Below are 56,704 nucleotides of genomic sequence, written 5' to 3'. Positions count from 1 at the left end.
TCGCCGACGTAGAAGCCGTAGGCGGCGCGGTTGCAGCGGATGTCGCCGTGCTCGAAGACGCGGTAGTCCAGCGTCGTGCCCGCGCCGCGTTCGATCTCCGCCCACACCGCGTCCGGCGTCGCCTCGCGGTACGGCTCCTTCCAGCGGCGGTCGTCACCGAGGAAGGCGGCGGGCTGGAAGGAGAACATGCCGTAGCCCATCGCGTGCGCGTCGCGGATGACGTCGGCGACCTCGTCCAGGTTGCCGGGGGTGACGGTCATGTTGTGGGCCAGGAAGAACCGGACCCCGTGTGTACGGCGCAGCCGCGTGAACATCTGCGCGAACCGCTTCCGGTACGGGTTCAGCGCCCGTTCGCTCGGCGGCCGGGCGATGCCGCGGCGCCCGTACATGAACTTGTCGAAGTGCACGGCGAACGACAGCCGGTCGAAGCGCCGCCTGCCGTCCGGGCCGAGCGCCAGCGCCCGCAGGTAGTCGTCGTCGAAGTCGCCGTGGGTGAAGCTCATCGGCTCCCGGCCGTGCCCGCGCATGATTTCCAGGCAGGCGGCGTGGTCGTCCGGCGGCAGCAGGCTCACCTCTCCCCCGATCAACTGGGCGTGCGCCCGCGGGCCGCGCATCCGCCGCAGCAGGCGGAGCTGCGCGTCGACCTGCTCGCGGGTGTGCGCGCCGTCGATGCGCACGGCGTTGGCGTCCCTGGAGTGGTAGCAGGGCGTGCAGGCCAGATTGCACCTGGGGAACACCCCGTGGGTGCCCTCGCAGCCGACGCCGTGCCGCCCCAGGACCTGCCCCGGCGTCTTCACGTGCTCCGGCAGCCCGTCCCACCGGCGTGCCATGGCCGCGGTGAACTCCGGGTCGTACGGCCGGCCGGCCCGTTCGGCGGCCCGCAACCGCGCCCATAGCCCCATACCTCACGCTCCCAACGGGGATGTCCCGCCGGATGGATTCCACCGGGGACCGGTCGCGGAAACCCCCTCGGAAAGGCGGCGTCCGTACGGGCGGCGGAGGCTGCTCGCGAAGTGGGCGGGGCCGGGTGTCCGTGCGGGAGCCCGGCGGCCCGGTCGGCACGGGGTCCCCCCTCCCGGAGGGCGGAGGCGGTCAGGCGCGCAGCAGGCCGTCCAGGAAGGTGTTGCCGAAGACGCCGTGCGGGTCGAGCCGGTCCAGGATCCGCACGGCGTGCGCCCACTCGCCGTCGCCGTACGAGGCCGGCACCGCCGTGCCGATGACCTCCTGGTCGGCCCAGGCCGCCGTGTCCGAGTAGCCCCAGCCCTTGGACCACTCCACCCGCGTGGTCGCGTACCGTCCGTCGAACGTACGCAGGCAGAACCGCTCCAGCTCGCGGTAGAACTCCGCCGCGCCCGGCGTCGTGGGCTGGGTCAGGACGTCCACCCACACCGCGCAGTCCCATTCGGGGTGGTCCGGATGCGGGCGGATGACGGACAGCAGCGGCGGTCCCGCCCCCGCGACCGCCGCTTCCCGGGGCTGGTCCAGGCCGCAGACCCGGATCTGCACCTGCCCGTTGACGGGGAACCGCCCCGCGGCGGCCCACGCGTGCAGTCGCTCGCGGTAGTAGCCGGCGAACTCGGAGACGACGCGCTGGACGTCGGCGCGCCGGGTGAGGAACGCGTAGCCGTTGGCCGTCTCGCGCAGCGTGGTGGGCCGCAGGTAGAACGTCAGGTGGTGGGAGGCGCCCCACAGGTCCTTCGCGGCGGTGGCGAGCAGCCCGGTCGCCGCCACGGTGTACTGGGCTGCCCCCAGCTCCGGCGCCAGGTACCACGCGGCGTCGGCGACCATCCGCCCGGCGAGCCGGGAGACCGGCGTCGGCAGCAGGTCGCTGAAGGGGTAGTTGTACGGCCCTGTGACCCGCCGCGAAGTGGGCGGGCGCTGCGGGCTCAGGCTCCACACCTTCAGCCAGGGGCGATCGGTGAACGCGAACCAGATCGCCTCCACCCGGCCCGTGGCGGCCATGAAGTCGGCGAGGGTGCGACCGCGCGCCGCGGCGGCGCTGCCCGGCGGGGCGAACAGTTCGTCGGCGCTGATGTCCACCCGGCTCACGCACCGCAGCGGGGCCTCCTCGCCGGCCTGCAACACCACCTCGACGACGAAGGCGCGCCCCAGGTGCGCGGCGAGCGCCTCGCACTCCTCGTCCCGCCCGCGCTGGAACGTCCGCAGCACGTACCCGCCCCGCCCGGCGTCCCACACCACGGCGGTGAGGGACAGGACGAGGTTGCTGAGGCTGCCGTACGTGTGGCCGGGACGCGCCTCCTCGCCGTCGGCGGGGACGCTGGCGCCGTGCGCGTCGATGGCGAGCGTGCCGCCGAGGGTCAGCTCTCCGGGCGCCGGGGTGTTGGTCACCCCCAGCCCGTGGTCGGCGAGGAAGCCCATGAGCGTGTCGAGCAGCACGCCGGTCTGGGCCCGCACCGCGCCGGGGGCGCCGGGGGGCGGCTCGGCCGTCTCCATGTGGGTCAGGTGCCGGGTGGTGTCGAGCAGCAGCACGCGCGCGTCGGAGGCGGTGGCCTGGGTGATCGTCAGCGGAGACCAGGTGTGCGACATGCCCCGGGCGCGCAGCCGCCAGCCGGAGGCGAGAGCCCAGTCGGCGAGGTCGGCGACCTCCTGCCCGGTGCGCGGCGCGCAGGCCCACAGCCCGTGATGCGTGATCTCCCCGGCCCAGTTGACGTACGGCGAACGGTACGGGACGAGCCCGCCCGGCAGTTGCGGAGGGCTGCCGTGCGCGGCGGCGTCGGCACGGGCGGCGCCCGGCAGGGCGGCGAGCCCCGTGACACCTGCGGCGGCAGCGGTGCGCAGGACACCGCGCCGCGACGGTAACTCAGGTAAGTTTGCCATGCGTACCACCTTAGGCCCCGTATGAGCAACTTGGCCGGTCTTGTCGGTAGTTGCTTGTCTCGCGCACGCGGTTCTGCCGCCGGGTCGGCCCCCCTCGGCTGTGCCGATCCGCCAACCACGCCGCAGGACCAGCCGTGTTATGCATTCCGTACAAGCAGGGGAAGAGGGAAGAAGTGAGAGGGGCGGGATGGCCAGGGGACGCGGGACAGGGCGGACGACGCTTGCGGTGTGGGCAGGCGTGGCGGTCGTCGGCGGCACGCTGTATCTGACGCCGGCCAGCGCGGCCGTCTGGGGCGGCGGCAGCGGCGACACCGCCGGGGCGGACGCCGCCGCCGACCGGACCGCGGGACATCCGGGTGCCGTCCGGGCGTTCCAGGAGAGCTTCCCCGGGGTGAGCGACGAGGAGGCGTGGCGTCGCATCCGGGCCGAGGACGGGCGGGTCGCCCTCATCAGCGGGCTGGCGAAGGACGACGCCGACACGTTCGGCGGCTCCTGGTACGACGGGGCGGCCGACACCCAGCACCTCCAGGCGACCACCGCCGAGGCGGCCGACCGCTTCGGCGGGCTCGCCGCCGAGCGCGGCATCAACGTCGAGGTGCACCGGGTGGACTACAGCTACGCGCAACTGACCGCCGAGGCCGAGCGGGCGCGCGCCGGCGAGCACCCCGTGCTGGGTGACGCCGCCCGGGGCGACGCGGCCGTGGACGTGGAGGCGAACCGGGTGGTGGCCGGGCTGGCGTCCGCCGACCTCAAGGCCGCTCGCAACGACACCCTGGCGGTGCCGGACACCTTCCGGATCAAGCCGCGCAGCACCACCGATCCGTCCGGGCTGCCGATCGTCGACGAAGTCTGCGATTCGCGTGCCGAGTGCAGCAAGCCGCTGCGCGGCGGCATCGCGGTGAAGAGCCCCGACGTGGGTTGCTCGCTGGGTTTCACCGCGTACGAGAACGGCCACCCGAAGCGGAAGTTCGCGATCACCGCGGGTCACTGCGGTGGGAAGGACGAGCGGCTCAAGCACGGCAACTGGACGATCGGGGACTTCGACCGGGTGGTCTTCGACAATGACTCCGGAACCGACGTGTCCCGGGCCCGGGTCGAGAACACGCACTGGCTGAGCTCGTCGCTGGGCTGGCTCTACAACCCCGGCGCGCACGACGACCCGTACCCGGTGACCGGCCGGCTGACGAGCGAGACCGGCATCCAGAACGGGCAGACCGTGTGCCTGTCCGCCCAGCACAACCCGGAGGACGGCAACGACTGCGGCACGGTCGACGGCGTCGTCGGCAACGGCTTCATCCGCGTCGTGGGCCACGACGCCTGCCCCGGCGACAGCGGCGGCGGATGGTACCGGCCCAGCGGTGCCGGCCGGGTCGCCTACGGCATACACAAGGGCGGCGCCGAGAGCTGCCACGGCGACCAGGGAGGCGACTACGACTACTTCACCAGCCTGCCGAGGACCGAGAGCCGCCTGGACGTGACGGTCCACACCCGCTGACCGGTGTGGCATGGGCTCGCGGTGCTTCTGGTCGCCGGTCTCGTCGGCCACCGGCACCGCGGCCTCATCGTGTCGTGCTCCCGTCGCGTACGATCCGCCACCTGTTGTCGGCGCTGCCGTCGTCCGTGTCCTGGACGGCGAAAGCGCCGGCCGCGGTGGAGTCGTTCTGGATGCCGAGCAGCCTGCCGCTGTGCACGTTGCGGATCTTGTACGTCCCGTTTCCCTGGTCGAGCAGCGTCCACCGGTGGTCGGCGGTGCCGTTGTCCGCCCACTGGAGGACCGTCGCGCCGTCGGCCGTGGACATGTCCTGGACTCCGAGCACCTTGCCGCTGTTGGCGTTGCGGAACCGGACCGCGTCGCCGTCGGTGACCATCTGCCAGTCGTGGTCCGGGGTGCCCGAGTCGTGCCACTGCAAGGCGCGGGCGCCGTCGGCGGTGGACATGTCCTGGATGCCCAGCACGAGGCCGCTGCTCGCATTGGCGAGCCGGACGGTGGTGCCGCCGGCGCCGCCGTCGGCGTTCCAGTAGACGGTGTAGTTGTGGCCGTGCGCGTCGTAGAAGGGGCCCAGGTCGACTGTGGCGCCGTCGGCCGTGGCGGTGAAGGCGAGCGAGCCGCTGCCGGTACGGGTGACCGACGAGGTGTCCAGCGAAGGAAGGGAGCCGAGCGCGGTGTTGCCGTAGTCACCGGAGAGCACGACCGGGCCGTAGGTGACGGCGGCGACGTTCGCGTCGTCGTTGGCGCCCCGCATGACGACCCGCATGGGCAGGCGGACGGTGACGGTGTCGCCCGGGGCCCAGGAGCGGGTGAGGGTGGCGTAGCTGCCGGGGGCGGCGGCGACGTCCTGCACCGCGCCGTTGACGCTGAGGGTGGCCCCGGAGGTCCAGCCGGGGATGCGCACGCGCATCGTCCAGGTCCCGGCGGCGCTGCCGGTGACCTCCAGCGTCGTGGTGTCGCCGACGGGATACGACGTGGTCTGGGTGACCGTGATCCCGCGCTGCGACCAGTCGAGCACCGAGGGCACGAACAGGTTCACGATCAGCGTGGTGTCGTCGTGGAAGTAGACGGAGTCCATCAGCCTGGTGTGCATCTCCAGGCCCGTGCCCTGGCAGCACCAGAAGCTGTCGTAGTCGGTGCTCCACGTGCCGCCGCCCCACGCCGGGCCCACGCCGCGCCGGCCGCCGGGGTTGAGCGGGGTGAAGTAGGTGATGTGGCCGTGGCTGTCGGCCGGGTTCTGCTGGCCGATCATCTGGTTCAGCCAGGCCCGCTCGTAGTAGTCGAACAGCGCGGCGCGGTCCGGGTCGAGCGTGAACAGCTCCCGGGTGAGGGTGAGCATGTTGTACGTGTTGCAGCTCTCGCAGGTGTCCCGGGCGAGGTAGCCGGCGATGGCGTTCGGGGGGCGGAAGTGCTCCGCCTGGCTGTTGCCGCCGATGACGTAGGTGTGCGCGTCGACGCACATGTTCCAGGCGTTCGCGGCGATGTCCCGGTAGCGGGTGGTCCCGGTGGCCTGGTACTCCCGGGCGGCGCCGATCCACTTGGGCACCTGGGTGTTGGCGTGCAGCCCGTTGAGGCGGTCCTGGCCGGCGGCCAGGGGGTCGAACACCGCGGCGTGGTCGAACCGCTGGGCGACGGTGAGCCACCGCGGGTCGCCGGTCTGTAGGTGGACGTCGGTGAGCACGGCGTTCATGCCGCCGAACTCGGTCCCCATCATGGCCTGCATCTGCTGGCCGCTCAGCCGGCCGGTGCGCGCGTCCACCCACCCCGCGAGGCCCAGCAGCACGTCGCGGGCCTGCGTGCTGTCGAGGTGGCGCCACACGTCCAGCAGACCGGCGAGGGTCTTGTGGATGACGTAGTACGGCACGTTGCCGTTGGTCAGCGTCCGGTTCTCCAGCGCCGTGAAGTCGGACTCGGGGAAGCCGCAGAGATATCCGCTGCCGAACCCGGCGGCGCCGTTGTTCGCCTGGCACTCGGCCAGCTCCGCGACCATGCGCACGGCCTTGTCCCGGCAGGTGGTGTCCCCGGTGACGGCGTACGCCTGGGCCCACGCCGTCAGGAAGTGCCCCTGCATATGGGTGCGGAAGGGGAACGTCGGCGCGTCCCAGCCGCCGTTGGAGGCCGCGCCGTTGGTGGACAGCCGGTGGTTGGCCCGGAAGTTGTACAGCAGCCGGTCGACGTCGACGAAGCGCAGGTAGTTCAGCGTGCGGTTCTGGTTGTCCAGCCACCGGCTCGCGGTCAGCCGCACCTGCCCCAGGTCGAAGGGGTGCGCGGAGACCCCGATGCCGGCCCGGGCCGGGGCACTTGCCGCACCCGCGGCCGAGCCGCCGAAGGCGGGACCGGCGGCGGAGACGGCGGCCGCGGCGCCGGCGGCCTGCAACAGCCGGCGCCTGCTGAGGAATAAGGACATGGTCCGTCCTTTCCGTGAGGGAGGAAGGCGAATACGTCCGTGCTGACAGTGATCACGCGCGCTTGGGTGAGCCTGTTCGAAATCTCGAACTCTGTTCTTGTAGTCGAACGGACTCTAGGGACGGTTGGAAGACGTGTCAATGGCGCAGAAGGCGATCGGATCTGGGGTTCGGCCGAGCCCCCGGCCCGTACCGCCGGTACGGCCAGCCGGTGTCCAATCGGCGTCCAGTCCCCCCGCGTAGCTTGTGGCCCGCTCGCCAACCACGAGGGGGAAAGCCAGTGATAGGGATCAGGAAGAGAGCCGTCGCGGCGGTCGCCGCGCTGTCCGCCGTCGCGGCGCTCGCCGTGGCCGCCCCGGCCGCCGGCGACTCGGCCTCGCCAAGCGCGGCCGGCCCGCGCGGCTTCGGCATCTCCAGCGACGGCACGCTCATGGCCACCTTCACCACCGACCAGCCCGAGGTGCTCAACTGGGTCCGGGTCATCACCGGGCTGAAGGGCGACGCGGCCCTGCTCGGTATCGACCACCGCATCCAGGACGGCACCATGTACGGCCTCGGCGACCAGGGCGGGATCTACACCATCAGCACTCCGCCGCAGACGCCGGACGTGGTCGTCACCAAGGTCTCGCAGTTGCAGGTCCCGCTGTACGGGAAGAACTTCGGCTTCGACTTCAACCCCGCCGCCGACCGGCTGCGGGTGGTCAGCGACAACGGCCAGAACCTCCGGCACAACCTGAACGACCACACCACCGTCGAGGACCTCGTCCTCACCACGCCGCCCGGCGGCACGACACGGGGCGTGACCGCTTCCGGCTACACGAACAACGACCTCAACAACCAGACCGGCACCAGCCTGTTCGGTATCAACACCAGTACCGACCAGGTGGTCATCCAGTCCCCGGCCAACAACGGCACGCTCGCCCCGACCGGGTCGCTCGGCTTCGACGCCGGCCCGAACGCGGGCCTGGACGTCTATGCCGACCTCGTCAACGGCAAGACGAAGACGAACACCGCGTTCGCCAGCCTCCAGCCGGCGGGCGGCGGCGCGTACTCGCTGTACGACGTGAACCTGCTCACCGGCGAGACGACCGGCCTGGGCCAGTTCCCCCTGCCCATCAGCGACATCGCCGTCCAGCTCGACACCGCCTGAACAACGCCCGCGGCCGAGCCGGCCGCACAGCCCCCGAGCCCGCCCCGGTCCGTATCCGGGGCGGGCTCTCCCCTTTCCCCGGCGGCAATCCGGAGCGTGCCCGGCTTCGAACTGCTGGACGGCATGGTGCGTCTGGAGAATCCTGTGCCGCGGGGGGTCGCACACGGGGCGAGCGAGGGGGTACGACATGCGGGTGCAGGTGCTGGGTCCGCTGGAGGTGTGGCGGGACGCGGTGCGCATCCCCCTCGGCACCCCGCAGCAGCGGGCGCTGCTCGGGCTGCTGGTGCTTGCGGACGGCCGGCCGCTGTCGCGCGGTGAACTGGCCGAGGCCCTGTGGGGCGACGAGCAGCCGCGCAGTGCCGCGAACCTGATCCAGACGTACGTGAAGCGATTACGTCGGCTGCTGGAGCCGGACCGGCCGGCGCGCACCGCGAGCGAGCTGCTGCCGCGGGTGGGTGAGGGGTACGCGCTGCGGGTGCCCACCGCGGGCGGCGCGGACGGCGACGGCGTCGACCTCACGCGCTTCCGCCGGCTCGCGGCGCAGGGCGAGGCGGCGCAGCGCGAGCACGGGCCCCGGCTCTCGGCCCCGCTGCTGGGCCAGGCGCTCGCGCTCTGGCACGGGCCGCCGCTGGCGGACCTCCCGCTCCTCGCAGGGCATCCGGCGCTGGTCGCGCTGGCGGGCGAGCGGCGGACGGCGGTCGCCCGGTACGGGGCCGCGATGGTCGCGTCGGGCAAGGCGGCAGAGGCGCTGCCGCTGCTGGTGGAGTATGCGGGGCGGCACCCGCTGGACGAGGGCGCGCAGGCGTGTCTGATACGGGCGTACGAGGCGGTGGGGCAGCGCGATCTCGCGTTCGCCGCGTACCTCGACTCCCGCCGCCGGCTCGCCGACGAGTTGGGCGTCGGCCCCGGGCCCGAGCTGGCCGCGGCGTACGCGAGGCTGCTGCGGGAGCCGCCCGGCGCGGAGGGCGAGCGGATGCGGGCGACGGCACACGGTGGCGGCGGTCCGCAGGGCCGGGCGCCGTCTTCGCCGGTCCGGCCGCCACAGTCCCGGAAGCCGCCACTCCCGGTCCCGCGGTCGACGGAACGGCAGGCGGCCGTGGCGCAGCCCGTGCCCGTCTGGCCGGCGCCCCCGGCCTCACGCCCCGTGCCGTCCCAACTCCCCGCCGACGTCTACGGCTTCTCCGGCCGCGGTGCCGAACTGCACGCGCTCGACGAGCCGCTGTCCGCCGGACTCGGTCCGCTGCCGATCCTGGTGGTCTCCGGCACCGCCGGCACCGGCAAGACGGCGCTCGCCGTGCACTGGGCACACCGCGCGAGCAGCCGCTTCCCCGACGGCCAGCTCTACGTCAACCTCCGCGGCTACGACCCGCGGAGCCCGCTGCCCTGGGCCGACGCCCTTACCGGCTTCCTGCGCGCGCTCGGCCTCGGCGGAGCGCACATCCCGCTCGACCCGGAGGAGCGCGCCGCCCGCTTCCGCACCGAGGTCACCGGGCGGCGGATGCTCGTCGTGCTGGACAACGCGCTGTCGGTGGAGCAGGTACGCCCCCTGCTGCCCGGCTCGCCGTCCTGCGCGGTGCTCGTCACCAGCCGGGACAGCATGGCGGGCCTGGTGGCGCTGCACGGCGCCCGCCGCCTCGCCCTGGGGCCGCTGCCGCGGCGCGAGGCGATCGCGCTGCTCCGGCTGCTCGTCGGGGAGAGGGCGCCGGCGGACCCCGCGGCCTGCGCGGCGCTCGCCGAGCAGTGCGCGCGGCTGCCGCTGGCGCTGCGGGTGGCGGCGGAGCTGGCCGCCAAGCACCCGGGGGTGGCGCTGGCGGAGCTGGTGGCGGAACTCGGCGACCACCGGCGGCGGCTGGACCTGCTGGACGCGGGCGGCGACCCGCGGGCGGCCGTGCGGTCGGTGCTCTCCTGGTCCTACCGGCACCTGCCGCCCGCAGCCGCGCACGCCTTCCGGCTGCTGCACCTGCACCCCGGCCCCGACTTCGGCGTACGGTCCACCGCCGCCCTGCTCGACGCGCCCGAGGACGACGCCGCGCGGCTGCTCGACACGCTGCGTCGCGCGCACCTCGTGCAGTCCCCGCGGCCCGGCCGCTTCGCGATGCACGACCTGCTGCGCGCGTACGCGGAGGACATGGCGCGGCGGCACGACGCCGAGGAGAACCGCAGGCTCGCGCGTATCCGCCTCTACGACCACTACCTGGCCGGCGCGACGGCCGCGATGGACCAGCTCTACCCGGCGGAGCGCCACCACCGCCCGGCCGGCGCCCGCCCGCTGCCGCCGGCACCGGCACGCGAACCCGCCGAGACCCGCGACCGCCTCACCGCGGAGCTGCCGGTGCTGGGCGCGGTGTGCGCCGCGGCGGCGGCCGGGCCGCTGCCGGAGTACGCGGTCCGCATCGCGGCCGTGCTCTTCCGCCACCTCGACGGCGGCCATCACGCGGAAGGGCTCTCCTTCCACACCCACGCGCTGCGGGCCGCGCAACGCACCGGCGACGTCTCCGGCGAGGCGCACGCCCTGACCAGCCTCGGCGCCGTCCACTGGCGGCTCGGCGAGCACCTGCCCGCCGAGGAGTACCTGAAGCGGGCCATCGCGCTGCACGAGCGCACCGGCGACCTCGCCGGCCTGGCCCGCGCCCTGTCGAACCTCGGCAACGTCCACTGGCGACTCGGCCGGCTAGACGGCGCCGCCGACTGCCACGAACGGGCCCTCGCGCTCTACGAGGAAGTCGGCGACCAGGTCGGCCAGGCCCGCACGCTGACGAACGTCGGGAACGTCAGCCTCCGCCGCGGCGACCTGCCCGGCGCCGCCGCCCACCAGCGCCGGGCGCTGGCACTGCACGCCGTCACCGGCGACCACCCCGGCCGCGCCCGCACGCTGATGTTCCTCGGCCGCATCCAACTGCGGCAGGGGCACCTCACGGCCGCCGCCGAGCACCTGCACCAGGCGCTCGACCTCTACCGCGCGCTGAGGCACGAGGGCCGCGAGGCGTACGCGCTGACCGCGCTGGGCGACCTGTACCTGGCCGAGGAGCGGTACGCGGACGCCGCCGACCACCACCGGCGAGCGCTGCGGCTCTTCGGCACCACCGGGGAGCGCTACGGCGAGGCGGCGGCACTCAACGGCCTCGGCGAGGCGCTGCTCGGCGCCGGGCGCCCGGCGGAGGCACTGGTCCACCACGTACGCGCCGGAGAGGTCGCCGCCACCACCGGCGAGAACGCCGAGCAGGCCCGCGCGCACACCGGCGCGGTACGCGCCCGGCACCGCGCCGACAACACCCCGAACGCCCCCGCCCCCGCCGCCACCTCCGACCGGTCGTGACCGCTTTCCGCGGTCACCGCAGAACAGGCTTTTCAGGATGTCGCATTGCAGTCGCACCGCATTCCTACGCGATTCGATCCGCGTCACGGCGTGGGAATGTCCGTGCCCGGATACGAGGGTGGCGTCCGGCGCGTTCAGCGCCTCGTCTCGTACCTGGTCACGACCACATCGCCGGGCAACGTCCGGGTCTCCACCAGGTCCAGGTTCGCCCAACTGCCCAGCGCCGTGAAGAACGGTTTGCCGCTACCCACCAAAACCGGATGGGTGACGATCTCGTACTCGTCGATCAGCCCGGCCCGCATCGCCGCCCCGGCGATCGCCGCGCCACCGACCCGCATCGGCCCACCGTCCTCGGCCTTGAGCCGGGTGATCTCCGCAACCGCGTCGCCGGTGACCAGGCGAGCGTTCCCGTCGACCTTGTCGAGTGTCGAGGAGAACACCACCTTCGGCGTGTCCCGCCAGTTCTGCGCGAACTCGATATGCGCCGGGGTGGCGCCCGGCTGCTGGTCGCCCGTCGGCCAGTAGGAACTCATGTTCTCCCACAGCTTGCGCCCGTAGAGGAACAGGCTGATCGCCCGCTCCCGGTCGAGCCACCACTGGAACAGCTCGTCGCTCGGCGCGCTCCAACTGAGGTCGTCGCCGGGCGCGGCGATATAGCCGTCCAGGGACAGGTTCATGCCGTAGAGCAGTCTTCGCATTGCGCCAGCCTTCCGTCAGTCGGTCCCGGAAGTCTAGACGGGCCCCGAACCCGAATCCCGAGCACGGGTTATGCGGCTGGTGCGGCAGCGGTCGGTGGGTGAATTCGGTGTCGCCGGCGCCGAAAGAACCGGCCGGTTTCGAAGGCGCCCGGCCTTCCACGACCACGCGATGCCGCCGAGCAGGTGCGCGCGGAACGCGGGGTCGTAGTACGCCTCCGCGGCATGGCCGAGGGCCGTGTAGAAAACCCGCCCGGCGCCCTGATTCCGGCACCACACCAGGGGATGGTCGGCGCCCATGGTGCCGCCTTCGTAGGAATCCTCGTCCGCGCAGGCGAGTACGCGGACCGCGGCGCGTGGATTGGTTCGGAAGTTGTACCACTCGTCGCTGAACACCCAGACCGGGGGCAACGCCCGCGTCGCCTCGTGGGTGTTGTCCTCCACGCGCAGGCGGCCCGGCTGGAATGCGGGGTGGTCGGCGAAGCGGGCGCCGAGCAGTTCCCCGTAGTAGGGCCACTCGTATTCCGTGCAGGCCGCGGAGTGCACGCCGACGAACCCCCCGCCTCCTTCCACGTAGTCCCTGAGAGCGGTCCGTCCGCGATCGGTGAGGACCTCGCCGCTCGTGGAGAGGAAGAGCACGGCCCCGTACCGCCCCAACCCGCCCTCCAGTGCCGCCGGATCCTCCGTGGCATCCACGGCGAAGCCGTGGTCGCTTCCCCACTCGCGCACGGCGGCCCTCGCCTCGGGGATCGACTCGTGGCGGAAGCCGGTGGTGCGGGTGAAGACGAGGAGCCGGGACGTCATGCCGGGGGCCTTTCCGGGGGTGCGGGCAGGCGGATGGTGTCGTGGTGGCCGTCGGGCCAGGCCACGTCCGCCAGCAGGGTGTCCCCCTCGGTGCGGGTGGTGACACGGGGCAGTGCGGCGGGGTCGCCGGCGCCGAGGTGGATCAGGGCGACATGGGCGGTGCCGTGGGCGGCCGGGCCGGCGGTTTGCACGACGGGGGTGGCGGAGGCGGGGCCGAGGGCGTTGCTGTCGGTGCCCGGGATCGCCGCGGCATGGGTGAGCCCCGCGGCGCCGACGATGAGGGACACCAGGCCGTCCGCGTCCTCCACCCGTGCCGTGCCCGGGCCCGTCCGGGCGGGTTCGGGAGCGGCGGCGGACGGGTCGACGGCCAGCGCCCAGCCTCCGATACGCAGCACGTGCCCGGCGGCGGCCCCGTCGTCGGCGGCGTCAACCGCGCCGGGGTCGATGCGCACGGCCCGCACCTCGACGGAGCCGCGCAGCGCCGAGCCCACGGTGAGCCAGGGCCCGAGCGCGTACGTGCAGTCGGGACCGCCGAAGGGGTCCCAGGTGGTGTCCGCCGGCCAGTGGGCCCGGCTGCGCGAGACGGCGGTGGTGTCGCCGGCGGGGAGCCTGGTCGACGGGCGGCGGTGGGAGGCGCGCCCGGCCGCGTCGAGGAGCACCACCGCGTTGTCGAGCGGGTCGGCGTCCGCGCGGGAACCGGTGTCCGCCGTGGGGTCGCGCGGTGTCTCGGGCGCGGTGTGGGTGGAGTAGGCGAAGCGCGCGTAGCAGGGGTCGTCCGCGTGCATGCGCACCGGGTCGGCGTGGTCGCCGCCGTGGTTGACGACCCGTACGACACCGTCCGCGGCGGTGCCGGAGGCGAGCCACCCGGGGGCGGGCAGCGGGCGGGTGAAGTCGGCCTGCTCGACGGCGAGCGGGACCTCCGGCTCGGTCCACACCGGGTGGTCCGGCGGCAGGGCGAGGCCGATGAAGCCCTTGCTCGCCCAGTACGGGGACGCCGGCCCGGAGTACACCTGGAGGATGCCGCGGTACGGGCGGTGCCAGCCGAGCGTGAGCAGGCCGTCCTCGCCGGTGGCGCCGTGCGCAGTGAAGTGGTCGAGCACGCGGTTCGCGATCGCGCGGGTCTCTCCGGGCGCGAGCGGCGTGGCGTCGAAGAGCGCGCCGGTCCACAGCGGGGCGAGCGCGGCGTGCCGGTACGTCAGCGAGCGGCCCTGGATGACCGGGGATCCGTTGGCGCCGTAGAGGAGCCGCTGGTCCGCGAGGAAGCGGAGAAGTCGGGTCCGGTAGCGGTCGAGCAGCCCGGCCGGTGCCGCGTCGCCCAGGATGCGGCAGAACCACAGCGGGTAGAGGTGCATCGCCCACCCGTTGTAGTGGTCGAAGTTGCGCCGCTCCCCGCCGGTGAGGCCGTCGGAGTACCAGCCGTCGCCCGCGTACCAGCCGTCGGTGAGCGCGATCGTCCGGTCGAGGTCCTGCTGCCGCCAGGATCCGCCGGCGGTACGGGCGAACGCCTCGGTGACGCCCTGGAACCAGACCCAGTTGTTGCCCGGCATCGGGTCGCCGACCATCGGGGCCAGCCAGTCCAGCACCCGCTGCTGGACCTTCGCCGCCAGCCGGTCCCAGATCCAGGGGCGCGTCTCGTGCAGCGCGAGCGCAATCGACGCGGCCTCGACCTTGGCCTGGTTGCAGTCGGCGAAGGCCGGCCAGCGCCGCGGGTGGTCCGGGTCGGTGCCGGCGGCCAGGCCGGCCGCGTACCAGCCGGCGAGGTCGTGCGGGTCGGCGCCCGCCGCGCCCGCCAGCCGGAAGGCGGCCAGCAGGAACGTGCGGGCGAACCCTTCGAGCCCGTCGCTCAGCGGCCCGCTGATGCTCGGCACGCCGGGCAGGTCGATCAGGGAGTGCTCGCCGGTGGCGTACGGCCGGACGGCGAGCAGCATGTCGTCCGCGGTCCGCTCCCAGTGCGCACGGTCCTCTGCGGGGGTGCGGCCCATCAGTACCGGGTCTCCCATGCCAGCTCGTACTCGGCCCGCATCTTGTCGCCCGCCTCCTTGCGCCACTCCCTGACCGCATCGTCCCACTCGCCGCGGGAGTTCCGGCCCTGCATGACGCCCTTGCGCAGACTCTCGAACCCCAGGCCGAAGAGCTTGGACATCTCGGAGTCCGTCGCCGAGTAGAGGGCCTCGGCGGGGTTGGGGACCAGCTTCTTGACGGCTTCCTTCTGGAAGGCGTACTGCACGGGGACGATCTCCGGCTTCGGCGGATAGTAGAGGGTGAACGGCGAGTCCGTGGCGAACCCCGTCGGCAGGGTGACCTCGGCCGTGCCCTGCGGGGTGAGGATCGGGTCGGTGCCTTCGAGGGTGTGGCCGGGGCCGCGTACGCCGTACTTGCGCAGCAGGTAGCCGTCGGTGCCGAAGGGGGCGGCGAGGGCGTTCACGGCGCGGAGGATCTGCTTGATGCGCGCCTCGGGGGCCTTCTTGATGATGAGGGTGGCGTAGTTGGCGCGGCCCTGCCACTGCCCGGCGGGGGTGCTCGCGTCCCAGTCGGGCGGCATCTGGTAGCCGATGTCCAGGTGCTTGGCGACCGGGCCGTACACGGTGCAGAAGTCGTTCCAGGCCGCGGGCCCGTCGGGGTGCATGACGATCTGCCCGTTGCCGAACCAGTCCTTGAACTTGCCGACGACGCTGAACGCGTCCGGGTGCATGACGCCGGCCTTCGTGAGCTGGAGTCCCGCGTCGAGAGCCTGCCCGCACTCCTCGGTCTCGTAGTAGTGCGTGAACCTGCCGTTCTCCTCCCGCCACCAGTTGGGCGCCCCCATCATCTGCATCAGCAGGTTCCAGGTGGTGGTGGGGTCGCCGAGCGCGTACTGGTGGGCATCGGGGTCGGTGGCGTCCTTGCAGAGCTGGAAGAACTCGCGCCAGGTCTTCGGGTCGGGGTCGAGGTCCTTCTTCCTGAGGAGGTCGAGGCGGGTGAACGTGGGGCCGCTGGAGACCGGGCGGGGCATGGGGAGGGCGTAGATGCCGCCGTTGCGCACGCAGGGCAGCCAGGAGTCGGTGGGGATGTTCGCGAGGAACGGGTAGTCGCGGCGGCAGGACGACCAGCACTTCGACTGGATGAAGCAGCACGGCATCGACGGAGCCGCCCTCCAGCGCTTCGGCAGCGACGTCTCGGCCACGGGCCAGCCGCGGCTGCGGCAGCGCAACGAGATCCAGAGCAAGGCCCGGGACGCCGCCGAGAAGCACGGCCGCGGCTTCTACGTCGAGTACGACATCAGCGGCTTCACCGACGACAACCTGGTCGCCAAGGTCCAGGAGGACTGGACCGGCACCATCACCGGCTCGCTGAACCTGACGGACTCCCCGTCGTACGCCCGCGAGGGCGGCAAGCCGGTGGTCGAGCTGTGGGGCCTCGGCGTCCCCAACCGGGCCGGCACCCTTCAGGGCTGCCTCCAGATCGTCAACTGGCTGAAGGACCATGGCTGCTACGTCATCGGTGGAGTGCCGCGCGGCTGGCGCACCGACGCGAACGGCAAGCCCGGCTTCGCTCCGGTCTACGCCGCCCTCGACATGGTCTCGCCGTGGAACGTCGGCAACCGCAACGTCGACCAGAAGCTCTTCGACGACGACTTCGCCCAGCTCAGCGCCAACGGGCAGGACTACCAGCCGGTCATCTACCCGGGGTTCGCCTGGTCCAACTGGAAGCCGGGGACGCCGCGCAACGAGATTCCACGCAGGGTCGGGGACTTCATGTGGCAGCAGGCCGTGGCGGTCGCCCGGTGCGGCACCGACTCCGCGTGCATCGCCATGTTCGACGAGTACGACGAGGCAACCGCCATCGCGCCGGCGGCGACGGACGCGTCGATGATCCCGACCAACCAGTACTTCCTCACGCTGGACGCCGACGGCACCAAGGTCTCGTCCGACTTCTACCTCCGCCTGGCCGGCGCCGCCACCAAGATGATCAACGGCTCGGCAGGGATCAGCCCGACGGTCCCCATCCCACCCGTCCCCTGACCCGGGCCGGCCTCTGACGGGCACGGGCAGGGCGGGTGACGAGTAGGCGCAACCGTCACCCGCCCACAGGCGCCACAGGCTCCCTCTGGTCGAGCAGCGCGTCCAGGACCCCGTTGGCGCGGCCCGCGACCGTCTGCCGACCCTGACGAACGCCGGCTACACGGGCGCCGGCAAAGACGTACACACTCTGTTCCGCCCCCGTCCGGACACCACCTCATCGCCGTGGCCACCGACACCGGTGCGTACGCACGATGCCCGTCCGCCGCCGGGTGGCCGGGCACCGTGCTGGGTCAGCGGCGGGTGATCAGCGGCTCCCAGTCCTGAGGGCTGTCGTCGTACCGGGGGCCCGTGAGGGGGACCGTGTCACGCCCGGTCGGGTCGGTCAGGACCAGCCGCTCGCCCGTGCCGCGTACGCAGTCCCGATCCGGCGAGCAGTCCCAGCGCACCAGGCGCTCGCTGTCGGCCCATGCGAGTGTCATGCTCCCGAGCGACCCATGGACCGTGCGGTGGGTACGTGTCTCCTTCACGGTCGCCGTCCAGCCGTCGCCCATCGTGTAGTAGCGGCCGTCCGGTGACGGGCCGGAGGGGGGCCAGTCCCGGCCCTCGTACGGGGGGGCCTTCTCGGTCGCCCGCCCTTCCAGGTCGTACCAGGTGTCGTGCAAGGTCTCGCTGTCGCCGCCCGGCGCTCCGGGAACCATCAGCAGTGTGCCGTCCCGGCTCCACCGCACGTCCATACGGACGATCCCGATGGACCCGGCGACCGTGCCGGCGCCCACCGGGCGGTAGTCCTTCTGACCCGAGTCGACGTCGACCAGGTAATAGCCGGTCCTCGCATGGGACGTATACCGATCGCGGTCACCGGTCTCGACATCCGGGTATCCGCGGTACGCGGTCACCGCCAGCCGCTTCCCGTCCGGCGACCACTGCACCCCGCCCGCCTCGTGCTGTAGCGGGATCCACTTCGTCACCTCCCCGGTGTCCAGATCGAGAATCCCGACCCGGGAGGCGGGCAGTGTCTTCTCCAGCACGGCCGCCCGCCGCATCCCGGGGGCGACGTCCAGCCAGCCCCAACGCGTCTTCTCGTACTGCTGCGCCCCGGGGTCGTACAGATACCAGGTGTACGTCGTCCGATCGACCCCGTCCTGCTCCTGGGTGCGTCGGTCCGCCTGGTAGGCGGACACCGCGATGTCCCCGGCGGCCACAAGATGGCGCGGCGGGGACTCGCGCGGGTGTGCGGACACGTCGTTGCTGATCATTCGCCCCGGCTCGGAGTGGCCCGGCTGGCCGGTCTCCGCCAGCACCGGCAGCGCCACTCCGCCCGCCAGCAGCGCGAAGGCGGCGGCCGTCACCGTCACCGCGGTCACCCGGCGCCGACGGCGCCGCAGCAAAGCCCGGTCCGCCAGGTCCGGGCTGGTGGAGGGCGGTGTCTCCTCGGCCCATTCGCGCAGGGTGTCCTGCAACAGCCGGTCAGCGTTCATTTCCACACCTCCGAGGGTGAGTTGCCGAATTCGGGGCCGCGGGAGGAGGCGCCGGGGTCCAGCTCCGGCACCAGCTTGCGCAGTTTGGCCAGTGCCCGGTGCGTCGTGCTGCGGACCGTTCCCACCGAGCAGCCGAGCAAGTCGGCCACCTCCCGTTCGGAGGAGTCCTCGAGGTAGCGCAGCACCAGCACGGCGCGCTGGTGTGCCGTCAGCCGCGCCAGCGCCCGGCGTACCTGGATCCTCAGCTCCGCGGCGTCGGCAGGGTCCTCGCCCACAACATCGGGGAGTTCGGCCACTGTGGTCTCGCGGCGCGTGCGCAGCAGCCGCCACAGGCTCACCTGCTGCCGGTAGAGCACCTGCCGCAGATACGCCTCGGGGCTCTCCAACCTGCCCCAGCGCGACGCCGCCTTCGCCAGCGCGGTTTGCAGCAGGTCCTCGGCGGCGTGGACGTCGCCGCCGGTCAAGAGCGTCGCCGTGCGCATCAGCGCGGGCGAGCGCGCCGCGACGAACTCGCGGAAGCGGCGCTCTTCCTCATCAGTCATGGTTTCCCGTGTCCGGTTGTCTTCGGCCCGTGGTCGTCTGTCACCTCCTTGGACGTGAGCAAGGCCGCTCCGCTATGGCGAGTCCGCCAGAAAAGTTCGAACACCGGCGACTCGGCTCATCATGTGAAGGGCTTCTACAAATCGCCGGTGGGGGTTCGACCGGTGGGCTGTCGGCGTCGGCGGAACCGCTGCCTGCGACGACGCGGCGGTGAGCCGTGACCTTGCTGTGTGGAACGGAGACCGCCGCGCAGGACCACGAGCCGGTCCCCACGGAACGGCCGATGCCGGCCGCGCGCTCTGCGCGCAAGCCCCGATCCCTCCGGCCATGCTGTCGGGCCGGACATGGGCGACGCCCGAGCACGCGCCGGAGTTGCGGGTACGGGCCGAGGGCGGCACCCGGCCGCCTGCCGCTTCGCGGGCCGGGACGCGGCGACCGCCGCCACCGCACCGGAGGACGTCCCCTGAGGTGCGGCGGCGCGCGGGCCGCCCGGCGCTCCCGGCAGACCAGGCGACCCGGTGTCACGGTCGCGCCCGGCGGAGGCGGTCCCGGCCCTCAGACGTAGGTCACCTTCACCCGCTCGAACCCCAGGGAGTGCAGGAGCCCTTCCAGCATCGCCGTGGTGTTCTTCTCCGCCCGCGCGGCGAGACCCGCGCCGCGCGCCGCCTTCGCGATGTGGTCGGAGGCGAGCCGGTGCACCGCGCGCTCGTCGGCGGGGTTGCCGGAGAACAGGTCGCCGAGGCGGTCGAGCAGCCCGCGGTCCTTGGACACCGCGTACGAACGGTCGGCGTCGAGGGCCGGCTTGGCGAGCCGCGCGTGCGGCAGCCGCAGGGTGGCGCTCGTCCGCTCGTCGTTCACGCGGACCTGCTTCTGCCCCACCTTGCCCATCTCGACGTACGCACCCACCGAGCCGGCGCCGACGAAGAGCGTGCGCTGGCCCTTGATGGCGTCCGGCACGTACTTCGTGTCCTTCTCCAGGTCCACGACCACTTGGAAGTCGCCGGCCGCGCCCTCGTACCTGCTCAGGTCACGTATGGACTCCAGCAGCGCGGGCCCGGTGTTGTCCTCGGTGCTCTCCTCGAAGATGTCGCCGAAACCCGGTAACAGGCTGGACCGTGCCACCACGACCAGCACCAGTACCGCCGCCGCCACGAGCGCGGCGAGCGGTAGCCACTTGCGGCCCGGAGCTTGTCTTTCGGATCCGGGCCCCTCGCTCTTTCGCAGGACGATCCTCATACCTGGCGGTTGCCCGCACGGCGACGGATGAGGCTGACGAATGCCGCCCCATCACCCCCGTCCGCCCCACCGGCCTCACGCGCCCGCCGTGTCCGCCACACAAGCCGCGCCCTGATGGTGAGGTCGTCTCAGTCGGTGTGTGGGGCGGGATGCTCTCCGTCCGCCTCTGCGCTGACCGTCTCCAGGGACGATCACCAGGGGTGGCGGGATGGAGAATGATCTCCAGCCCAATTGGGAACTGAGCGGCATCGGCTGGGCAACTTGGCGTATCAAGGATGGCTCTGCGGAGTGGGAGGAGTCCGTCAGCTACTGCACGGATGCCCTTTCCGACCTGCTTCATGGTGTGGCTGGTCTCTACGGCACCCTGGCTGTCCAGCGCTTCTCCTTCGATCTTGAGCCAGCCGAAGCGAGGTGGGTACCGCGCAGCAGGGGCGTAGAGGTTGACGTGGCGATCTACCGGTTTTCTGACATGTCCGCGAGCTTTGATTCAGTCGACGAAGACGGCGTACTCGTCTGGGGTTCCACTCAACGGCGAGCCGTTCTCGGTCACGCGGTCTTGCACGCTGCCCAATCCGTACTGCGTCTCCATGGTGAAAACGGTTACCTGGAAAAGTGGGTCCGGCATCCCTTTCCTGTCGCGGCACTGCAAGACCTCCGCCGGCTGCACCTCCCACACGACACGACAGGTGTACACGCCAACATGATGCGGCCACCCTGTAGAGGCATGGAGATCAGCGTTACCAGCGGCGACACAGCCGGCCCAGCTGTCGGTACGTGATCAGGCAGCAGGTCGGTTTCAGGAAGGCTTCGTGGGTGTCGGCTCGGCGTTCCCACCGGATCCGCAGGCGCCGGAAACCGTGCAGCCAGGCGAACGTCCGCTCGACCACCCAGCGGTAGGTGCCCAGACCGGTGCCGTGCCGCGTTCCGCGGCGCGCGATTGCCGGGACGATGCCACACGCCTGCCTCGTTCCAGTCCCGCAGCCGGCGCCAGCAGGTCATACCCGAGCCGAAACCGAGGTCCTTCGGGAAGGACTCCCACTGGATCCCGGTGTGCAGTACGTACAGGATCCCGCACAGCACCTCACGGTCCGGCAACGGTTTGCGCCCCGGATACCGGAACCTGCGCTCACGCTGCGGCAGCAACGGCTCAACACGAGCCCCCAACTCGTCCGACACGATCCACGGCAATGTCCCCACACCGGACCGAACGTTCAACTCCCGCCTTGAACACGGCAACCAGGACCGATCCATCTCATTGTGCTAGCCGCTGTTAACGGTCGGGACAACAACGACTGCGGCCATGGGACGGCCCGGCACCGTCCAGGTCTCCGTCAAGACGCGCTCCGTCGGCGAACTCCTGGTCTCCATCGCCGGTGACGCGACCACAGCGTTCCGGGCCGAGCTGCACAACTGACGCGGCCTGACGCATTCCGGCGGCACGGCCCGTCGGTCAGGATGACGAGCATCCTCACGGGTACCTCCTGGTGGGCTGGCAGACGGGCTCTGACATGCGCTTGGCCGGAGCCCGCACCCAGATCGGAGGCGCCACAAGTCCGGGCTGTGGGTACGTCCTTGAGTCGAGCCGGCCGCAGACGGAAAGGCCGCGCGACGCCTCGCCCGTCTTCGGAGATGAGTGGGATTCGACCTGCTCGCGTGGGTTGTAGGTGTATTCGGCGTTGAGGGTTCCGGGGAGGTAATTCGGCGGCCAGTTGCGGCAGGGCGTTGTCGAAACCCGACCGGGAGGGAGCACCCCTCAACGGAAGGGCATCGGTCCTGGAAGAGTCTGCGGCCGGCCGGGCGCCGGTGCCTGGCGATCTCCCGGCCGGCCGCCCAGCACCAGGAGATCGAACCGTTCGGTTCGTGCAGTTGACGGATCCAGGCAGCGCCGAGCGGCTCGGAGCGGGCTCGCTCGCGCACGACGGGGTCCGTGCTGAACGCGGCATCGGCACGTCACCGGCTCCCAGCGGTCGAGGCCGCCCGCACCCGTCGAGCATTTCCATAAACTGTGAATATAAAAATGCTATGCTTCGGCCATGAGTCGCCAAGACACCGCTCCTGGCGCGTCCGCCGCCATCGGGGCAGCCCTCTACGGCCTGGCCACCAGGGCCGCGAGACGCCTGCCCCGGGACATGAGCCTGACGTCCGCCGCCACCCTGGCCACCCTGGACCGGACCGGCCCCCGGCGCATCACCGATCTGGCCGCGGTCGAGGGCGTCACCCAGCCCGCGATGACCGCCCTGGTCCGGGTGCTGGAGGAGTCCGGCCTGGTCGCGCGGCGGGGCGACGCGTCCGACAAGCGGGTCACGCTGGTGTGCCTGACCGAGGCCGGCGCCTCCTATGTCCGGACGCGGCGCCAGGCGGGCGTCCACGCGTTCGAGCGGTTGATCGGCGAGCTCACCGGCGGCGAGGTCGAGGCGCTGGTGGCGGCCCTTCCGGCGCTCAAGCATCTGGCAGAGCTCGAAAGCCAAGACCGCGAAGGGCCGAAGCAGTGACCGGGCGGCCGGTCGGCGAGGTCGCGGTGAAGGCGTCCCCGGCGGCGCGTCCCGAGACGCGGCTGCTCGTCCGCGCCCTGATGTTCATCGCTCTGGTCGTGGCGGCGGTCGCCAGCCTCGGAACGCCGCTCATCACCAGCGTGGCGACCTCGTTCCACGTCTCGCTCGGCAGCGCGCAGTGGACGCTGACCGTCGCGCTGCTCAGCGGCGCGGTCACCACGCCGGTCCTGGGCCGGCTGGGAGCCGGCCGGCACCGGCGGGCCACGATCCTCGCCACGCTGGCGGTCGTCGTCGCCGGCAGCGCGCTCACGGTGCTCCCGCTGCCGTTCGCGTGGCTGCTGGCCGGCCGGGCGGCCCAGGGCGTCGGGCTCGGGCTGACGGCGCTGCTGATGGGCGTGGCCCGGGACCACCTCCCCGAGGAGCGCAGCGCGGGCGTGATCGCCCTGATCTCGGTGGTCTCGATCATCGGGGCCGGCGTCGGCTACCCGCTGGCCGCACTGCTCGCCGAGCTCGGCGGGGTACGGGCCGCCTACGGCTTCGGCCTGGTCGTCACCGCCGCCGCCCTCCTGACCGCGTGGCGCTCCATGCCCGAAGCCCCCGAGGGCCGCTCCGCCCGCGTGGACGTGAAAGGTGCGGTCGTCCTGGCCGCTGCGCTGCTGCTGGTGCTGTTCCTCGCCGGCGAACGGAATCTGTGGAGCCGGCACCTCGCCGGGTCGGCGGGCCTCGCCGTCGTCGCGGTGGTGCTGCTCTGCGTCTGGGCCGTCATCGAGCTGCGCAGCACGACGCCCCTGGTCGATGTGCGGGCGATGCGGCATCCGGCGGTCGCCGGGGCGAACCTCGCCATGTTCGTCGGCGGGACCGGCATGTACCTCCTGCTCACGCTCCTCACCCGGTACGCGCAGACGCCGCACAGCGCCGGCTACGGCTTCGGGCTGACGACCTTCGTCGCCGGGCTGGTCCTCATCCCCTTCTCGGTGCTGGGGTTCGTCGCCGGCAAGCTCACGCCGCGGGTCCGGACGCGGATCGCCGACCCCCTGCTCCTGGCCGGCAGCGCCGTCGTGGTGGGCGTCGGGTTCGCCCTGTTCGCGGCGGCCCGGTCGAACCTGGCCGAACTGTTCGCGGCGATGGGCGTGCTCGGCTTCGGCGTCGGCGGCTTCTCGGCCGCGATGCCCGGCGTCATCCTTGCCGTCACCCCCAAGAGCGAGACGTCGAGCGCCATGAGCTTCAACTACGTCGTCCGCAGCGTCGGGTACTCCCTGGGCAGCGCCATCGGCGGCCTGGTCCTCGCCGCGGGCACCGGCCCCGGCCACCTCTTCCCCGACGACAGCGCCTACACCACCGCGGCGCTGGTCGGCATCGGCGCCATGGCGATCACGACGCTGACAAGCCTCGCTCTCGCCCGCCGCCGTCCGTCCGAGACCAACCCGTAGCCCGTCCTGCCGTCTCGGCCGTCAGTCCTCCGCCTTGGGCCGCCAACCGGAGGCCCACTCATCGAGCTGGGCGAGAGATTCCCGAAGGGTCCTGCCCTGCTCAGTGAGCAGGTACCCCTCGCCGGCGTTCTCGACGAGGCCGGCCTGCCCAAGCTCGCGAAGCCTGTCCGCCAGGACGCTTGACGAGACGCCGCCGCATCGCTGCTGGAGCTGGCGGAAGGTCGGAGATGAGCCGTCTCGCAGCTCCCATAGGACCCGCAGCGCCCAGCGCCGGCCCAAGAGGTCCAGGAGCGCCATGATCGGGCGCCCCGTGTGCGAGCCGCGGACTTGGCGGCCTGGCAGTGGTGTTGGTCGCGTCATCTGCTTCCCTTTCCAAAGCGCCCATGTTAGCGTGTCGCCATGCCTCTGAAATCGAAGCAGCCGCGCATCGAACCACTCTCGCCGCCCTACGGCGAGGGAGCCGGCGAGGCCCTTGAGCTCCTCGGGCATTCACCCATCCAGTTGTTCCGGGTGTGGGCCCGCCGGCCCGAGCTCGCCCGCTCCATCGCGGGCTGGGGAAGCTACTACTTCTCTCGGCGCTCTGCTCTCACTCTGCGCCAGCGCGAGCTGGTCATCGACCGGACCACCGCGCTGTGTGGCGCCGACTACGAGTGGGCCGTGCACGTCGCGCGCTTCGCCGAGAAGGCGGGACTCGACGAGTCGCAGCTCGCGTCCCTCGCGGATGGAAGGCCGACGGACGACTGCTGGCACTCCACCGATCGTGCCGTGCTCGAAGCGGTCGACGAGCTCCACGCGACCTTTGACCTGTCCGACGGCACCTGGGCGAACCTGGTCGCTGTCGCCGATGAAGATGCCGCACTCGAACTGGTCTTGGTCTGCGGTTGGTACCACGCCATCTCGTTCGCCGTCAGGGCGCTCCGCCTGCCCCTTGAGCCCGGCACCGAGCCGATCTCCGCACACTGACCTGAGTCAGAGGTGCACTCACCCCGACACTGGAGGCTCCCATGCCCAAGGGCTACTGGGTCAGCGTCTACCGCACCATCTCCGACCCTGAGAAGCTGGCTGCCTACAACAAGCTGGCCCCTCTGGCCGTCGGGCCCGGGGGCGGCCGGACCCTCGTGCGCGGCGGTCGGGTCCTGGCGTATGACGCCGGAATCGCCGAGCGCACCGTCCTGGTCGAGTTCGACAGCTTCGAGCAGGCCGTCGCGGCGCGCGAGAGCGCGGCCTACCTAGAGGCGCTGGCCGCCCTCTCCGACGGCGTCGAGCGCGACTTCCGCATCGTCGAAGGCACCGACTGACCGAGGTCCAGTCGGTGCTCCGTGCGCCCGCGGAGTTGGTCCCCTGTTGCTCGACGGCGAGGAGCGCGGGCGCCTGTGCTCCCGCGCCCGGATGCCCCGCGGTCCCGCATCCCGACCTCCGGACCCCGACGAGGGCGGGCAGTCGCTCAGTGCACATCTGTCGGGCCCGCCGGCCCTCTCGATGGCGCTCGCGGCCACGCTTCGGGTCTTGCAGGAACCGCACGATCCGCCGCGAAATCGGGCGTGATCTTGGTTCCCACGTGGTCCCCAAGCGCCTGACGCATCGTCAGCCTGATGCAATGTCAGTAAATCGCGAAAGGCCCTCTGACCTGGGATTTCTCCCGCTCAAAGGGCCTCTTCAGCACCGTCGGGACGGCGGGATTTGAACCCACGACCCCTTGACCCCCAGTCAAGTGCGCTACCAAACTGCGCCACGTCCCGGTGCCCGGACGACCTGGGGTTTCGCCCCGGCCGATCGCGCACGAGAACCATACCGCATCCACCCCCGTGTCCCGCAAAGCCGATTGCCCGCCGGCTCCCGGGGGTCAGAAGAGCCAGAGGGCCGTGATCGCGGTGTTGTGGACCGTGTGGGCGACGATGCAGGGGACTATCGAGCGGCGCCACCAGAGCAGGGCCGTGGTGACCGCTGCCAGGAAGGCCGCGAAGATCAGGTTGACCGGGCCGCCGAGGTCGTGGCCCGTGGTGAAGACCAGGGCGGAGAGGGTCGCGGCGGCGGTGAGGGTGGTGTGGCGGAGGAAGGGGGTGGGGACCGTTTCGTGGCCTCGGGGGGTGGCCAGGAAGGTCAGGAGGAGCAGGAGGGGGGCGCGGAAGAGGAGTTCCTCGTGGATGGGGGCCGACAGGGCGCCGTCGAGGAGTCGGACGGTGGTGGAGGTGCCGGACACGGCGGTGTGGCGGGGGTCCTCGGCGGCCGGGGTGGAGGCGAGGGCGGGGATGCGGACGAGGAGTTCGGCCGCCGCCAGGCACAGGGCGCCCGCGGCGAGGCCGGCGGCCAGGCTCGCGGCGGCCGTGCGGGTGGTACGGGGGCGTAGGCCCAGGGCCGTGGCGAGGCGGGCGGCGGCGGCCTTCAGGGACGTACGGGAGCCCGCGAGGAGTGCGGCGGCGAGGGTGAAGGCGGCGGCGAGACCGAGGGCCGGGGCGATGTCGCGGGTGGAGAACTTCCACGCCTCGTAGCCCGGGAGCAGCGTGAGGCCGATGGGGATCAGCAGCGCGGTGCACGCCAGCGCCACCCACAAAAACGCCACCGACAGCACCCGCAGCATCCCCGGGTCGAGGTCGAGGCGGCGTATCAGCGCTGCTGTGCGGGTGGTCACGCGGCGGGCTCCAGCCGGTCGGCGAGGGGACCGGTCAACCGTACGGAGGGGTCCGGCGCGGCGACCACGGTCCTAGGTCCCGACGTGACGTGCCTCCTACTCCAGGCGCGCGACCCTGCCCTGCTCCCCCGCCGCCCAGCAGCCGAGGGCGGCGGTGCAGTCCACGGTGTCGTACGAACCGGAGTCGAAGCCGTGCCACGTGCGCCCGGCGTCGAAGGTGACGTCCGAGCCGGTCGGGCCCACGGCCAGGGCGATGGTGCGGCTGTGCGGCAGCCAGGTCACGCCCGAGCGGTACTCGGGCGGCGGCTTGCGGGCGCCCGTCCAGCTCGCGCCGCCGTCGCCCGTGCGGGCCGCCGCGTCCGGCGAGGGGTTGCCGGGCTGGAAGTCGCCGCCCACGGCGAGGCCGTGGCGGGCGTCGCGGAAGGCCAGGGCGAAGACGCCGCGGGCCGGGTCGCCGGCGGGGATGCCGGACTCGGCCTCGGTCCACGTACGGCCGCGGTCGGCGGAGTGCAGTACGCGCGCTGTCGCACCGCCGCCGGTGGCGAACCAGGCGTCCGAGCGGCCCGTGCTCACCAGGCACTGCCCGCTGGCCGCGAACGCCGCGTCGCCCTGCTGCGCCGGCGGCATGCCGCCGTCGGGCAGCACCTGCCAGGAGCGGCCCGCGTCGGACGTCGACAGGATGCGGAAGCGGCCGTCCACCGGGTCGCTCAGCGCGAGGCCGTTGCGGCCGCCGGCGAAGAAGGTGACGCAGTCGTAGAAGGCGCCGGGGTGGTCGTTGCGGAAGGTCTCGGTCCAGGTCGCGCCGGCGTCGTCGGTGCGGTAGATGCGCGAGTCCTCGCCCGGGCCGATGGACAGGACGACCGCGCTGCGTCCGCCCAGGGCCTCGATGTCGCGGAACTCCAGCTCTTCCGTCCCCGGCGGCGACACGTCCCGCCAGCTCCGCCCGCCGTCCGTCGTACGCAGCACCGTGCCGCCGGAGCCGGACGTCCACGCGACGTCGCGGCTGACCGCCGAGAGCCCGCGCAGCCGCGCCTTGCTGCCGGTGTCCTTCAGGTCCCAGCCGGGCAGCCGGGCGGCGGCGAGCAGGTCCCGGGCCTCCGGCTTGCGGTCGGTGTCGGCGTGGGCCGGGCCGCCGGCGAGGCAGAGGCCCGCGGCGAGCGTTGCCGCGCTGAGGCAGGCGACGGCTGTACGACTCAGAGTTCCCCGCAGCGTCATGGCGGAGGAACGTAGCAGCCGCCGCACCGCTTGACGAGGCCGCCGGGGTAGCCGTGCCGGCTGCTCCCCGCTCCCGTACGAACCGGGCTCACGCCTGCTCCGGCCACGCCTCCGGCGACGGGGACGGGCAGGGGGCGGCGTCGAGGATCCGCGTCACCGCGTCCGTCAGCGCGGCGCGCTCGCCGTCGTCCAGCCCCGCGGCCATGGCGGCGATCCGGGCGGTCGCCTCGGCGTGCGCGCGGCCGGCGAGCCCCTCCCCCGCCGCGGTCAGCGCGATCCGGCACGCGCGGCCGTCGTCGGCGTCCGGCGTACGGGCCACCAGGCCGCGCCGCTCGACGCGGTCCACCAGGCCGGTCAGCCCCGACTTGCCCAGGCGCAGCCAGCGGCTCAGCTCGCTCATCCCCACCGGACCGGCGCTCAGCGCGCACAGCAACTGGACCTGCTGCGGGGTGAGGCCGTGTCCGCGCCCGACCTCGGCGAGGACGTGCTGGAGCGTGTGCGTCAGCCGCACCAGCGCGCTCGCCAGCCCGGCCGCCCCGGCGTCGACCTGCTCCACCGGCTCCCTCCGTTGCGTCTGCCCCGTCCGTTTTGCCCGTTCCGTTCGGTGGGGCGACGGCGTCGGCGCCGTCGCCGGTCCCGTCTGCTCGCTCGTCATGGCACCTCCCGGGGACACACCCAGTTTGACACTAGTTCGCGGCGCGAAATAATCTGGTTCGCAGCACGAACCAAATTCCCTCCGCTGAGGACGCGCCATGCCCGACTACGGCCACGATCTCCGCTTCGGCATCAACCTCATCCCCTCCAGTCAGGAGCCGGAGGCGGTCGTCGCGCTCGCGCAGCTCTCCGAGCGCACCGGCGCCGACCTGCTCACCTTCCAGGACCACCCGTACCAGCCGGCGTTCCTCGACACCTGGACGCTGCTCTCCTACGTCGCCGCCCGCACGGACTCGATCACCCTGTCGGGCAACGTCCACCCGATCCCGCTGCGCCCGCCGGCCCTGCTGGCGCGCAGCGCGGCGAGCCTGGACCTGCTCAGCGGCGGCCGGTTCGAGCTGGCGCTCGGCGCCGGGGGGTTCTGGGACGCCATCGCGGCCCTCGGCGGGCCGCGCCGCTCGCCGGGCGAGGCCGTGGAGGCGCTGGACGAGGCGATCCGGATCATCCGCGAGACCTGGGACACCGACGCCCGCGGCGGGATCCGCTTCGACGGGCGGCACTACCAGGTGCGGGGCGCCAAGCGCGGCCCGCGGCCGGCGCACGACATGGGGATCTGGCTCGGCGCGTACCGGCCGCGGATGCTCCGCCTCGTCGGCCGCGCCGCCGGCGGGTGGCTGCCGTCGCTGCCCTACCTCGACGGGCCCGGCGCGCTCGGCGCGGGCAACGCCGTCATCGACGAGGCGGCGGCGGAGGCGGGGCGGGCGCCCGGGGACGTACGGCGGCTGCTCAACCTCGCGGAGGACCACCCGGCCGAGCAGCTCGCGGAGTTCGCGCTGTCGTACGGTACGGGCACGTTCGTCCTGATGACCGGCGACCTGCGGCAGATCGAGCGGTTCACCGGCGAGGTCGCCCCGGCCGTGCGCGAACTGGTCGCCGAGGAGCGTGGCCGCGGTGCCTGAGCACGTGTACGACGAGCGCGACGGCGCCCGGGTGCCGGCACAGCGGGGTGGCGACGGGCCGTCCGGCACGGCCGGCCGAGAGCAGCGGTCCACTTCGAGAGCAGTGCTCTGGAACGAGAGCACCCGTCCCACCGTGCCCGGGGCCCGCACTCCCCGCCCCGGCGAGGACGTCTCCGCCGGCCACCACCTCGTCGAGGTCCACGACCACCTGCGCGGCGAGCTGTCCCGGCTGCGCGAGCTGGTCGTCCAGGTCGCCGACGGCGCCCTCACCGCCTCCGCCGCCCGCTCGCACATCGCGACGATGACGCTGCGGCAGAACAACTGGTCCCTCGGCGCCCACTGCGCCGCGTACTGCCGCTTCCTCACCCTGCACCACACCACCGAGGACAGGCAGTTGTTCCCGGAGCTGCGCCGGTTCGACCCGCGCCTCGCGCCCGTGCTCGACCGGCTGTCGGAGGAGCACCTGGTCATACACGACGTGCTGGAGCGCGTCGACCGCGCGCTGGTCGCCTTCGTCGCGGGCCCGGAGGGGGCGGCGGAGCTGCGGAGCACCGTCGACCTGCTGGCCGAGGCGCTGCTGTCGCATCTGTCGTACGAGGAGGACGAGCTGGTGGCGCCGCTTGGGCGGTTCATGGGCGGCGGCTGACCCTCCGGCCGGCGGGGGGCGCCCGGACGCGCCCCCGCGGACCGTACGGGCCCTCCCCCGCCCGCGCCCCCACCCCCGCCCCACCGCCGGTCGCCGCACGCCGCGCGGCGGATGTCGGCGGGGTGGGTGACGATGGGGAGATGCTGTTCGCCGACCTTGCCCGTACCTCGCGGGAGATCGCCGCCACCCGGGCCCGCTCGGAGAAGACCGCGCTGCTCGCCGCGCTGTTCCGCGAGGCCGACCCCGCGGACGCGCCCCTCGTCGTCACGTATCTGGCGGGGCGGCTGCCCCAGCGCAGGACCGGCGTCGGCTGGAGCGCGCTGAAGGACGCGCCCGCGGCGGCCCGGCAGCCGCGGCTGACCGTCCGCGAGGTGCACGAGGCGTTCGACGCCATCGCCGCCGTCTCCGGCAAGGGCGCGCAGGCCGAGCGGCGCCGGCTGCTGCACGGGCTGCTGGGCGCCGCCACCTCGGAGGAGCAGCGCTTCCTCGCCGGGCTGATCGGCGGCGAGCTGCGGCAGGGCGCGCTGGACGCGCTCGCGGCCGAGGGGCTGGCCGCCGCCGTGGCCGCCGACCCGGCCCGGGTGCGGCGCGCGGTGATGCTCGCCGGTTCCGTGGGCACGGTCGCCGAGGCGGTGCTCGCCCGCGGCCCGGAGGCGCTGGCGGACTTCCGGCTGGCGGTCGGCAGTCCCGTACAGCCGATGCTGGCGCAGTCCGCGAAGGACGTGGACGAGGCGATCGGCAAGCTCGGGCCGTGCGCCGTGGAGGAGAAGCTCGACGGCATCCGGGTGCAGGTGCACCGGGACGGCGACGACGTACGGATCTACACCCGCACGCTCGACGAGATCACCGGCCGGCTCCCCGAGGTCGTCGCCGCGGCCCGGGAGCTGGACGCGGCGTCGGCCGTGCTCGACGGCGAGGTGATCGCCCTCGGGGAGCACGGGGACCCGCGCCCGTTCCAGGAGGTCGCCGGCCGTGTGGGCTCCCGGGTCGACGTGGCGGGCGCACAGCAGACCCTGCCGGTGTACCCGGTCTTCTTCGACCTCCTCGCCGTCGACGGCCGCGACCTGCTCGCCGCGCCGGTCCGCGAGCGCCACGCCGAGCTGGCCCGGATCACGCCGGAGCCGCGCCGCGTGCGCCGGGTCGAGGTCGCCGACCCGCACGACGCGGCGCAGCGCACGGCGGCGCGGGAGTTCACCGCCGCGACGCTTGAGCGCGGCCACGAGGGCGTGGTCGTCAAGGGGCTGGACTCGGAGTACAACGCGGGCCGCCGCGGCGCGGCGTGGCTGAAGGTCAAGCCGGTGCACACGCTGGACCTGGTGGTGCTGGCGGCGGAGTGGGGCCACGGACGGCGTACGGGCACGCTGTCGAACCTGCACCTCGGCGCACGGCGCGAGGACGGCTCGTTCGCGATGCTCGGCAAGACTTTCAAGGGGATGACGGACGCGCTGCTGGCGTGGCAGACGGAGCGGCTCCAGGAGCTGGCCGTGGCCCAGAAGGACTGGGGGGTGGTGGTGCATCCGGAGCTGGTGGTGGAGATCGCGTTCGACGGGGTGCAGCGCTCGCCGCGCTATCCGGAGGGGGTGACGCTGCGGTTCGCCCGGGTGGTGCGCTACCGGGACGACAAGACGGCGGCGGAGGCGGACACGGTGGCGTCGGTCCTGGAACTGCTGCGCTGACGGCGGCAGGGCCTTCGCCGGTACGGGTACGCGCCCGCAGCCGTGCCCCGTTCGGCGCGCCCCCGCGACGGCGCCCGCCCCGCGCCGAGCGGTGGCGCGGGGCGGGCCACTGCGGAGTCGGCGGGTGTACGGGACCGGGGGCAGCGGCCCGCGCGGCCGCCGACCCCGGTCCCGTGCCGGCGCCGGATCGTCCCGGCTCCGGCGGGGGCCCCGGCCACACACGCCGGCCCGCAGCAGCGCCGGCGCGTGTCCCCTGCCCGGGGCGGACCGCGGGTCAGTAGTGGATGCGCGCCCCGACCGCCCGGTGGTCGGAGTAGTCCATCTCCCGGTTGTCGCTGCCGGTCAGCTCCAGGCCGGCCGCGTCACCCTCGTCGAAGGTCGGGACGACCGGGTGGCTCGTGCGCGGCGGCGCGCCGCCGGGGTTGCGGGCGAGGAGGAAGTCGACGCGGCGCGGACCGGTCGTGTGCAGCGTCCACTTGTCGGCCAGGCAGTCCGGGATCGAGCCGCCCGCGTCGGCGCAGCCGGCGTAGACGGCGTCGCGGAAGCGGTGCTCGCCGCCGAGGTCGCCGTTGGTGGCCTTGTACCAGGTGGTCCAGTTGTCCTGGCCGTTGGTGCTGCTGGAGGAGTGGTTGGTGTCGCCGCCGGCGACGAAGAGGTCGGCGACGCCGTAGCCGTCCTCGGTCAGCTCGTTGCTCAGCTCGCCGGCGTTGGAGACGTTGCAGTACGTACCGCCGTGGTCCTGCGTCGGCCAGTGGAAGGAGGCGGCGGTGACGGTCTTGCCGGAGCGCTTGTCGAGGAGCAGCGCCTTGACGCCCTTGGTCCGCGGCTGGTCGTTGTTGACGCACTTCTCCGAGCCGGCGGGGTACTCGCGCTGCGCCTGCCACCGGTTGTCCGGGGAGGCGGACGTCTTCAGCGAGAGCCGGTCGGTGCGCCAGATGACGCCGTTGGTCTGCTTCACCTTCCCGGCGCAGCCGTTGTCGTAGTCGGCGGGGTTGTTCTCGGCGAGGACGCCGGCGTAACTCTCGCCGAAGTGCTCCTCCATCCGCGTCAGCAGCAGGTCGAGCTGCGCGCGGTTGCTGATCTGCTGCACGAGGTAGATGTCCGGCCGGTACTCCTGGAGCCGCATGTAGTACATGAGGTCGTGCCAGTCGCCGGGGCAGGACTCCGTGGTGGTCGGCAGGTTCTCCACGTTGGCGTCGTAGACCTGGAGGAACGAGGGGTCGTCGTTCGGCACCGCCTCCGCGGCGGCCACCGTACCCGCGCCGCCGGCGCCCGCGCGGTCCGCGGGCCCGGAGGAGGCGGGGGCCGGGGACGCCAGGACGAAGGGCGCCGCCAGCGCGGCGACGCCCAGAAGTGTGCGGCACTGCCATGAGTTCATCTGTCCCCCTGTTGTACGACCTGTGCGGCGATGGGTGTGGCGATCGGTCACGGCAGGATCGCCCCGCGCGGCGCGACGGAGCCGGGTTTTGCACCAGAACGCAAACAAGCGGGGCGGCCCGTGACCGGCGCCCGCGACGACCGCGACGACCGTTCAGGTGTGGACGCGGTCCTGCACGACCTTGCGGGCCAGCAGGTCCATGGGCAGGCGGAGTAGTCCCCGACGGCCCGGGCCAAAGCCGCCGGTGCAGATCGTCATCACGCCCTGGCCGGGCCGCGACGTGGTCCACGTCTTTGTGCACTACTGACCAGTCACCCGTCCCGCCTGCCCCATGAGACGTAAGCTGCCACTTCTTGATACGTGAAACGGGGCAGGGCAGGTCATGCAACTGGGGGACAACGGGGCGGAAGGGTCTGGGCGTTTGCTCGCCGGGCGCTACCGGGTACTGGCACAGCTCGGACGCGGCGGCATGGGCACCGTGTGGCGGGCCGTCGACGAGCGGCTGGGGCGCGAGGTCGCAGTCAAGGAGCTGCGCGCGTTCAGCGATTCGGACGCGCGCGACCTCGCCGAGATGAGGCTGCGTACGGAGCGGGAGGCGCGCGCCGCGGCGCGTGTGCGGCATCCGGGCGTCGTCGCCGTGCACGACGTGACGGAGCACGACGGCCGGCCCGTCATCGTGATGGAGCTGGTCGACGGGCCGTCGCTGGACGACGTGCTGCGCGAGCGCGGCGGCGTCACGCCGGCGGAGGCGGCGCAGATCGGGCTGAAGGTGGTCGACGCGCTCGGCGCCGCGCACCGGGCGGGGGTGCTGCACCGGGACGTGAAGCCGGGCAACATCCTGCTGGAGCGCGGCGGGCGGGTAGTGCTCACCGACTTCGGCATCGCCGCCATGGAGGAGCCGGCCGACGGCAACAGCACGCATCTGACGCGCAGCGGCGAGCTGGTCGGCTCGCTCGACTACCTGGCGCCGGAGCGGGCGCGCGGCGAGCAGCCCGGGCCGCCGTCGGACCTGTGGTCGCTGGGCGCGACGCTGTACGCGGCGGTGGAGGGCATCTCGCCGTTCCGCCGTACGTCCACGTGGTCGACGATCACCGCGATCATCGTGGACCCGCTGCCGGAGCCGCGCCGGGCCGGGCCGCTCGCGCCCGTGCTCCAGGCGCTGATGGCCAAGGATCCGGCCGGGCGCGCCGATGTCGAGCGCGCCCGGGTGCTGCTGGAGCCGATCGCCGGGACGGCGGGGCCGCCGGCGGCGCAGGGGCCGGACACGATGCGGCTGAGCCGGGTGCCGGCCGCGCCGCCACCCGGCGCGTACGGACCGGGCGGGCAGGGCGGACAGGGCGGACCCGGCGGGCCGGGGGCGCCCGCGGCGTCGCCCGGGCAGGCCGCCCCGCAGGGGCGGTTCGGCCCGCCGCAGCTCGGTACGCCGGGCACGGAGTCGCGGACCGCCGAGCAGACGGTGCCGCAGCGGCGCCGGCCGGGGCGCCGCTGGGTGCCGGTCGCGGCGGCCGCGGCGGCGGTGCTGCTCGCCGGCGGCGGCGTGACGTATGCCCTGGCCGGGGGCGACGACGGCGGGACGACCGCGAGCGAGGAGAGCGACGAGCCCGCGGCGCAGGCCGTGTCGCCGTCGCCCGGGAAGGGCGGCGAGGGCAGGAAGCAGGACGGCAAGGGCGGGGAGGACGGCAAAGACGAGAAGGGCGAGAAAGGCGAGAAGGGGGACAAGGGCGGGGACGAGGAGGACGGGCCGGCATCGGACGGCGGCGACTCCCCCGCCGAGGAGGAGGGTGCCGCGGCCGGCAGTGACACCGGCGGCACCGACGGCGGTGGCGGCGGCGGCACGGCCGGCGGCTCCGGTTCGGACGGCGGCGGCGGTGGCGGCAGCAGCGGCGGGAGCGGTGGCGGCGACGCCGGCGGCGGGGGTACGTCGGGCGGCGGCGGCACCGGCGGCGGCTCGGCTCCGGACCCGTCGTGCACGCCCATCGGCGGCGGGAAGTACAACTGCCAGGTGTGGCGCACCGCCTCGTCGTACGACTCGGCGCACCGGCAGGTCGGCACGCTCTACGCGGGCACGAACTACTTCTACTGCCAGCAGAAGACGTCCTACCGCGAGACGTCCGGCGAGTGGACCAACGTGTGGTGGGGCAGGACGGACGACGACAACGGCAACGTCAACGTGTGGGTCAGCGTCGTCTACATCAAGGGCGGTGCCAACGACGCCCCTGTGCCCGGCCTGCCGGTGTGCTGACATGATCGTGGTGTGACCGACCTGAACGCCGCCGCCGTCCGCGACCGGCTCGGCCTCGACGGCGCGTACGCCGCGTGGACCGACTCGCTGGAAGCCGCCCACCCCGCGCCGCCGCCCGCCGTGGTGCCGCGGGGCGCGGAGCTGGCCGCGCTGCTGCGCGCGGTCGGCGTCCCCGGGCGCGAGGACGCCGAGTTGGCCGCCGCGCTGGCGGAGGTGACGGCCGGCGGCTCGCCGTACCGGTGGCTGCTGGACCGCGCGGTCGCCGCGCTGGCCGCCGGGACGGGGTCGGTCGGCGACGACCGGGGCGGTCCGGGCAGCGGGCCGGCGCTGCCGGGTGAGCTGGGCGCGGCGGGGCGCTGGTTCCACACCGCGGTGTTCCTCGCCGCCGTGCCGGCGGTGCGGGCGTACCACGCGCGCCTGGACGTGCCGGACGACGTGTCCTGGGCGACGCTCGCCGACCTGGGCAACAAGGTGGACGTGCACCGCCGGCTGCACGGCATCGGCGGCATGGGCAACCAGCGGTGGATGACGCTGCCGTACGGCGGCATCCTCTACCGGCTCGGGCGGCTCCAGTTCAACCTCGACCGCGACCCGGACGCCGGCCACGGTCTCGAAGTGCACATCCCGGAGGGCGGCCCGCTGGATCCGCGGGCGTGCGAGGAGTCGTACGCGCGGGCCGCGGAGTTCTTCCCGCGCCGCTTCGGTACGTTCCTGGGCGTCGATGCGGGCGGCCCGGCCGGCGGTGAGCTGCGGCTGAACTGCGCGTCGTGGCTGCTGGACCCGCGGCTCGCGGAGTTCCTGCCCGCCGAGAGCAACATCCTGCGGTTCCAGCGCCGGTTCACCCTCGATCCGCGGGAGCAGGCGCACGTGCCCGAGCCGGACGAGCACGGGCTGGCGATGCCCGACCGCGGGATCGTCGAGTTCATGTTCCGGCGCCTGGTGCGTACGCCCGCGGACGTCGCGGCGCTGCCGGTGCGTACGACGCTGGAGCGGGCGGTGGTCTCGCACATCGCGGGCGGGGGCCACTGGGGTTCGCCGCGCGGGTCGTTCACGATCCCGGTCACCGGCTGAGCGACCCCCAAGCGGCGGCGGGTCTCAGAAGGCCCCGTGCCGCCCCTCCCCCGCGGCGAAGCGCTCCGCGCCGGCCAGGGCCTCGCCCAGCACGGCGCTGCCGTGGCGCAGCTCCGCGGCCATCGCCTCCTCCTCCGGCAGGCCGTGCTGCTCCAGCACCGAGGCGCGGTCGGCGCGCAGGCACCTCTGGGGGAAGCGGGCGATGTCGGCGGCGAGTTCCTCGGCCGCGGCGCGCGCCTGCCCGGGAGGCACCAGGCGGTTGGCGAGGCCCATCTCGTACGCCTCGGGGGCCGGCACGGGGCGGCCGGTGAGGATGAGGTCCAGCGCGCGGCCGGTGCCGATCAGCCGGGGCAGCCGTACGGTGCCGCCGTCGATCAGCGGCACGCCCCAGCGGCGGCAGAAGACGCCGAAGACCGCGTCCTCCTCGGCGATCCGCAGGTCGCACCAGAGCGCCAGCTCCAGTCCGCCGGCGACGGCGTGGCCGCTGACGGCGGCGATGACGGGCTTGGTCAGGCGCATCCGGGTGGGGCCCATGGGCCCGTCGCCGCCGGGCGCGACGCGGTTGCCCTCGGGGGTGCCGACGGCCTTCAGGTCGGCGCCCGCGCAGAACGTGCCGCCCTCGCCCCACAGCACGGCGACGCGGGCGGCGGGGTCGGCGTCGAAGTCCCGGAAGGCGTTGGCGAGCTGGGCGGCGGTGCGGCCGTCGACGGCGTTGCGGACCTCGGGGCGGGCGAGGACGACGGTGGTGACGGGGCCGGTGCGCTCGGTGCGTACGTGTCCGCTCATGACCGGACGTTACCAGCGCGTAGGGCGATGGGAGTACGGGCCGCCGCGCCGCGGGTAGGCCCGGCCCGTACGGTACGGACCGGTCCCCGCCGGGTCAGGCCGGCCGGCCCGCGACGAGGTCGAGCGGGCCCCCGCCGTCCTCCAGCGCGCCCAGGCCGGCCCGCGCGATGGCGGCGCCGCGCGGCGGGAGCAGGTCGTCGAACTCGTCGGGTGCGGCCAGCCGCCAGTCGACGATCTCGGTGCCGTCGACGCGGATGCCGGCCAGGTCGGCGGCGCCGAGCACCCCGCCGTCGTAGACGTACACGACGAGCGCGGGCGCGGGCCGGCGGGAGGCGAAGTCGACGGCGAGGAGCCGGCCCAGGGGCCGGTCGAGCCCGGTCTCCTCGCGCAGTTCCCGGCGCGCCGCGGGGCGCGGGGTCTCGCCCAGGTCGCTGTCCACGCCGCCGCCCGGCAACTGCCAGCGGCCGTCGTCGCGGTAGCCGGCGCGGACCAGCAGCAGCCGGCCGGCGCCGTCGCGGACCAGCGCGCCGGCGCCGACGAGCACGCGGGGGCGCACGGCCAGGTACGAGGAGGGGTCCAGCGCGGCGGCGTGCTCCAGTTCGGCGCGGCGGCCCGCGGAGAGCGCGGCGCACGAGCCGGGCTGCGGCTCGCCGCCGACGAGGTGGGCGACGGCGCCGGTGTCCCAGGCGTCGAGCGCGGCGCGCAGCCGGCGTGCGGCGGGCGCGGGGAGGACGGCGAGGGCGGCGTCGCGGTCCAGCCAGCGGGCGGCGCGGCCGTCACCGGCGGCCGGGCCGGCGGCGGTGACGCGCCCGTCACGGGCGATGCGCCCGTCACCGGCGACGCGCCCGTCTCCGGCCGCGTGCCCGTCTCCGGCCGCGTCGATCGCGGCGCTCTGGGCGGTGGTCGGTGGCGCGCCGGCGTAGAGGTGGACGAGCCCGGAGCGGCCGGTGGCGTGCGGGACGGAGTCCACGGCGAGGAGCCGCCCGGCGGGCAGGTCGGTGCCGAGCGCGTCGCGCAGCGCGCGGGTCAGCGCCTCCTCCGGGGTCTGGCGGCCGGAGACGGCGACGCCGGGCAGCAGGGGCGCGGCGCCGCCCGCGGCCGGTTCCGCGGGTACGAGGACGAGCACCCGGCCGGCGCGGTCCTGTACCACCGCGGTCGCGGTCACCGCGGGCCCGTGCGCGGCGTCTGCGTACGGGGGCGGGCTGTCCGGGTCGGCGGCGGTGCCGGCGGTCGTGAGCATGGGGCGGCTCCTCGGTTCGGGATCGGCGGGATCGGCGGGATGGGCGGCGGCAGGCGGCGGGTGGCTGCTGGCAGGCGGCGGGAGGCGGACGGAAGGGGGCGCGTCAGCCGGGGTCGGCGGCGTGGGTCAGGGTCTCCCAGGCGACAAAAAGGTCGTCCGTGCCCGCGGGCCGCTGCCGCGCCAGCAGCTTCGCGGTCTGCGGCAGGTCGGCGCCGAGCCGGCCGTGGTAGTGGTGGTAGGCCACCTCCAGGTCCGGCCCCATGGTGCGTTCCACCCGCCCGCCGCACAGGGACGCGGGCGGGCGCTCGCCGAGCTGGTAGCGGGAGTGCAGCTCCAGCGCGGCGGTGATCCGGGGCGCCACCTCGGCGTAGAGGTCGGTGCCCTGGTGCAGGGCGGTCTCCGCGATGTGCGCGGTGGCGGCGAGGGCGTAGCCGACGTGCATCAGGTTGCGGCACGTCTCCTGGGCCAGTCCTTCGGGGTAGGTGCGCTGGCCGAACCAGTAGGCGGCGATCTCCTCGGGGGTGTCGATCTGCCCGCCGGGCGGCGGCCTGGGCAGCGGGCCGTCGGCGCGGACGTAGAAGTACGCGGGCACGCGGGCGCGGAAGCGGCGCAGCGCCTCGTCGTAGGCGGCGCGGTCGTCGAGGAAGACGGCGATGCCGGTGGCGGCGTCGGTCAGCGTCAGGTCCCAGTTGCCGTTGTGGTCGGGGACGGCCACGGTGACCTCGGGGAGGTAGACGTCGCGCAGCAGCCGCTCGAAGCGGTGTACGCCGGCGGGCGGCCAGCCGCCGTAGGTGGAGCGGATCAGCTCGGCGGCGCGGGCCCAGGTGGAGCCCGCCCAGGCGGCCTGGAGGGGGGCGTTGCCCTCGGTGTGGTCGGTGAGCCGGGCGGACCAGGCGTCCATGATCTGCACGGCCTTCCCGGCGTGGGCGCGGTCGCGGGTGACGGCCCAGATCAGCGCGTGGGTGTACGCGGCGATGGCGTCCTCGCGCTCGTCCAGGCAGCCCACGCCGGGGTTGACGTTGGGCCGGCACTCGACGACGGGCACCGGCCGGGGGGCGTAGGAGAGCTGCCCGTAGTGGCTGCGGCGCATGGCGCGGAAGGCGCGGAAGGGTTCGTCGCCGTCCTGCACCCGGGCCCGCAGGGCGCGCAGTTGGGGGCCGCTGACGAGGACGCCGGGATGGCGGAAGGGGGCCGCCGCGCGGCTGTGCTGCCCGCGGGGCGGCGGCTCCGCCGGGCTGCCGGCCGCGACGACGGGGAGCAGCGCGAGGAGCAGGACCGCGACGCCGCGGGGGATCCGACTGGGTGCCATGGCACACCTCCACCGTCAGCCTCGAACGCCCGCTGTCCGTACGCACCCAGAGTGGGGCCGAACGGGGGCGGCCACGGGACCCCGTTCGGCCGCATGCCGGGGGCGGCCGTCGGCCCCCGCCTCACCGCAGGTAGTTGTAGACCGTCGCCCGCGACACCCCCAGCAGCTCGGTGACCAGCCGGATCGCGCTCCTGACCTCCAGCAGGCCGCGCTCGCGCAGCTCGCGGACCAGCGCGCGGCGGTCGGCGGAGGCCAGCGCCCGCGGGGTCTGCCCGCGGGCGGCGGCGAACTCCTCCACCGCCGCGCGCAGTTCGTCCGCCGTGCGCGCCCGCAGGGTCTCGGTCGGCGGCAGCCCGGAGTCGTCGACGGCGGTGAGCGCCTGGAGCGTGCGGGCCGCGCGGTCGAGGACGGAGACGTCGAGGTTGAGGCAGATGGCGGCGACGTAACGGCCGTCCGCGTTGCGGATGCCGATTGACGTGCTCTTCGCTGGGCGGCCGTCGGGGAAGCGGTTGGGGTAGTTCTGGATGACCTCGGGGTAGTCCGGGTCCTCGATGCGGGCGAGGCCCAGCTCCGTGGCGGGGGCGCCGGGGCCGCGGCCGGACAGCGGGTTCTCGATCGTACGGACCGCGTGCCGCGGGTCGCGCAGGTCGTGCAGGACGACCTCGCAGACGCCGGGGAACATCCGGCCCAGCGCGGTGACGATCTTCTCGGCCTCGCGCAGCAGCAGTTCGTCCTCCGCGCTCACGCCCCGCCCCCGAACAGCTCGGCCATCACCGGCGCCGCCTTCAGCCCGGTGCCGGTGAGCAGCACGGCCGTGGTCTCGCCCGGCCGGATGGCGCCGCGGGCGCGGAAGACGTCGACGGCCGCGGCGGCGGTGGCGCTGGTCGGCTCGGCGTAGAGGCCGATCGCGGCGAGGCGGGCGACGGCGTCGCGGATGCCGTCCTCGCCGACCGCCGCCATGTCGCCGCCGGAGCGGCGCACGGCGCGCAGCACCTCGGGCAGCCGGACGGGCTCGCGGATGGCGGTGCCCTCGGCGATGGTGGGGGCGAAGTCGGTGGGCACGGGCCCGTCGGCGCCGGCGCGGAAGCTCGCGTGGATGGGGGCGCAGTTGGCGGGCTGGGCGGCCAGGATCCGGGGGCGGCGGCGGATGTGGCCGGCGGCGAGGAGCTCGCCGAAGCCGGCGTCGAGCCCCAGGACGGTGCTGCCGGCGCCGGCGACGGTGACGACGCAGTCGGGCGCGGCGAAGCCGAGGTCCTCCCACAGTTCGTAGGCGAGGGTCTTGGTGCCCTGGAGGAAGAGCGGGTGCCAGTTGTGTCCGGCGTACGCGGTGTCGGCGGACCGGCGTACGGCCTCGGCGGCGGTGGCGTCCCGGCCCCCGGGCACCAGCTCGACCTCGGCGCCGTACGCGCGGGCCTGGAGCACCTTCGCCGGGGAGGTGCCCTCGGGGGCGAGGATGCGGGCGCGGATGCCGGCGGCGGCGCAGTAGGCGGCCACCGAGGCGCCGCCGTTGCCGCTGCTGTCCTCGATGACCTCGCGGACGCCGTGGTGGGCGAGCGCGGAGATCACCACGGTGGTGCCGCGGTCCTTGAAGCTGCCGGTGGGACCGAACCACTCCGGTTTGAAGAGCACGTCGGCGCCGCCCCAGCGGCGGGCGAGCAGCGGGGTGCGGCCCTCGCCGAGGGAGATCGGCGCCTCGATGCCGAAGGGCAGGGCGGCGCGGTAGCGCCACAGGGAGTGCTCGCCGGTGTCGATGTCGTCCCTGCCGATGCCGGGCACGCCGCCGACCTGGAGGGGGGTGCCGTCGTCGGCGCGCCAGCGGAGGGCGTCGAAGGGGTACGTACGGCCGGAGCGCTCGTCCACCAGATGAGTCATAGTGTCCAACTCTAGACGATCCGTCCAATGCAGCCGCCCGCCGGGCCGGATCCGCCCCGAACGAAGCGGCACGCCCCGGTGACGGCGCCCACCGGGGTCACGACAATGGGCCGGGTCGTGACGCCCACCGTCCGGGAGACATCCATGCGGTTGCGCCCCACCGTCCCCCTCGCCCTCGCCGCGGTCCTCGCCACCGCCGTGGCCGCCGCCCCGCCGACGGCCGCCCGGCCGGACGCGCCCGCGCCCCCGAAGTCGGCGGTGGCGACGGGCTACGGCGGCGCCGTGGCCAGCGTCGACGCCGACGCGACCGCCGCCGGCATCGAGGTGCTGCGCGACGGCGGCAACGCGGTCGACGCCGCCGTCGCCACCGCCGCCGCGCTCGGCGTCACCGAGCCGTACTCGGGCGGCATCGGGGGCGGCGGCTACTTCGTGTACTACGACGCGAGGAGCGGCCGGGTCAGCACCCTCGACGGCCGCGAGAAGGCGCCGCGCACCGCCGACGAGGAGTTGTTCACCGAGGACGGCGCGGCCATCCCGTTCGACCAGGCGGTGACCAGCGGCCTGTCCGTCGGCGTGCCCGGCACGCCGGCGACCTGGGAGCAGGCGCTGCGGCAGTGGGGCACGTCCTCGCTCGGCGAGGTGCTGGCGCCGGCCGAGCGGCTGGCGGCCGACGGCTTCACCGTCGACCGGACGTTCCGGGAGCAGACCGCGGCCAACGAGGCGCGCTTCCGCGACTTCCCCGCCACCCGGGAGCTGTTCCTGCCCGGCGGCGAACTGCCCGAGGTGGGCAGCACGCTGCGCAACCCCGACCTGGCCGGTACGTACGCGCAGTTGGCCGACGAGGGCGCGGGGGCGATGTACCGCGGCGACCTGGCCGCGGAGGTGTCGGACACCGTGCGCCGCCCGCCGGTCGACCCGGGCGCCGACCGGGTCGTACGCGCCGGGGACCTGCGCCCCGCCGACCTGCGCGGCTACCGCGTGGCGCGGCAGCAGCCGACGCACGTCGGCTACCGCGGGCTCGACGTCTACGGGATGGCGCCGTCGTCGTCCGGCGGCACCACCGTCGGCGAGGCGCTGAACATCCTGGAGGGCACCGACCTCGGCGAGCTGTCGAAGGCCCAGTACCTGCACCGCTTCCTGGAGGCGTCCCGCATCTCCTTCGCCGACCGCGGCCGCTGGGTCGGCGACCCGCGCTTCGCGAAGGTACCCACGCGGCAGTTGCTCTCCCAGTCGTACGCGGACTCCCGCGCCTGCCTGATCTCCCCCGACGCCGTGCTGACCAGCCCGCTCGCGCCGGGCGACCCGCGCCGCCCGGGCGGCGGCTGCACGGCGGAGCGCGCGCCGGAGGGCACGTCGTACGAGGGGCCGAACACCACGCATCTGACGACGGCCGACAAGTGGGGCAACGTGGTCGCGTACACGATGTCGATCGAGCAGACCGGCGGCAGCGGCATCACCGTGCCCGGCCGCGGCTTCCTGCTCAACAACGAGCTGACGGACTTCTCCTTCACCCCGTCCGTGCCGGGCGTGCCCGACCCGAACCTGCCGGGCCCGGGCAAGCGGCCGCGCTCCTCGATGGCGCCGACGATCGTCCTCGACGACGGCGAGCCGCTGCTCGCGACCGGCTCGCCGGGCGGCTCGACGATCATCACCACCGTGCTCCAGGTGCTGACCGGCCGGCTGGATCGCGGGCTGAGCCTGCCGGAGGCCATCGCGGCGCCGCGCGCGAGCCAGCGCAACACCGCCTCGACGTCGGCGGAGCCGGCGTTCCTCGGGCTGCCGGAGAGCGCGGAACTGACGGATCTGGGGCACCGGTTCGCCGACGGCGGCGAGATCGGCGCGGCGACCGGCGTCGAGCGGCTGCCCGACGGGCGCTGGGTCGCGGCGGCGGAGCCGGAGCGCCGCGGCGGGGGCGCGGCGGCGGTGGTACGGCCGACGGGCCGGGACTGACGCGGCGGGACCGACGCGGCGGGCCGGATCCGGCCCGTAGAGCGGATCACGACCGGGCCGGGGCGGTGCGCGCCCCGGCCCGGTCTTCGCGTGTACGGGTCATGTTCCGGCCCTTGACGGGCAGTTGGTCTATACCTAAGGTCACGGGCTGTCACGGTGTTCAGATGAACACTCAACGTTCATATATGCGAACGGATGGACCCCACCATGCAGGGCACCCCCACACCCGCGCGCCATCGCCGCAGACCGCGCGCCGCGCTGTTCGCCACCCTCGTGGCGGCCGTCACGGCGATGGTCGCCTCCCTCCTCGGCTGGCCGGGCACCGAGCGGGCGGACGCCGCGCCCGCGAACTTCACCCACCCCGGAGTCACCGTCTCCCGGGGGCAGTTGGACTTCACCCGCGAGAAGGTCAACGCCGGCGCCCAGCCCTGGAAGGGCGCCTACGACCAGATGATGGGCAGCAAGTACGCGAGCCTCAGCCGTACACCCAAGCCCCGCGCGATCGTCGAGTGCGGCTCGTACTCCAACCCCAACTACGGCTGCACGGACGAGCGCGAGGACGCGATCGCCGCGTACACCACCGCGCTCGCCTGGTACTTCACCCGCGACGAGCGCTACGCGCGCAAGTCCATCGAGCTGATGGACGCCTGGTCCGCGACCATCAGGGACCACACCAACAGCAACGCGCCGCTCCAGACCGGCTGGGCCGGCTCCTCCTGGCCGAAGGCCGCCGAGATCATCAAGTACACGTACACCGGCGGCTGGGCGAACGAGGCGCGCTTCGCGACCATGCTGCGCAACGTCTACCTGCCGAAGATCATCGGCGGCTCCAACTCCAACGGCAACTGGGAGCTGACGATGATGGAGGCGGCCGTGGGCATCGCCGTCTTCCTGGAGGACAAGGGCGCGTACGACCGGGCGATGCAGACCTTCCGCACCCGGGTGCCCGCGTTCATCTACCTGGAGTCCGACGGCGCGCTGCCCCGGACCGTGCCGAAGCAGAACCTCGACACCCGGCAGAAGATCATCAACTACTGGCAGGGCCAGTCCACCTTCGTCACCGGGCTGACGCAGGAGACCTGCCGCGACTTCACCCACACCGGATACGGCCTGGCCTCGATCACGCACGTCGCCGAGACCGCCCGGATCCAGGGCGAGGACCTGTACCAGACCGACGTCGGCGAGCGGCTGCGGCACGCGCTCGGCTTCCAGTCGCGCTACGAACTGGGCGAGGCACCGCCCGGCTGGCTGTGCGGCGGCAGCGTGCACCGCGGCCTCGGCCCGGTCACCGAGATGGGCTACAACGCCCTGCACCACCGCATGGGCATCGCCATGACCAACACCGGCCGCTACACCGAGCAGAGCCGGCCCGCCGGGTCGAACAACCTGTTCGTGGCCTGGCAGACGCTGACCCACGCGGAGAACCCGGCCTGACGCGCCACCGGCCCGCACGCGCCTCACGCGCGTGCGGGCCGGGACGGGGGGACGGCCGCGGCGGGCGGCGGCGGTGACGGTGCCGGTGCCGCCGCCCGCCCGCGGCCGGGGGGGGTGCCTCTATGTTTTTCGTCAAGCGAGGCGTGGGGTTCGGGGTTCGTAGAAGGTGCCGTCGCGGAGGATCGCGAACAGCACGTTGATCCGTTGTCGGGCCAGGCGGAGGAGGGCCTGGGTGTGGGTCTTCCCCCGTGCCCGGCATCGGTCGTAGTAGGTGCGGGAGGCGGGGTCGTGCAGGGCGGCGAACGCGGACAGGAACATCGCGCGTTTGAGCTGCCGGTTGCCGCCTCTGGGCGCGTGTTCGCCGTGGATCGAGGTCCCCGACGACTTGGTTGTGGGGGCGAGGCCGGCGTAAGAGGCCAGGTGGGCGGCGGTGGGGAAGCTGGTGCCGTCGCCGACGGTGACCAGCAGCGTGGCGGCGGTCCTGACCGCGACCCCCGGAATCGAGGTCAGGACCGCGGAAAGAGGGTGAGCCTCCAGCAGCTGCCCGATCTGTGCTTCCAGGGCTCGTCGCTGTCCGTGGACGGCGGCGAGCGAGCGGGCCAGGGACGGGATGACGACGTCGAGGGTGCCGGTGCCCGGGACGACGACGGTCTGCTCGTCGAGCGCGTCGAAGACCTCGTCGATCAGCCGCTGGGCCATGCGCGGGGCCTTGGGCCGGATCACCTCGACCAGCCTGCGACGACCGGCTTTCCGCAGGGTGGCCGGGGATCCGTAGCGTTCCAGCAGCCAGGTCACGGCAGGGTGGTCCAGGCGGGGGCCCAGGACGCGTTCCAGGCTGGGGTGGAACTGGGTGAGCAGGCCGCGTATCCGGTTGGAAGTGCGCGTGGCCTCGGCCGCAAGGTCCTGGTCGAAGCCCACCAGCACGGTCAACTCGGCGGTGATCTCGTCGGTGAGCTCCAGCGAGCGCAGGGTGTGTGGCATGGTCCGTGCGGCGTCCGTGATCACCGCGGCGTCCTTCGCGTCGGTCTTCGCTTCGCCCGGATAGAGATCGGCGATCCGGCGCATGGACAGGCCGGGCAGGTAGGCGACCTTGCAGCCGGCGTCCCGGGCGACCGTCAGAGGGAGGGCTCCGATGGAGGCGGGCTGGTCCACGATCACCAGCACGGTGCCGAACTTCGTGGCCAGTTTGTCGAAGACGGCCCGCAGCTTCGGCTCGCTGTTGGGCAGCTGCTTGTCGAAGACCTTCTTGCCGGCCGGTGTGAGTCCGTGCCCGTGATGGGCACTCTTGCCGACGTCCAGGCCGAGGAAAACGCCCACGTCGTCGATGTCGTCCAACCCATCCTCCCGAACAGGGTTCGTGCGGTGCTGGCCAGGGCGTTGGCGTCGTATGCGCGCATCCACGTTATGCAGACCTGCCGCCCGCAAGGCGGCCGGGCATTGCACCAGGCCAGGCGGTAGTCGGACCTCTCATCAGCGTCTCCAACGGCGCCTCTCGGGCCCGGTGACACCACCCCCCAGGTCATCCGTTCGACAGGGGGGAACAGTCATGCCGGACCCGGAGGCCAGCGGCCCTCTTGCAGGACCGCGAAGAAGATAACGGGGGGGGGACCGCGGACCCGACGGGGGACGGATCCGCGGCCGGCTCGGGGCTCGCGTCAGCTAATGCGGTGCGAGCGGAAGAACCACGCCTGCTTCTCGATGTCCTGCGTCGCGGTGATCAGCAGGTCCTGGGTGATCGGGTCGGTGTCGTCGGTGTCCGCCACCCGCTGGCGCATCCGCGCGGAGACCTTCTCCAGCATGACGGTGACGTCGTCGATGACCTTCTGGTCGGAGATCCTGCCCGGGCCGATGTCGGGCAGCGGGCTGCCGGCGGCGATCGTCTTCGCCCGGCCGTCCGGGCTGACGCCCAGGGTCGCGGCCCGCTCGGCGACCGTGTCGGCGTGCCCGCGGGCCAGCTCCACCATCTCGTCGAGCTGGAGGTGCAGCTCGCGGAAGAGGGGGCCGGTCAGGTTCCAGTGCGCCTGCTTGCCCTGGAGGGACAGGTCCAGCAGATCGACCAGCGCGCCCTGAAGCGCCTCGCCGGTGACGTCAAGGGCCTTCTTGTCGAGGATCGTGGTCATGTGTGGGCGCCTCCTTGCTCGTCCTTATGGACCCCATCCTACATTAGACTCTGTCTAATGTCCTGTCGGGCTACGCCATCCGGGGAGCGGGCGCCGGGAAGGGCCCGGGGAGATGTCCGGGGCGGCTGCTGCGTACGGGGGCACGGAGGCGGGGACGTACGCCCCCTTGTCCAACCGCACGCGCACTTCTATCGTTCGCTCAGGTCCAAGCGCACGGAGGGTGACTCAGTCATGTCAGAGCGCACAGGGCGCGGACGGCACCGCCGCTACCGCCCCGGCCCGGTGTCGCGGGCCTCCCTCACCGTCACCGCGAGCGGCGCGGGGCTCGCGCTGCCGCTGGTCGCCGGCGCCGCCGCCACACCGGCCGCGGGTGCGCCCGCGGACGCCGTGCACAGCCCGGCCGAGGGCCGGGCGCAGGAGGGCCTGACACTGCCGTCCGACGGCGCGTTATCCGACCGCGCCGATACGCAGCGCACCGATACGCAGAAAACGGCCGGCGGCAGCGCCGCCGCACCCCAGGGCGGGCGCGCCGGCACGATCGGCAAAAAGCCCGGCCACCACGAGGTCGCCGCCGGGGAGACGTTGTCCGGCATCGCCGACCAGCACCGCGTACGCGGCGGGTGGCCCGCGCTGTACGAGCGCAACCGCGGCGTCGTCGGCGCCGACCCCGACCTCATCCTCCCCGGCCAGCGCCTCAGCCTCCGCGGCGGCGCCGCGGCCCCGCCCAGGCCGCGCGAGGAGTCCCCCGCCGCCGGGACGAAGAAGCCCGCGAACGACAAGGCGGAGTCGGACGGGACGAAGTCCCAGCAGACCAGGCCCGACAAGGCGAAGTCCGGTGGCAAGTCGAAGCCCGAGAAGGCCAAGCCCCGCAAGGCCAAGCCGGAGAAGGCCAAGCCGGAGGCGAAGAAGCGCGCCCCCGCACCCAAGGCCGAGGCCAAGCCGAAACCGAAACCGAAACCCGAGCCCAAGACCGCCGCCGACTACACCGCGCCGCTCGCCAGCACCCCCATCGGCACCCCGTACGGCGCCAGCGGCAGCAGTTGGTCCAGCGGCTATCACACCGGGGTCGACTTCCCCGTCTCCGTGGGTACCGGGGTGCGCTCCGTCGCCGACGGCGAGGTCGTCAGCGCCGGATGGGCGGGCGCGTACGGCTACGAGGTGGTCATCCGGCACCGCGACGGCCGCTACAGCCAGTACGCGCACCTCTCCGCGGTCACCGTGAGCGCCGGCCGTCCGGTCAACGCCGGACAGCGCATCGGCCGCTCCGGATCCACCGGGAACTCCAGCGGGCCGCATCTGCACTTCGAGGTCCGCACCGGCCCGGGCTACGGGTCCGACGTCGACCCGTTGCGCTATCTGCGCTCACACGGGGTGCGCATCTAGCCCACACGCGCACCGCGCTGACCTGGGGCTTGACGATTCGTCACGAGACTTCATGTGCGAAGGCTTGACCCTGCCGCGCCCCGGGTGCTTAAACGTATCATCATGAAGAAGACACGTCCCACGGTCCGCGACGTCGCCGCCCTGGCCGGGGTGTCCGTCGCGACGGTGAGCTACGTGGTCAACGGGCGGGACAACCGGATCGGCGCCGACACCCGCGAACGGGTGCTGGCCGCCGTGCGGGACCTCGGCTACGTGCCGAACAGCTCCGCGCGCGGGCTGCGCAAGCGCCGCACCGAGCGGGTCTGCCTGGTGATCGGTTCGCTGGGCAGCCCCGTACAGGAGCGACTGGTACGCGACCTGCACGCGGCGGCCGAGGCCGACGGCTACGGCGTCCTCACCCTGATCGTGGACTCCCCCGCGCACGCCGCGCACGCCGCCAGGCTGCTCCGCCAGGGCCTGGCCGACGGCGCCGTCTTCTTCGACTCCGCGCGCCACTTCGGCGACCTCGGTGAGCTGGCCCGCGGCCGGCTGGCGATGGTCGTGGTCGACAACTCCGTGGCGCCGGACGGCTTCGACGTCGTCCGCACGCCGGAGTACGAGGCGTGCGGCGAGGCGCTGGACAGGCTGCTGGCCGCCGGCCGCCGGCGGGTCGCCTTCCTGGGCCACCGGCACGACCTTCAGCTGGGCGACCGCTCCGCGCGGCTGTCGGCCTACCGGGACGCGCTGCGGCGGCACGGGCTGGAGCCCGAGGGCCCGCTCGTCGGCGCCGGCGCCGACAGCCGCGTCGAGGGCTACCGCGCCACCGCCGCGCTGATGGCCCTGCCCCAGCCGCCGGACGCGCTGTTCGTGGCCTCCGACCGGGCGGCCATCAGCGCGATATGGGCCGTCCGCGACACCGGCCGCACGGTGCCGGCGGACGTGGCGGTCCTCGGCGTCGGAAACCTGGAGGAGGGCTCGGTGATCCGCCCCGCGCTCAGCACCGTGGGGCAGCGGCAGATCGACTTCAGCCGCGTCACCGGGCTGCTCTTCGAGCGGCTGGCGGCGGCGGAGCCGCCGGCGGCCCGCGAGATCGTCCTGCCCTGGTCCTTCATAGCCCGGGAGTCGACGTGAACGAGCGCGTGCCGGACGAGCGCGTGACCAACCGAATGCACGGCGAGAGGAGCACCCGCATGTCAGCAAGGCCAGCCATCAACGGTCAGTGGATGACCCGGCGCAGGATGCTGGGCGTCGCCGGCGGTGTCGCCGCGGCGCTGCCCCTGGCCGCCTGCGGCTCGGGCGCACCCGAGGCCGAGTCGGGCGGCGGGGGCGGCGAGGGCGGCACGTTCCTCGCCTACTGGAACAACGCGCACGAGTACGAGGCGTACAAGGACGTCGTCGCGCAGTTCGAGAAGGACCACGGGGTGACCGTGGAGTTGCAGAAGTTCCAGTGGGAGGACCTGCGCACCAAGCTCGTCTCCGACTTCCAGTCCGGGAACGTGCCGGACGTGGTGGAGGAGCCGGGGAGCTGGGTGCAGGAGTTCGCGCTCAGCGGGGACGCGCTGTCGCTGGACAAGTACATCGGCAAGGACGGCGCGAAGATCGGCTTCCCGGACGACTGGCTGGAGGTCGCCGTCGCCGACAACACCCACGAGGGCCAGGTGTACGGCATCCAGATGCACTACACCTGCACGCTGCTGTTCTACAACCGCAAGATGCTCGACGACGCGGGCATCGAACCGCCCACCACCTGGGACGACTTCCTGGCCGCCGCCCGGGAGCTGAACAGCGGCGACGTCAGCGGCACCGTGCTCAACGACGCGCTGAGCTACTCCTACCCGTGGATGCTCCAGAACGGCGTGCACGAGTACGACGCGGACAGCCGCAAGCTGCTCCAGCCCCGCGCCGCCGCCATGGAGGCGATGCAGTTCCAGCGGGACCTGGTGCACAAGCACAAGGTCTCCCCCAAGCCGACGACCGCGCTCGACGTGACGCGCGCGGCGAAGTTCTTCGCCGCCGAGCGCACCGCCATGATCCTCACCGGACCCTGGGACATCCCGATCATCAAGCAGTCCAACCCCGACCTGGACTACGGGATCGCGCAGGCGCTGACGGGCAGGCGGCAGTCGACGATCGCCGGCGGCACCACGCTGTTCATCCCCGCGAAGGCCGAGCGCCCCGATCTGTCCTGGGACTTCATCAAGCGGATCACGGCGCTGAAGACCGAGACCGCGGCGACCGAGGAGTCCAGCATGCTGATGCCGCGCAGGTCGTGGGCGAAGGAGTCGGCCGTCCTGGAGAACCCGGACGTCAAGCCGTTCACCGAGGGGCTGCCCTACGCCGAGGAGTTCCGCACCGGTGTCTACGCCACCGGCAAGGCGGGCGAGCTGGAGGACATCTACAAGACGCTCTACGAGAGCATGCTGATCGAGGGGGCCGGCGCCGAGGAGGCGTTCGCCGCCTACGACGACGCGGCCCAGAACATCCTCAAGGGCTAAGTGCACATGGCATCACCGGCGGAACTCAGCAAGCGCGCGGAGCCCATGGAGCTGCCGAAGCGCACGAAGCGCACCAAGCGCTCACCGATCGCCCGGCGCCAGGCGCGGACCGCCTACCTGTTCCTGGCGCCGGCGCTCGTCTTCTTCGGGATCTTCTTCTACTATCCGATCGCCGACATCCTCAACACCAGCATGCTGACGGGCCAGCGGACCGACGAGTTCGCGGGCTTCGACAACTACACCAACGCATTCGAGGACCCGCAGGCGCGCAACGCCTTCAAGGTCACGTTCCAGTTCGCGGCGGCCACGACGATCGGCGCCATCGTGCTCGGCATGGGGCTCGCGGTGCTCATCAACCAGCGGCTGCGCGGCAGCCTGGCGTTCAAGCTGGCGCTGCTGGTGCCGTACCTCACCTCGATCGCGGTGGTGGGCCTGATGTGGCGCAACATCCTCGACCCCGAACTCGGCATCCTCAACCGGATACTGTCGGACCTCGGCCTGCCCACCCAGGAGTGGCTGAACACCCACCCGGTGGCCACCATCGTCGCCGTCACGCTGTGGATGACCACCGGCTACACGATGATCCTCTTCCTGGCCGGGCTCCAGGGCATCCCCGACGTGTACTACGAGGCGGCCAAGGTCGACGGCGCCAGCCACTGGCAGCGGTTCTGGCGGATCACGGTGCCGCTGCTCACGCCGACCACGCTGTTCGTCTCCGTGATGGCCGTGATCACCGGGCTCCAGGCGTTCGGGCAGGCGTACATCATCACCCGCGGCGGCCCCGGGGAGGCGTCCGACCTGTTCGTCTTCCACGTCTACGAGCTGGCGTTCCGCTCCCGCAACTTCGGCTACTCCTCCGCGCTCTCGGTGCTCCTGCTGCTCGTGATCGTGGCGTTCACGCTGGTGCAGTTGCGCATCGGCCGGAAGCGGGAGGTGCAGTACTGATGACCGCCAGGACGTACAAGGCCCTCGCCTATCTGCTGCTCACGGTCGCCAGCCTCATCACCATCGTGCCGCTGGTCTACACGGTCTCGCTGTCGCTCCAGACCGAGTCCGAGATGCTCTCCGCGGAGTCGGTGCTGTGGCCGGACTCGCCGCAGTGGGGGAACTACTCCACGCTCTTCGAGGAGGCGCCGTTCGGCAGCTTCATCGTCAACAGCGTGGTGGTCGCGGGGGCGATCGCGCTCTCCCACCTGATCTTCGACCCGCTGGTGGGCTACGTCTTCGCGAAGTTCGACTTCCCGTTCAAGAACACGCTGTTCGTCGCGATCCTCGCCACGCTGATGATCCCGCTGTTCGTCCGCATGATCCCGCTGTACGTGATGATGTCGGACCTCGGCTGGCTGGACAGCTACCAGGGATTGATCGTGCCGTTCCTGATGGACGGCTTCGGCATCTTCCTCATGCGGCAGTTCATCCAGCCCATCCCGGACGACCTCATCCACGCCGCCCGGGTGGACGGGGCGAACGAGTTCACCATCTACTGGCGGATCATCCTGCCGCAGTGCAAGCCGGCGCTGGCCGTGCTGGGCCTGTTCACGTTCGTCTTCCAGTGGAACGAGTTCCTGTGGCCGCTGGTGGCGACGACCTCGGAGCGGATGCGCACCATCCCCGTCGGGCTCACGCAGTTCAGCCAGGAGCAGTTCCAGCTCTGGCACCTCACCGCGGCGGGGTCGGTCATCATGTTCGTGCCGACGGCCCTGCTGCTGATCTTCAGCCAGCGCTACTTCGTCCGCGGTATCACCCTGACCGGCCTGAAGTGACCCCCCACCCCACCGTGCGGAAAGGACCCCGATGCCCGACCGGCGTCCCCATGTCATCGTCGTGTTCACCGACCAGCAGCGCTGGGACACGACGGGCGCGGGCGGCAACCCGCTCGACCTCACGCCCGCGTTCGACCGGATGGCCCGCTCGGGCACGTACGCGGCGACGGCGATCACCCCGCAGCCCGTCTGCGCGCCCGCCCGCGCGGCGCTCCAGACGGGCCGGTGGCCCACCGACACCGGCTGCTTCCGCAACGGGATCACGCTGCCGCACGACGCCCGTACGCTCGCGCACCACTTCGGCGACGCGGGCTACACCACCGGCTACATCGGCAAGTGGCATCTGGCCGGCGAGGACCCGGTGCCGCCGGAGGAGCGCGGCGGGTACCAGCACTGGCTGGCCGCCAACGTGCTGGAGTTCACCTCGGACGCGTACCGCACGGTGATGTACGACGAGGACGGCGACCCGGTGCGGCTGCCCGGCTACCGCTCCGACGCGCTGTTCGACGCGGCGATCCGGTTCGCCGCCGACCACCACGAGGAGCCGTTCTTCCTCTTCCTCTCCCTCATCGAGCCGCACCACCAGAACGAGGTCGACGACTACCCGGCCCCCGACGGCTACGAGGAGCGCTACACCGGCCGCTGGCTGCCCCCGGACCTGGCCGCGCTCTCCGCCGAAGGCGGCACGGCGCACCGGCACCTCGCCGGCTACTGCGGCCAGGTCCGGCGCGTCGACGAGGGCCTGGGCCGGCTGCTGGACGCGCTGCGCAGCATGGACCTGCTCGACGACACGATCGTGGCCTTCACCTCCGATCACGGCAGCCACTTCCGTACCCGCAACTTCGAGTACAAGCGCTCCTGTCACGACGCGTCGATCCGGGTGCCGCTGGCCCTGCGCGGCCCCGGCTTCGACGGCGGCCGGGTGCTCGACGCCCCCGTCAGCACCCTGGACCTGCCGCCGACCCTCCTGGACGCCGCGGGGCTCGACGTCCCGGAGGAGATGCACGGCCGCTCCTTCCTGCCGCTGGTCCGCGACCCCGGCGCCGCCTGGCCCGAGGACGTCTTCGTCCAGGTCAGCGAGTCCGAGTGCGGACGGGCGCTGCGCACCTCACGGTGGAAGTACTACGTCGTCGACCCCGCGGCCGACGGCTGGCGCACCTGCTCCGGCAGCAGGTACGTCGAGACGGCGCTGTACGACCTGGCCCACGACCCGTACGAGCTCGACAACCTTGTCGGGCTCGCCTCGCACCGCGCGCTCGCCGACGGACTGCGCGCGCGGCTGCTGGCGCGGATCGCCGCGGCGGGCGAGCCGGAGCCCGTGATCGAGGCGGCTCCGGAGCGGCGCGCGATGCAGCGCCGGGTCGATCCCGCCGTGCACGGGTTCAAGCTGGACGGCGTGCGCTTCGGGCACCAGCGCAAGCACCCCTGAACCCCGGTGGGGCGAGCCCATGGCGGCCGTTCAGGCGGCCGCCATGGGCGGGCAGATGCAGCGGACGCGCCCGCAGCGCGGGCACACCGGCACAAGCGCGCTGGCCGGCTGCTGCTGGGGTTGGTGACTGATCATCTCGGATCCTCCGCCCGGCTGTGAGAACGTGATCTCCTACTGATGAGACGCAGCGGGGAGCGATCAGGTTTATGGACAGCCGTGCCTGGGACGAACGCTATGCCGCGAAGGACCTGGTTTGGGGCGGTGAACCGAACGGCTGGGTGGCCCGCGAGGTGGCGGAGATCACGCCCGGGCGGGCCCTGGACCTGGCCGCGGGCGAGGGGCGCAACGCGCTGTGGCTGGCCGCCCGGGGCTGGCGGGTGACGGCGGTGGACTTCTCCCGGGTCGCGCTGGAGCGCGGCCGGCGCCGGGCCGCGGAGCTGGCGCCGCAGGCCGCGGAGCGGATCCGGTGGGTACGAACCGACCTGCTGGCGTACGAGCCGCAGGAGGCGTCGTACGAGCTGGTGGTCGTGGCGTATCTGCAACTGCCCGGGGAGGAGCGGAGCCTGGTGCTGCGGCGCGCCGCCACCGCGCTGGCCGCCGGCGGCGAGTTGCTGGTCGTCGGGCACGACGCGGCCAACCTCACGGACGGCACCGGCGGCCCGCAGGAGGCCCGGGTGCTGTTCACCGCACAGGACGTGCTGGCGGACCTGGCGGACGCGCCGCTGGAGACCGTACGCGCCGAGCGGGTGCGCCGGCCGGTGGCGCGGGAGTCGGGGCCGCCGAAGGACGCCATCGACGCGCTGGTCCGGCTGCGCCGGGCGCCCTGAGCACCGCCGCGGGAGCCCGCGCACCCCGTATGACCGGCGCCTGTTGACTTGAACCGTTCTTCAGGTTGCACGGTGGAACGCATGACCACGACCGCCCCCGCACCACCGCAACCGTCCTTCGGCTACGACGATCTGCCGCGCCTCATGGCCCTGATGACCGGCGACGAGAAGCACGGCCCCGCCGCCACCTCCACCCTCGACGCCCTGTGGGTCCTCTACGACCGCGTGCTGCGGGTGACCCCCGGCACAGCCGAGGCGCCCGGCCGCGACCGGTTCCTGCTGTCCAAGGGCCACGGCCCCATGGCGTACTACGCCGTGCTCGCCGCCAAGGGCTTCCTGCCCGTCGACTGGCTGCCCGGCTTCGGCTCGTACGACTCGCCGCTCGGCCACCACCCGGACCGCACGCTGCTGCCCGGCGTCGAGATCGGCAGCGGCTCGCTCGGCCACGGCCTGCCGCTGGCCGTCGGCACCGCCCTCGGGCTGCGCGCCCGGGGGCTGTACGGCCGGCCGGGCCAGGACCCGCGCGTGTGGGTGCTCGTCGGCGACGCCGAGCTGGACGAGGGCAGCAACCACGAGGCCCTCGCCTACGCCGGCGCCGCGGGCCTGGACTCCCTGCACACCCTCGTCATCGACAACTCCTCCGCGACCTGGGCCCTCCCCGGCGGCATCGCCGCCCGCTTCGAGGCCGCCGGCTGGTCCACCGCCACCGTCGACGGCCGCGACCACGACGCACTGCACGCCGCCTTCACCGCCCCGCACCCCGGGCGGGCGCGCGCCGTCGTCGCCCGCGTCGAGCCCGCGTACGCCTGACCGCCCCGCCACCACCGCTCGGAAAGGACGCCCGACCATGGACACGATGCGCGAGCGCTTCGCCTCCGTCACCTCCCGGCTGCTGGACGAGGACCCCCGTCTTGCCGTCGTGCTCGCCGAGATCGGCACCGACGGCTTCGCCGCCGCGGCCCGGCGGCACCCGGACCGCGTGCTCAACGTCGGCATCCGCGAGCAGTTGCTCGTCGGCGTCGGCGGCGGGCTCGCCCTGGCCGGGATGCGCCCGGTCCTGCACACCTTCGCCAGCTTCCTGATCGAGCGCCCCTTCGAGCAGGTCAAGCTCGACCTCGGCCACCAGGACGCGGGCGCGGTGCTGGTCAGCGCCTACGGCTCGTACGACTGGCCGGCCGGCGGCCACACGCACATGGCGCCCGGCGACGTGGCGCTGCTGGACACTCTCGACGGCTGGACGGTGCACGTCCCGGGCCACCCGGACGAGGCCGCGACGCTGCTGCGGCACGCGGTCTCCGCGGGCGACGACAAGGTGTACGTGCGGCTGTCGGAGCAGGTGAACGCCGTGGGCCGGCCGGTGACCGGCGCGGGGTTCCTGACCGTGCGCGAGGGCCGCTCGGGCGTGGTCGTGGCGGTCGGGCCGGTACTGGACGACGTGCTGGCCGCGACCGAAGGGCTGGACGTGACGGTGCTGTACGCCGCGACCGTGCGCCCCTTCGACGCCGCCGCGCTGCGGGCGGCGACGCGGGGCGCGGGGCGCTCCGCGGACGTCGTCCTGGTCGAGCCGTACCTCGCCGGCACCTCCACGGCGTACGCGAACGACGCGCTGGCCGACGTGCCGCACCGGGTGCTGGGGCTGGGCACCGCGCGGCGCGAGCTGCGGCGCTACGGCACGGTCCCGGAGCACGTCCGCGCCCACGGGCTGGATCCGGCGTCGCTGCGCGAGCGGATCGCGGCGTTCACCGGGGCACCGGCCGGGACGCGTACGGCGGC

Annotated in this window: 47 protein-coding genes, 1 tRNA gene and 1 pseudogene (2 of these 49 only partly in view); 25 read left to right on the top strand and 24 right to left on the bottom strand. The window is 73.3% G+C overall.

The features are described from left to right. A protein-coding gene (locus QBL21_RS15815) for a radical SAM protein (protein ID WP_407562824.1) crosses the window boundary here: on the bottom strand, window positions 1-902 show its 5' portion. It extends 532 nt beyond the left edge of the window; 902 of the gene's 1,434 nt are visible here — the first part of the coding sequence; its start codon is at window positions 900-902; its stop codon lies off the left edge, out of view. Between the two features lie 190 nt (window positions 903-1,092). Beyond that, window positions 1,093-2,838: a cholesterol oxidase substrate-binding domain-containing protein gene (locus tag QBL21_RS15810; RefSeq protein WP_407562823.1), complete on the bottom strand. Its 1,746-nt coding sequence runs from the start codon at window positions 2,836-2,838 to the stop codon at window positions 1,093-1,095. Between the two features lie 187 nt (window positions 2,839-3,025). Between QBL21_RS15810 and QBL21_RS15805 the strand changes: the two genes are divergently transcribed. Continuing rightward, window positions 3,026-4,333, top strand: a complete 1,308-nt coding sequence (locus QBL21_RS15805) for a hypothetical protein (RefSeq protein ID WP_407562822.1) — start codon at window positions 3,026-3,028, stop codon at window positions 4,331-4,333. Window positions 4,334-4,397: 64 nt separating this feature from the next. Here the strand turns inward: QBL21_RS15805 and QBL21_RS15800 are convergent, their stop codons facing one another. Further along, the gene (locus tag QBL21_RS15800) at window positions 4,398-6,734 is read right to left on the bottom strand and encodes a beta-L-arabinofuranosidase domain-containing protein (RefSeq protein ID WP_407562821.1); all 2,337 of its coding nucleotides are present in this window, start codon (window positions 6,732-6,734) and stop codon (window positions 4,398-4,400) included. Window positions 6,735-7,054: 320 nt separating this feature from the next. On the opposite strand from QBL21_RS15800, the gene QBL21_RS15795 reads away from it, so the two are divergent. After that, window positions 7,055-7,882 carry a DUF4394 domain-containing protein gene (locus QBL21_RS15795; RefSeq protein WP_407566446.1) on the top strand — a complete coding sequence of 276 codons (828 nt, stop codon included), beginning with the start codon at window positions 7,055-7,057 and terminating at the stop codon, window positions 7,880-7,882. A gap of 187 nt (window positions 7,883-8,069) precedes the next feature. After that, complete coding sequence (locus QBL21_RS15790; RefSeq protein WP_407562820.1) at window positions 8,070-11,198, top strand: AfsR/SARP family transcriptional regulator; 3,129 nt, start codon at window positions 8,070-8,072, stop codon at window positions 11,196-11,198. Window positions 11,199-11,332: 134 nt separating this feature from the next. Here the strand turns inward: QBL21_RS15790 and QBL21_RS15785 are convergent, their stop codons facing one another. Genes QBL21_RS15785 through QBL21_RS15770 form a run of 4 tightly spaced genes read right to left on the bottom strand, consistent with a single transcriptional unit; the run spans window position 11,333 to window position 15,815 of the window. After that, on the bottom strand, window positions 11,333-11,896 hold the full coding sequence (locus tag QBL21_RS15785; protein ID WP_407562819.1) for a dihydrofolate reductase family protein: 564 nt from the start codon (window positions 11,894-11,896) through the stop codon (window positions 11,333-11,335). Window positions 11,897-11,929: 33 nt separating this feature from the next. Further along, window positions 11,930-12,697 (bottom strand): ThuA domain-containing protein, encoded by a 768-nt coding sequence (locus QBL21_RS15780; protein WP_407562818.1) that lies wholly within the window; start codon window positions 12,695-12,697, stop codon window positions 11,930-11,932. Continuing rightward, on the bottom strand, window positions 12,694-14,697 hold the full coding sequence (locus QBL21_RS15775; protein ID WP_407562817.1) for a DUF2264 domain-containing protein: 2,004 nt from the start codon (window positions 14,695-14,697) through the stop codon (window positions 12,694-12,696). The genes QBL21_RS15780 and QBL21_RS15775 overlap by 4 nt, the downstream gene beginning before the upstream one ends. Beyond that, window positions 14,679-15,815 (bottom strand): extracellular solute-binding protein, encoded by a 1,137-nt coding sequence (locus QBL21_RS15770; protein ID WP_407562816.1) that lies wholly within the window; start codon window positions 15,813-15,815, stop codon window positions 14,679-14,681. Before QBL21_RS15770 ends, QBL21_RS15775 begins: the two co-directional genes overlap by 19 nt. Between QBL21_RS15770 and QBL21_RS15765 the strand changes: the two genes are divergently transcribed. Beyond that, the gene (locus QBL21_RS15765; RefSeq protein WP_407562815.1) at window positions 15,799-16,698 is read left to right on the top strand and encodes a glycoside hydrolase family 71/99-like protein; all 900 of its coding nucleotides are present in this window, start codon (window positions 15,799-15,801) and stop codon (window positions 16,696-16,698) included. The two genes, QBL21_RS15770 and QBL21_RS15765, sit on opposite strands and share 17 nt — an antisense overlap. 290 nt (window positions 16,699-16,988) lie before the next feature. Here the strand turns inward: QBL21_RS15765 and QBL21_RS15760 are convergent, their stop codons facing one another. The 3 genes from QBL21_RS15760 to QBL21_RS15750 all read right to left on the bottom strand — a co-directional run bounded on the left by QBL21_RS15760 (window position 16,989) and on the right by QBL21_RS15750 (window position 19,952). Then, entirely contained in the window at window positions 16,989-18,176 is a 1,188-nt protein-coding gene (locus tag QBL21_RS15760) for a hypothetical protein (RefSeq protein WP_407562814.1), read from the bottom strand. Continuing rightward, entirely contained in the window at window positions 18,173-18,718 is a 546-nt protein-coding gene (locus QBL21_RS15755; RefSeq protein WP_407562813.1) for a SigE family RNA polymerase sigma factor, read from the bottom strand. Before QBL21_RS15755 ends, QBL21_RS15760 begins: the two co-directional genes overlap by 4 nt. A 553-nt stretch (window positions 18,719-19,271) precedes the next feature. Continuing rightward, the gene (locus tag QBL21_RS15750; protein WP_407562812.1) at window positions 19,272-19,952 is read right to left on the bottom strand and encodes a DUF4230 domain-containing protein; all 681 of its coding nucleotides are present in this window, start codon (window positions 19,950-19,952) and stop codon (window positions 19,272-19,274) included. Between the two features lie 208 nt (window positions 19,953-20,160). Between QBL21_RS15750 and QBL21_RS15745 the strand changes: the two genes are divergently transcribed. After that, entirely contained in the window at window positions 20,161-20,730 is a 570-nt protein-coding gene (locus tag QBL21_RS15745; protein ID WP_407562811.1) for a hypothetical protein, read from the top strand. Here the strand turns inward: QBL21_RS15745 and QBL21_RS15740 are convergent. Further along, window positions 20,690-21,188, bottom strand: a pseudogene (locus QBL21_RS15740) (transposase). The gene QBL21_RS15745 and the pseudogene QBL21_RS15740 sit on opposite strands and share 41 nt — an antisense overlap. An 893-nt stretch (window positions 21,189-22,081) precedes the next feature. On the opposite strand from QBL21_RS15740, the gene QBL21_RS15735 reads away from it, so the two are divergent. Together QBL21_RS15735 and QBL21_RS15730 are read left to right on the top strand one after the other, a co-directional pair. Continuing rightward, window positions 22,082-22,444: a MarR family winged helix-turn-helix transcriptional regulator gene (locus tag QBL21_RS15735; RefSeq protein ID WP_407566445.1), complete on the top strand. Its 363-nt coding sequence runs from the start codon at window positions 22,082-22,084 to the stop codon at window positions 22,442-22,444. Then, window positions 22,441-23,874: an MFS transporter gene (locus QBL21_RS15730; protein WP_407562810.1), complete on the top strand. Its 1,434-nt coding sequence runs from the start codon at window positions 22,441-22,443 to the stop codon at window positions 23,872-23,874. The genes QBL21_RS15735 and QBL21_RS15730 overlap by 4 nt, the downstream gene beginning before the upstream one ends. Before the next feature lie 21 nt (window positions 23,875-23,895). Here QBL21_RS15730 and QBL21_RS15725 read toward each other — a convergent pair whose 3' ends face one another. Beyond that, a complete protein-coding gene (locus QBL21_RS15725) occupies window positions 23,896-24,171 on the bottom strand; it encodes a winged helix-turn-helix transcriptional regulator (protein ID WP_407562809.1) in 276 nt (91 codons plus the stop codon). A 102-nt stretch (window positions 24,172-24,273) separates the two neighbouring features. On the opposite strand from QBL21_RS15725, the gene QBL21_RS15720 reads away from it, so the two are divergent. Both QBL21_RS15720 and QBL21_RS15715 read left to right on the top strand, forming a co-directional pair. Further along, on the top strand, window positions 24,274-24,837 hold the full coding sequence (locus tag QBL21_RS15720; protein ID WP_407562808.1) for a carboxymuconolactone decarboxylase family protein: 564 nt from the start codon (window positions 24,274-24,276) through the stop codon (window positions 24,835-24,837). Between the two features lie 41 nt (window positions 24,838-24,878). Beyond that, on the top strand, window positions 24,879-25,172 hold the full coding sequence (locus QBL21_RS15715) for a DUF1330 domain-containing protein (protein WP_407562807.1): 294 nt from the start codon (window positions 24,879-24,881) through the stop codon (window positions 25,170-25,172). A 367-nt stretch (window positions 25,173-25,539) separates the two neighbouring features. Here QBL21_RS15715 and QBL21_RS15710 read toward each other — a convergent pair. From QBL21_RS15710 to QBL21_RS15695, 4 genes are all read right to left on the bottom strand, one after another. After that, window positions 25,540-25,613: transfer RNA gene (locus QBL21_RS15710), tRNA-Pro, on the bottom strand. Window positions 25,614-25,717: 104 nt separating this feature from the next. Then, window positions 25,718-26,503 carry a CPBP family intramembrane glutamic endopeptidase gene (locus tag QBL21_RS15705; protein WP_407562806.1) on the bottom strand — a complete coding sequence of 262 codons (786 nt, stop codon included), beginning with the start codon at window positions 26,501-26,503 and terminating at the stop codon, window positions 25,718-25,720. A 96-nt stretch (window positions 26,504-26,599) separates the two neighbouring features. Next, window positions 26,600-27,718 carry a WD40/YVTN/BNR-like repeat-containing protein gene (locus QBL21_RS15700; RefSeq protein WP_407562805.1) on the bottom strand — a complete coding sequence of 373 codons (1,119 nt, stop codon included), beginning with the start codon at window positions 27,716-27,718 and terminating at the stop codon, window positions 26,600-26,602. A gap of 88 nt (window positions 27,719-27,806) precedes the next feature. Continuing rightward, window positions 27,807-28,274, bottom strand: coding sequence for a MarR family winged helix-turn-helix transcriptional regulator (locus QBL21_RS15695; protein WP_407562804.1), 468 nt, complete (start codon window positions 28,272-28,274; stop codon window positions 27,807-27,809). A gap of 196 nt (window positions 28,275-28,470) precedes the next feature. Between QBL21_RS15695 and QBL21_RS15690 the strand changes: the two genes are divergently transcribed. The 3 genes from QBL21_RS15690 to QBL21_RS15680 all read left to right on the top strand — a co-directional run bounded on the left by QBL21_RS15690 (window position 28,471) and on the right by QBL21_RS15680 (window position 31,653). Continuing rightward, window positions 28,471-29,331, top strand: a complete 861-nt coding sequence (locus tag QBL21_RS15690; RefSeq protein WP_407562803.1) for an LLM class flavin-dependent oxidoreductase — start codon at window positions 28,471-28,473, stop codon at window positions 29,329-29,331. Continuing rightward, window positions 29,324-29,977 (top strand): hemerythrin domain-containing protein, encoded by a 654-nt coding sequence (locus QBL21_RS15685; protein WP_407562802.1) that lies wholly within the window; start codon window positions 29,324-29,326, stop codon window positions 29,975-29,977. Before QBL21_RS15690 ends, QBL21_RS15685 begins: the two co-directional genes overlap by 8 nt. 140 nt (window positions 29,978-30,117) lie before the next feature. Then, a complete protein-coding gene (locus tag QBL21_RS15680) occupies window positions 30,118-31,653 on the top strand; it encodes an ATP-dependent DNA ligase (RefSeq protein WP_407562801.1) in 1,536 nt (511 codons plus the stop codon). A gap of 274 nt (window positions 31,654-31,927) precedes the next feature. On the opposite strand, the gene QBL21_RS15675 is transcribed toward QBL21_RS15680, so the two are convergent. Further along, window positions 31,928-33,031, bottom strand: coding sequence for a hypothetical protein (locus tag QBL21_RS15675; protein ID WP_407562800.1), 1,104 nt, complete (start codon window positions 33,029-33,031; stop codon window positions 31,928-31,930). Between the two features lie 382 nt (window positions 33,032-33,413). On the opposite strand from QBL21_RS15675, the gene QBL21_RS15670 reads away from it, so the two are divergent. Further along, window positions 33,414-35,273 carry a protein kinase domain-containing protein gene (locus QBL21_RS15670; protein WP_407562799.1) on the top strand — a complete coding sequence of 620 codons (1,860 nt, stop codon included), beginning with the start codon at window positions 33,414-33,416 and terminating at the stop codon, window positions 35,271-35,273. A gap of 12 nt (window positions 35,274-35,285) precedes the next feature. Next, entirely contained in the window at window positions 35,286-36,344 is a 1,059-nt protein-coding gene (locus tag QBL21_RS15665) for an acyltransferase domain-containing protein (protein ID WP_407562798.1), read from the top strand. A gap of 24 nt (window positions 36,345-36,368) precedes the next feature. On the opposite strand, the gene QBL21_RS15660 is transcribed toward QBL21_RS15665, so the two are convergent. From QBL21_RS15660 to QBL21_RS15640, 5 genes are all read right to left on the bottom strand, one after another. Further along, window positions 36,369-37,130 carry a crotonase/enoyl-CoA hydratase family protein gene (locus QBL21_RS15660; protein ID WP_407562797.1) on the bottom strand — a complete coding sequence of 254 codons (762 nt, stop codon included), beginning with the start codon at window positions 37,128-37,130 and terminating at the stop codon, window positions 36,369-36,371. A 94-nt stretch (window positions 37,131-37,224) separates the two neighbouring features. Then, complete coding sequence (locus tag QBL21_RS15655) at window positions 37,225-38,370, bottom strand: NUDIX hydrolase (RefSeq protein ID WP_407562796.1); 1,146 nt, start codon at window positions 38,368-38,370, stop codon at window positions 37,225-37,227. Between the two features lie 103 nt (window positions 38,371-38,473). Next, window positions 38,474-39,679, bottom strand: a complete 1,206-nt coding sequence (locus QBL21_RS15650) for an alginate lyase family protein (protein WP_407562795.1) — start codon at window positions 39,677-39,679, stop codon at window positions 38,474-38,476. Between the two features lie 121 nt (window positions 39,680-39,800). After that, the gene (locus tag QBL21_RS15645) at window positions 39,801-40,424 is read right to left on the bottom strand and encodes a transcriptional regulator (RefSeq protein WP_407562794.1); all 624 of its coding nucleotides are present in this window, start codon (window positions 40,422-40,424) and stop codon (window positions 39,801-39,803) included. Continuing rightward, window positions 40,421-41,539, bottom strand: coding sequence for a pyridoxal-phosphate dependent enzyme (locus QBL21_RS15640; protein WP_407566444.1), 1,119 nt, complete (start codon window positions 41,537-41,539; stop codon window positions 40,421-40,423). The genes QBL21_RS15645 and QBL21_RS15640 overlap by 4 nt, the downstream gene beginning before the upstream one ends. Window positions 41,540-41,695: 156 nt before the next feature. Here QBL21_RS15640 and ggt point away from each other — a divergent pair, with 156 nt between their 5' ends. Then, window positions 41,696-43,501 carry a gamma-glutamyltransferase gene (ggt, locus tag QBL21_RS15635; protein WP_407562793.1) on the top strand — a complete coding sequence of 602 codons (1,806 nt, stop codon included), beginning with the start codon at window positions 41,696-41,698 and terminating at the stop codon, window positions 43,499-43,501. Between the two features lie 195 nt (window positions 43,502-43,696). After that, window positions 43,697-44,935, top strand: coding sequence for an alginate lyase family protein (locus QBL21_RS15630; protein WP_407562792.1), 1,239 nt, complete (start codon window positions 43,697-43,699; stop codon window positions 44,933-44,935). A 132-nt stretch (window positions 44,936-45,067) separates the two neighbouring features. On the opposite strand, the gene QBL21_RS15625 is transcribed toward QBL21_RS15630, so the two are convergent. Together QBL21_RS15625 and QBL21_RS15620 are read right to left on the bottom strand one after the other, a co-directional pair. Beyond that, window positions 45,068-46,270, bottom strand: coding sequence for an IS110 family transposase (locus QBL21_RS15625; RefSeq protein WP_407560493.1), 1,203 nt, complete (start codon window positions 46,268-46,270; stop codon window positions 45,068-45,070). 320 nt (window positions 46,271-46,590) lie between these two features. Further along, on the bottom strand, window positions 46,591-47,055 hold the full coding sequence (locus QBL21_RS15620) for a Dps family protein (RefSeq protein WP_407562791.1): 465 nt from the start codon (window positions 47,053-47,055) through the stop codon (window positions 46,591-46,593). A 282-nt stretch (window positions 47,056-47,337) separates the two neighbouring features. On the opposite strand from QBL21_RS15620, the gene QBL21_RS15615 reads away from it, so the two are divergent. The 9 genes from QBL21_RS15615 to QBL21_RS15575 all read left to right on the top strand — a co-directional run. After that, window positions 47,338-48,438 carry a peptidoglycan DD-metalloendopeptidase family protein gene (locus QBL21_RS15615; protein ID WP_407566443.1) on the top strand — a complete coding sequence of 367 codons (1,101 nt, stop codon included), beginning with the start codon at window positions 47,338-47,340 and terminating at the stop codon, window positions 48,436-48,438. A gap of 102 nt (window positions 48,439-48,540) precedes the next feature. Beyond that, complete coding sequence (locus QBL21_RS15610) at window positions 48,541-49,548, top strand: LacI family DNA-binding transcriptional regulator (RefSeq protein ID WP_407562790.1); 1,008 nt, start codon at window positions 48,541-48,543, stop codon at window positions 49,546-49,548. 59 nt (window positions 49,549-49,607) lie between these two features. Next, complete coding sequence (locus tag QBL21_RS15605) at window positions 49,608-50,912, top strand: extracellular solute-binding protein (protein ID WP_407562789.1); 1,305 nt, start codon at window positions 49,608-49,610, stop codon at window positions 50,910-50,912. A gap of 6 nt (window positions 50,913-50,918) precedes the next feature. After that, window positions 50,919-51,857: a carbohydrate ABC transporter permease gene (locus QBL21_RS15600; protein ID WP_407562788.1), complete on the top strand. Its 939-nt coding sequence runs from the start codon at window positions 50,919-50,921 to the stop codon at window positions 51,855-51,857. Then, a complete protein-coding gene (locus tag QBL21_RS15595; RefSeq protein ID WP_407562787.1) occupies window positions 51,857-52,675 on the top strand; it encodes a carbohydrate ABC transporter permease in 819 nt (272 codons plus the stop codon). The genes QBL21_RS15600 and QBL21_RS15595 overlap by 1 nt, the downstream gene beginning before the upstream one ends. 31 nt (window positions 52,676-52,706) lie before the next feature. Continuing rightward, the gene (locus tag QBL21_RS15590; protein WP_407562786.1) at window positions 52,707-54,104 is read left to right on the top strand and encodes a sulfatase-like hydrolase/transferase; all 1,398 of its coding nucleotides are present in this window, start codon (window positions 52,707-52,709) and stop codon (window positions 54,102-54,104) included. Window positions 54,105-54,310: 206 nt separating this feature from the next. Continuing rightward, window positions 54,311-54,931: a class I SAM-dependent methyltransferase gene (locus QBL21_RS15585; RefSeq protein ID WP_407562785.1), complete on the top strand. Its 621-nt coding sequence runs from the start codon at window positions 54,311-54,313 to the stop codon at window positions 54,929-54,931. 81 nt (window positions 54,932-55,012) lie between these two features. Beyond that, window positions 55,013-55,741, top strand: coding sequence for a transketolase (locus QBL21_RS15580; RefSeq protein WP_407562784.1), 729 nt, complete (start codon window positions 55,013-55,015; stop codon window positions 55,739-55,741). A gap of 37 nt (window positions 55,742-55,778) precedes the next feature. Further along, window positions 55,779-56,704, top strand: the 5' portion of a protein-coding gene (locus QBL21_RS15575) for a transketolase family protein (RefSeq protein ID WP_407562783.1). Its footprint extends 4 nt past the window's final position; only the first 926 of its 930 coding nucleotides appear in the window; the start codon lies at window positions 55,779-55,781; its stop codon lies off the right edge, out of view.

This window comes from Streptomyces sp. 184 (assembly GCF_045781775.1).
GTDB lineage: Bacteria > Actinomycetota > Actinomycetes > Streptomycetales > Streptomycetaceae > Streptomyces.
The sequence above is the reverse complement of the archived record's forward strand: the minus strand, read 5'-3'. Positions and strand labels throughout refer to the sequence as shown.

Excerpts from the sequence above, each read along its gene's own strand:
- QBL21_RS15810 (WP_407562823.1), bottom strand. The coding sequence starts at position 2,838 with ATGGCAAACTTACCTGAGTTACCGTCGCGGCGCGGTGTCCTGCGCACC.
- ggt (WP_407562793.1), top strand. The coding sequence starts at position 41,696 with ATGCGGTTGCGCCCCACCGTCCCCCTCGCCCTCGCCGCGGTCCTCGCC.
- QBL21_RS15590 (WP_407562786.1), top strand. The coding sequence starts at position 52,707 with ATGCCCGACCGGCGTCCCCATGTCATCGTCGTGTTCACCGACCAGCAG.
- QBL21_RS15660 (WP_407562797.1), bottom strand. The coding sequence starts at position 37,130 with ATGAGCGGACACGTACGCACCGAGCGCACCGGCCCCGTCACCACCGTC.
- QBL21_RS15595 (WP_407562787.1), top strand. The coding sequence starts at position 51,857 with ATGACCGCCAGGACGTACAAGGCCCTCGCCTATCTGCTGCTCACGGTC.
- QBL21_RS15650 (WP_407562795.1), bottom strand. The coding sequence starts at position 39,679 with ATGGCACCCAGTCGGATCCCCCGCGGCGTCGCGGTCCTGCTCCTCGCG.
- QBL21_RS15655 (WP_407562796.1), bottom strand. The coding sequence starts at position 38,370 with ATGCTCACGACCGCCGGCACCGCCGCCGACCCGGACAGCCCGCCCCCG.
- QBL21_RS15715 (WP_407562807.1), top strand. The coding sequence starts at position 24,879 with ATGCCCAAGGGCTACTGGGTCAGCGTCTACCGCACCATCTCCGACCCT.
- QBL21_RS15735 (WP_407566445.1), top strand. The coding sequence starts at position 22,082 with ATGAGCCTGACGTCCGCCGCCACCCTGGCCACCCTGGACCGGACCGGC.
- QBL21_RS15600 (WP_407562788.1), top strand. The coding sequence starts at position 50,919 with ATGGCATCACCGGCGGAACTCAGCAAGCGCGCGGAGCCCATGGAGCTG.
- QBL21_RS15630 (WP_407562792.1), top strand. The coding sequence starts at position 43,697 with ATGGACCCCACCATGCAGGGCACCCCCACACCCGCGCGCCATCGCCGC.
- QBL21_RS15760 (WP_407562814.1), bottom strand. The coding sequence starts at position 18,176 with ATGAACGCTGACCGGCTGTTGCAGGACACCCTGCGCGAATGGGCCGAG.
- QBL21_RS15765 (WP_407562815.1), top strand. The coding sequence starts at position 15,799 with ATGAAGCAGCACGGCATCGACGGAGCCGCCCTCCAGCGCTTCGGCAGC.
- QBL21_RS15800 (WP_407562821.1), bottom strand. The coding sequence starts at position 6,734 with ATGTCCTTATTCCTCAGCAGGCGCCGGCTGTTGCAGGCCGCCGGCGCC.
- QBL21_RS15720 (WP_407562808.1), top strand. The coding sequence starts at position 24,274 with ATGCCTCTGAAATCGAAGCAGCCGCGCATCGAACCACTCTCGCCGCCC.
- QBL21_RS15680 (WP_407562801.1), top strand. The coding sequence starts at position 30,118 with ATGCTGTTCGCCGACCTTGCCCGTACCTCGCGGGAGATCGCCGCCACC.
- QBL21_RS15775 (WP_407562817.1), bottom strand. The coding sequence starts at position 14,697 with ATGGGAGACCCGGTACTGATGGGCCGCACCCCCGCAGAGGACCGTGCG.
- QBL21_RS15670 (WP_407562799.1), top strand. The coding sequence starts at position 33,414 with ATGCAACTGGGGGACAACGGGGCGGAAGGGTCTGGGCGTTTGCTCGCC.
- QBL21_RS15785 (WP_407562819.1), bottom strand. The coding sequence starts at position 11,896 with ATGCGAAGACTGCTCTACGGCATGAACCTGTCCCTGGACGGCTATATC.
- QBL21_RS15675 (WP_407562800.1), bottom strand. The coding sequence starts at position 33,031 with ATGAACTCATGGCAGTGCCGCACACTTCTGGGCGTCGCCGCGCTGGCG.
- QBL21_RS15790 (WP_407562820.1), top strand. The coding sequence starts at position 8,070 with ATGCGGGTGCAGGTGCTGGGTCCGCTGGAGGTGTGGCGGGACGCGGTG.
- QBL21_RS15620 (WP_407562791.1), bottom strand. The coding sequence starts at position 47,055 with ATGACCACGATCCTCGACAAGAAGGCCCTTGACGTCACCGGCGAGGCG.
- QBL21_RS15750 (WP_407562812.1), bottom strand. The coding sequence starts at position 19,952 with ATGAGGATCGTCCTGCGAAAGAGCGAGGGGCCCGGATCCGAAAGACAA.
- QBL21_RS15580 (WP_407562784.1), top strand. The coding sequence starts at position 55,013 with ATGACCACGACCGCCCCCGCACCACCGCAACCGTCCTTCGGCTACGAC.
- QBL21_RS15610 (WP_407562790.1), top strand. The coding sequence starts at position 48,541 with ATGAAGAAGACACGTCCCACGGTCCGCGACGTCGCCGCCCTGGCCGGG.
- QBL21_RS15770 (WP_407562816.1), bottom strand. The coding sequence starts at position 15,815 with ATGCCGTGCTGCTTCATCCAGTCGAAGTGCTGGTCGTCCTGCCGCCGC.
- QBL21_RS15585 (WP_407562785.1), top strand. The coding sequence starts at position 54,311 with ATGGACAGCCGTGCCTGGGACGAACGCTATGCCGCGAAGGACCTGGTT.
- QBL21_RS15700 (WP_407562805.1), bottom strand. The coding sequence starts at position 27,718 with ATGACGCTGCGGGGAACTCTGAGTCGTACAGCCGTCGCCTGCCTCAGC.
- QBL21_RS15780 (WP_407562818.1), bottom strand. The coding sequence starts at position 12,697 with ATGACGTCCCGGCTCCTCGTCTTCACCCGCACCACCGGCTTCCGCCAC.
- QBL21_RS15605 (WP_407562789.1), top strand. The coding sequence starts at position 49,608 with ATGTCAGCAAGGCCAGCCATCAACGGTCAGTGGATGACCCGGCGCAGG.
- QBL21_RS15805 (WP_407562822.1), top strand. The coding sequence starts at position 3,026 with ATGGCCAGGGGACGCGGGACAGGGCGGACGACGCTTGCGGTGTGGGCA.
- QBL21_RS15690 (WP_407562803.1), top strand. The coding sequence starts at position 28,471 with ATGCCCGACTACGGCCACGATCTCCGCTTCGGCATCAACCTCATCCCC.
- QBL21_RS15755 (WP_407562813.1), bottom strand. The coding sequence starts at position 18,718 with ATGACTGATGAGGAAGAGCGCCGCTTCCGCGAGTTCGTCGCGGCGCGC.
- QBL21_RS15745 (WP_407562811.1), top strand. The coding sequence starts at position 20,161 with ATGGAGAATGATCTCCAGCCCAATTGGGAACTGAGCGGCATCGGCTGG.
- QBL21_RS15725 (WP_407562809.1), bottom strand. The coding sequence starts at position 24,171 with ATGGCGCTCCTGGACCTCTTGGGCCGGCGCTGGGCGCTGCGGGTCCTA.